At 71.0% G+C, this 57,671-nt stretch carries 37 protein-coding genes and 1 pseudogene (1 of these 38 running past the window's edge); 21 read left to right on the top strand and 17 right to left on the bottom strand.

Annotation, left to right across the window (positions count from 1 at the left end; all coding sequences use genetic code 11):
• From ACH4SE_RS21120 to ACH4SE_RS21140, 5 genes and pseudogenes are all read right to left on the bottom strand, one after another.
• Positions 1-381: pseudogene (locus ACH4SE_RS21120) on the bottom strand (L-arabinose isomerase); the annotation flags it as partial.
• A 403-nt stretch (positions 382-784) separates the two neighbouring features.
• Positions 785-1,843 carry a LacI family DNA-binding transcriptional regulator gene (locus ACH4SE_RS21125; RefSeq protein ID WP_398544945.1) on the bottom strand — a complete coding sequence of 353 codons (1,059 nt, stop codon included), beginning with the start codon at positions 1,841-1,843 and terminating at the stop codon, positions 785-787.
• 310 nt (positions 1,844-2,153) lie between these two features.
• Complete coding sequence (locus ACH4SE_RS21130; protein ID WP_398544946.1) at positions 2,154-3,887, bottom strand: RICIN domain-containing protein; 1,734 nt, start codon at positions 3,885-3,887, stop codon at positions 2,154-2,156.
• Between the two features lie 403 nt (positions 3,888-4,290).
• Positions 4,291-6,087 carry a ricin-type beta-trefoil lectin domain protein gene (locus ACH4SE_RS21135; protein ID WP_398544947.1) on the bottom strand — a complete coding sequence of 599 codons (1,797 nt, stop codon included), beginning with the start codon at positions 6,085-6,087 and terminating at the stop codon, positions 4,291-4,293.
• A gap of 401 nt (positions 6,088-6,488) precedes the next feature.
• Positions 6,489-7,508 carry a LacI family DNA-binding transcriptional regulator gene (locus ACH4SE_RS21140; RefSeq protein WP_398544948.1) on the bottom strand — a complete coding sequence of 340 codons (1,020 nt, stop codon included), beginning with the start codon at positions 7,506-7,508 and terminating at the stop codon, positions 6,489-6,491.
• A 276-nt stretch (positions 7,509-7,784) separates the two neighbouring features.
• Here ACH4SE_RS21140 and ACH4SE_RS21145 point away from each other — a divergent pair, with 276 nt between their 5' ends.
• From ACH4SE_RS21145 to ACH4SE_RS21165, 5 genes are all read left to right on the top strand, one after another.
• Complete coding sequence (locus tag ACH4SE_RS21145; RefSeq protein ID WP_398544949.1) at positions 7,785-9,035, top strand: extracellular solute-binding protein; 1,251 nt, start codon at positions 7,785-7,787, stop codon at positions 9,033-9,035.
• Positions 9,036-9,136: 101 nt separating this feature from the next.
• A complete protein-coding gene (locus ACH4SE_RS21150) occupies positions 9,137-10,126 on the top strand; it encodes a carbohydrate ABC transporter permease (protein WP_398544950.1) in 990 nt (329 codons plus the stop codon).
• Between the two features lie 116 nt (positions 10,127-10,242).
• The gene (locus ACH4SE_RS21155; RefSeq protein ID WP_398544951.1) at positions 10,243-11,004 is read left to right on the top strand and encodes a carbohydrate ABC transporter permease; all 762 of its coding nucleotides are present in this window, start codon (positions 10,243-10,245) and stop codon (positions 11,002-11,004) included.
• A gap of 69 nt (positions 11,005-11,073) precedes the next feature.
• Positions 11,074-12,867 (top strand): amylo-alpha-1,6-glucosidase, encoded by a 1,794-nt coding sequence (locus ACH4SE_RS21160; protein ID WP_398544952.1) that lies wholly within the window; start codon positions 11,074-11,076, stop codon positions 12,865-12,867.
• Positions 12,868-13,101: 234 nt separating this feature from the next.
• Positions 13,102-14,805 carry an RICIN domain-containing protein gene (locus ACH4SE_RS21165; RefSeq protein ID WP_398544953.1) on the top strand — a complete coding sequence of 568 codons (1,704 nt, stop codon included), beginning with the start codon at positions 13,102-13,104 and terminating at the stop codon, positions 14,803-14,805.
• A 68-nt stretch (positions 14,806-14,873) separates the two neighbouring features.
• On the opposite strand, the gene ACH4SE_RS21170 is transcribed toward ACH4SE_RS21165, so the two are convergent.
• Entirely contained in the window at positions 14,874-17,012 is a 2,139-nt protein-coding gene (locus ACH4SE_RS21170) for an alpha-galactosidase (RefSeq protein ID WP_398544954.1), read from the bottom strand.
• A gap of 115 nt (positions 17,013-17,127) precedes the next feature.
• On the opposite strand from ACH4SE_RS21170, the gene ACH4SE_RS21175 reads away from it, so the two are divergent.
• Positions 17,128-18,162, top strand: a complete 1,035-nt coding sequence (locus ACH4SE_RS21175; RefSeq protein ID WP_398544955.1) for a LacI family DNA-binding transcriptional regulator — start codon at positions 17,128-17,130, stop codon at positions 18,160-18,162.
• A gap of 260 nt (positions 18,163-18,422) precedes the next feature.
• Here the strand turns inward: ACH4SE_RS21175 and ACH4SE_RS21180 are convergent, their stop codons facing one another.
• Entirely contained in the window at positions 18,423-20,402 is a 1,980-nt protein-coding gene (locus ACH4SE_RS21180; protein WP_398544956.1) for an alpha-L-fucosidase, read from the bottom strand.
• Positions 20,403-20,468: 66 nt separating this feature from the next.
• Positions 20,469-22,874, bottom strand: coding sequence for a ricin-type beta-trefoil lectin domain protein (locus tag ACH4SE_RS21185; protein WP_398544957.1), 2,406 nt, complete (start codon positions 22,872-22,874; stop codon positions 20,469-20,471).
• Between the two features lie 614 nt (positions 22,875-23,488).
• Here ACH4SE_RS21185 and ACH4SE_RS21190 point away from each other — a divergent pair.
• Entirely contained in the window at positions 23,489-24,844 is a 1,356-nt protein-coding gene (locus ACH4SE_RS21190; protein WP_398545255.1) for a ricin-type beta-trefoil lectin domain protein, read from the top strand.
• A gap of 251 nt (positions 24,845-25,095) precedes the next feature.
• Here ACH4SE_RS21190 and ACH4SE_RS21195 read toward each other — a convergent pair whose 3' ends face one another.
• Positions 25,096-25,809 (bottom strand): FadR/GntR family transcriptional regulator, encoded by a 714-nt coding sequence (locus ACH4SE_RS21195; RefSeq protein ID WP_398544958.1) that lies wholly within the window; start codon positions 25,807-25,809, stop codon positions 25,096-25,098.
• Positions 25,810-26,066: 257 nt separating this feature from the next.
• Between ACH4SE_RS21195 and ACH4SE_RS21200 the strand changes: the two genes are divergently transcribed.
• The 4 genes from ACH4SE_RS21200 to ACH4SE_RS21215 all read left to right on the top strand — a co-directional run bounded on the left by ACH4SE_RS21200 (position 26,067) and on the right by ACH4SE_RS21215 (position 31,060).
• Complete coding sequence (locus tag ACH4SE_RS21200; protein ID WP_398544959.1) at positions 26,067-27,371, top strand: enolase C-terminal domain-like protein; 1,305 nt, start codon at positions 26,067-26,069, stop codon at positions 27,369-27,371.
• Between the two features lie 128 nt (positions 27,372-27,499).
• Positions 27,500-28,504, top strand: a complete 1,005-nt coding sequence (locus ACH4SE_RS21205; protein ID WP_398545256.1) for a sugar ABC transporter substrate-binding protein — start codon at positions 27,500-27,502, stop codon at positions 28,502-28,504.
• Positions 28,505-28,524: 20 nt separating this feature from the next.
• The gene (locus tag ACH4SE_RS21210) at positions 28,525-30,030 is read left to right on the top strand and encodes a sugar ABC transporter ATP-binding protein (RefSeq protein WP_398544960.1); all 1,506 of its coding nucleotides are present in this window, start codon (positions 28,525-28,527) and stop codon (positions 30,028-30,030) included.
• On the top strand, positions 30,023-31,060 hold the full coding sequence (locus ACH4SE_RS21215) for an ABC transporter permease (protein ID WP_398544961.1): 1,038 nt from the start codon (positions 30,023-30,025) through the stop codon (positions 31,058-31,060). Before ACH4SE_RS21210 ends, ACH4SE_RS21215 begins: the two co-directional genes overlap by 8 nt.
• A 109-nt stretch (positions 31,061-31,169) precedes the next feature.
• Here ACH4SE_RS21215 and ACH4SE_RS21220 read toward each other — a convergent pair whose 3' ends face one another.
• The 4 genes from ACH4SE_RS21220 to ACH4SE_RS21235 form a co-directional block, all read right to left on the bottom strand.
• Positions 31,170-32,600, bottom strand: a complete 1,431-nt coding sequence (locus ACH4SE_RS21220) for an arabinofuranosidase catalytic domain-containing protein (protein ID WP_398545257.1) — start codon at positions 32,598-32,600, stop codon at positions 31,170-31,172.
• Between the two features lie 173 nt (positions 32,601-32,773).
• Positions 32,774-34,261, bottom strand: a complete 1,488-nt coding sequence (locus ACH4SE_RS21225; protein ID WP_398544962.1) for an endo-1,4-beta-xylanase — start codon at positions 34,259-34,261, stop codon at positions 32,774-32,776.
• 127 nt (positions 34,262-34,388) lie between these two features.
• Entirely contained in the window at positions 34,389-36,797 is a 2,409-nt protein-coding gene (locus ACH4SE_RS21230; protein WP_398544963.1) for a ricin-type beta-trefoil lectin domain protein, read from the bottom strand.
• Between the two features lie 486 nt (positions 36,798-37,283).
• Entirely contained in the window at positions 37,284-38,597 is a 1,314-nt protein-coding gene (locus ACH4SE_RS21235) for a cellulose binding domain-containing protein (RefSeq protein ID WP_398544964.1), read from the bottom strand.
• A 1,275-nt stretch (positions 38,598-39,872) separates the two neighbouring features.
• On the opposite strand from ACH4SE_RS21235, the gene ACH4SE_RS21240 reads away from it, so the two are divergent.
• Positions 39,873-41,255 carry an endo-1,4-beta-xylanase gene (locus ACH4SE_RS21240; RefSeq protein WP_398544965.1) on the top strand — a complete coding sequence of 461 codons (1,383 nt, stop codon included), beginning with the start codon at positions 39,873-39,875 and terminating at the stop codon, positions 41,253-41,255.
• A 208-nt stretch (positions 41,256-41,463) separates the two neighbouring features.
• Here the strand turns inward: ACH4SE_RS21240 and ACH4SE_RS21245 are convergent, their stop codons facing one another.
• Positions 41,464-43,110, bottom strand: coding sequence for a glycoside hydrolase family 27 protein (locus tag ACH4SE_RS21245; protein WP_398544966.1), 1,647 nt, complete (start codon positions 43,108-43,110; stop codon positions 41,464-41,466).
• Positions 43,111-43,398: 288 nt separating this feature from the next.
• On the bottom strand, positions 43,399-44,178 hold the full coding sequence (locus ACH4SE_RS21250) for a FadR/GntR family transcriptional regulator (RefSeq protein ID WP_398544967.1): 780 nt from the start codon (positions 44,176-44,178) through the stop codon (positions 43,399-43,401).
• A 402-nt stretch (positions 44,179-44,580) separates the two neighbouring features.
• Between ACH4SE_RS21250 and ACH4SE_RS21255 the strand changes: the two genes are divergently transcribed.
• From ACH4SE_RS21255 to ACH4SE_RS21290, 8 genes are all read left to right on the top strand, one after another.
• The gene (locus ACH4SE_RS21255) at positions 44,581-45,960 is read left to right on the top strand and encodes an ABC transporter substrate-binding protein (protein ID WP_398544968.1); all 1,380 of its coding nucleotides are present in this window, start codon (positions 44,581-44,583) and stop codon (positions 45,958-45,960) included.
• Positions 45,957-46,871: a carbohydrate ABC transporter permease gene (locus ACH4SE_RS21260; RefSeq protein WP_398544969.1), complete on the top strand. Its 915-nt coding sequence runs from the start codon at positions 45,957-45,959 to the stop codon at positions 46,869-46,871. The genes ACH4SE_RS21255 and ACH4SE_RS21260 overlap by 4 nt, the downstream gene beginning before the upstream one ends.
• A complete protein-coding gene (locus tag ACH4SE_RS21265; protein ID WP_398544970.1) occupies positions 46,861-47,814 on the top strand; it encodes a carbohydrate ABC transporter permease in 954 nt (317 codons plus the stop codon). The genes ACH4SE_RS21260 and ACH4SE_RS21265 overlap by 11 nt, the downstream gene beginning before the upstream one ends.
• 109 nt (positions 47,815-47,923) lie before the next feature.
• Complete coding sequence (locus tag ACH4SE_RS21270) at positions 47,924-49,855, top strand: hypothetical protein (RefSeq protein ID WP_398544971.1); 1,932 nt, start codon at positions 47,924-47,926, stop codon at positions 49,853-49,855.
• Positions 49,852-50,781 carry an amidohydrolase family protein gene (locus ACH4SE_RS21275; RefSeq protein WP_398544972.1) on the top strand — a complete coding sequence of 310 codons (930 nt, stop codon included), beginning with the start codon at positions 49,852-49,854 and terminating at the stop codon, positions 50,779-50,781. The genes ACH4SE_RS21270 and ACH4SE_RS21275 overlap by 4 nt, the downstream gene beginning before the upstream one ends.
• Positions 50,782-50,794: 13 nt before the next feature.
• A complete protein-coding gene (locus tag ACH4SE_RS21280; RefSeq protein ID WP_398544973.1) occupies positions 50,795-51,133 on the top strand; it encodes an L-rhamnose mutarotase in 339 nt (112 codons plus the stop codon).
• Entirely contained in the window at positions 51,130-52,179 is a 1,050-nt protein-coding gene (locus ACH4SE_RS21285) for a zinc-binding dehydrogenase (RefSeq protein WP_398544974.1), read from the top strand. The genes ACH4SE_RS21280 and ACH4SE_RS21285 overlap by 4 nt, the downstream gene beginning before the upstream one ends.
• Entirely contained in the window at positions 52,176-52,949 is a 774-nt protein-coding gene (locus ACH4SE_RS21290) for an SDR family oxidoreductase (RefSeq protein ID WP_398544975.1), read from the top strand. Before ACH4SE_RS21285 ends, ACH4SE_RS21290 begins: the two co-directional genes overlap by 4 nt.
• Before the next feature lie 110 nt (positions 52,950-53,059).
• On the opposite strand, the gene ACH4SE_RS21295 is transcribed toward ACH4SE_RS21290, so the two are convergent.
• Complete coding sequence (locus ACH4SE_RS21295) at positions 53,060-54,592, bottom strand: arabinofuranosidase catalytic domain-containing protein (RefSeq protein WP_398544976.1); 1,533 nt, start codon at positions 54,590-54,592, stop codon at positions 53,060-53,062.
• Positions 54,593-54,692: 100 nt separating this feature from the next.
• Positions 54,693-55,814, bottom strand: a complete 1,122-nt coding sequence (locus tag ACH4SE_RS21300) for a ricin-type beta-trefoil lectin domain protein (RefSeq protein ID WP_398544977.1) — start codon at positions 55,812-55,814, stop codon at positions 54,693-54,695.
• Positions 55,815-56,893: 1,079 nt separating this feature from the next.
• On the opposite strand from ACH4SE_RS21300, the gene ACH4SE_RS21305 reads away from it, so the two are divergent.
• Positions 56,894-57,671, top strand: partial view of an arabinofuranosidase catalytic domain-containing protein gene (locus tag ACH4SE_RS21305; RefSeq protein ID WP_398544978.1) — the 5' end (the start) only. Its footprint extends 800 nt past the window's final position; only the first 778 of its 1,578 coding nucleotides appear in the window; it begins with the start codon at positions 56,894-56,896; its stop codon lies beyond the right edge, outside the window.

Below are 57,671 nucleotides of genomic sequence, written 5' to 3' on the forward strand. Positions count from 1 at the left end.
AGCAGCCTGGTTCAGATTCATGAAATCCATGTCGATACTCGACCACGGCAACTCCACATTCGCCTGCGTGTGCAAATGCAGCAACGGCTTACGCAGCAGATCCAACCCACCGATCCACATCTTCGCCGGCGAGAACGTGTGCATCCACGCAATCAGACCCACACACCCCTCATCCGCATTCGCCCGCAACACCACACCCGTGATCGCCGCCGCATCCGTCAGCACCGGCTTCCACACCACCCGGACCGGCGAACCTGCCAGGGCGCCCAGTTCACGGGCGATGGCCTGCGACTGCTCGGCGACCTGGGCGAGCGTGCCGGGCCCGTACAGGCCCTGGCTACCGGTGAGGAACCACACCTCACGCTCGGCGGACGATGTCATCGTTTGCAACTCCTCACGGGGCGGACGGCCGGGTCGGCCGTGGATGTGCTGGTAGCGGTCGTACTGCCGGCCGGTGCCGGCGTGCGGGACGGGCGGCGGGACGCCGGGCCGGTGGCGCACCGGCTCCTGGTACGGCCCGGCCTCACGGCGCAGCCGGACGGGTGGACCTCCCGCGGACGAGGGAGGAGGACCGCCCGTCGACGGCCTGCCGCACGGGAGGAACGACGGCCGGCACGGCTGCGTGAGCGCTAACATTCGGCGCCCGATCCGGGGCCGCAGCACCGCCGGGCAGCCTTCCGGCAGCGCTGCCGCCCGCCGCGGCGGCCGGACCGGTCGTCATGTTCGTCTCCAGATATGCCGAGTTCCGGCACACGGCCGGAACGTCCGTTGCGAACGAGGGTCCTCAGGAGGGAGTGCTGCTGCGGCGGATGATCAGACGGGGTTCGATGACGACGCGCTCGTCGTCCGGCATCCCGCTCGACTCCAGCCGGCTCACGAGCAGCCGGATGCTGGCCTGGCCGACGGCGGCGAAGTCCTGCCGTACGGTCGTGAGCGGCGGCGCGAAGAACTCCGCCTCGGGGATGTCGTCGAAGCCCGCGATCGCCACCTGTCCCGGCACGGACAGGCCCGCCTCGCGGAAGGCCCGCAGCACGCCCAGCGCCATCTGGTCGTTGGCCACGAAGACCGCGGTCACGTCGAGCGAACGACGGCGTGCGCCGTTCCCGGCCACCCGGCCCGCCAGCTCCTGCCCGGCGCGGTAGCCGGACAGCGGCGTCCAGTCGCCGACGAGCGGCGGGGGCACTTCGACCCCCGCGTCCTCCAGCGTGCCGCGCCAGCCGCGCACCCGGGCCTCGGCCTCCAGCCAGTCCGACGGCCCGGCGACGTGCCAGACGGTCCGGTGCCCGGCGTTCAGCAGATGGCTCGTGACCAGCCGGGCGCCGAGGTCCTGGTCGACGGACACGCCGGGGATCGGCAGCGAGTGCCCGCCCTCCACGGTCACGACCGGGAAAGGCAGCCGCAGTTCCGCCAGGGCGGCGACCGCGGCACGGTGGGGGACGATCACCACGATGCCCTCCACCCCCCATTCGCTGAGGTGGTCGATCGCGTCGGAGAGGGCCTTGGCGCTGTAGCGGCGCAGCGTCACGGCGGAGACCATGAAGCCTTCGTCCCTGGCGGCCTCCTCCAGTCCGAACAGCATGCTGGCCGGGCCGAACAGGGTGGGATTGCACGCCACCACACCCAGCGTCAGGGTGCGCCGTGTCACGAGGGCCCGCGCCGAGGAGTTCCGCCGGTAGCCCAGTTCCTCGATCGCCCGCAGTACGTCCGCCCGCGTCGACTCGCGTACATTGGGGTGGTTGCTCAGAACCCTCGAAACCGTCTGGTGCGACACCCCGACACGCTGGGCCACGTCCGCCATGGTGGGTGCCCGGCGTGGTCCGGAACGCGGCGCAGTCTGCGACATGGTTCTCCGATCAGTGTTGACCGCCTATTGTTAGCGCTCACAGACAAGGGCGTCAAGCCCCGCGCTGGAAACTGACCGACCGGAAGGCCGCAGCTCAATCCCTTGGGTACGGGAGGAGGCGGCCCACTGCCGGTGCGTCACCTGACCGCCGCCCCCGCGTACGGATTCTGCCTGCGAAACGTGGTGCGCAATGCTTTTCGTGACCATGGGTCAACTCCCGCCCGAAGGCGGGAGTGCCCTTCCCCGGTCGCCGCCCCACCGGACACCACCGTGCTGCGCTCGGTGACGTGCGGCGACCGGGGGCACCGCCTCAGCGCGCGCTGAGCTTCCACAGGTGGTCGGCGGTGCCGTTGTCCTCCCACTGCAGGACCTGCGCGCCGCTGCTGGTGCTCATGTTCTGCACCCCGAGCAGCAGTCCGCTGTTGCTGTTGGCGATCTTGTAGTAGCCGTTCCCGTCGGAGGTCAGCCGCCAGAGGTGGTCGGCGGTGCCGCTGTCCCCCCAGATGAGGGCGGTCCCGCCGTTGGTGGTGCTCATGTTGGTGATGCCGAGCACGAGCCCGCTCGCCTGGTTGCGGATCTTGTACAGGCCCGAGCCCGCGGACACCAGCGCCCACTTCTGCGTGGCCGAGCTGTTGGGCGTGGCCTGGTCGACCAGGGTGCCCTGGCCGGAGGCCTCGTTCTGCGTGTCCAGGGCCAGACCGCTGTTCTTGTTGGCGATCTGGTAGGTGCCGTCCAGCGTCGAGCCGCTGCTCGCCGGCGTGATGACCAGGTGGTAGCCGTAGGCACTGTTCGCGTTCACCGGAACGGTGACCGTGCCGTTGCTCACCGCGTAGTTCGACTCCGACACGGTGGTCGGTCCGGAGACCGCGACCGTGCGCCCGGGTGACGGGGTGTACTCGAGCTTGACGTGCACGGTCGACCCGAAGGCGGACAGCGCGTTCAGCCCGTTCACGGTCACGGCCGAGTCCCCGGAGCTGCCGCCGAAGACGACGTCGATCTCGTTGCCCGCGCTGTTGCGCGAGGCGGCCCCGTCGATGCCGGTCTGCGCCGGCGGCGTGGTGACGAGCATGGAACCGCTCATGTCGGCGTACCACTTGTAGAGCCAGTACGCCCCGTTCGGGCTGCCGCCCTGCCCCGTGAGCAGGTCTCCCAGAGCCCCGGACTGGTTCCAGAAGGCGAGTTCCGCGTCGTGGACGCCCAGCCGCTCGAACTTGGCGATGTAGCCCACCAGCGCACCGGGAACGCCGACCTCGGAGGGGGCCGCGTACTCCTCGATCGCGATCGGCCGCGGGCTGATCCCGTACTTGCTCTCCAGCGCGGTGACCGTGGCGACGTCACCGGCGATCTTCGAGGAGCGCGAGAGCTCGTGCCAGGCGATGATGTCCGGCACGGTGTTGGTCGCGACCGCGTTCCTCAGGAAGTTGTCCATGTCGCTGATGTTGTCCGAGAAGCTCGGACCCTGGATCGGCGTCGTGGAGTCCTTGGAGCGGATCTCACGGTAGGTCCGCGTCCAGAAGTCCTCGAAGGTGCCGTTGGACGACAGCCAGGTGTTGTCGGACTCGTTCCACGGCGCGTACGCGGCCAGGTTGGTGATCCCGGAGGCCTTGGTCTGCGCGATCTGGTCGTCGACGACCGAGAGCCAGTTGCTCCAGCTGAACTGGTAGGGCCAGCCCGCGTAGTAGTCGGAGAGCCGGTTGACGACCTTCGCGCCGGCCCGCGCCGCCTTCGGCGCCACCGTGAGGATGTCGCCGGTGCCCTGCTGATGGCCGCCCTGGGGCTTCTGGACGAAGGTGTTCGGCTTGATCGCCTGGACCAGGCTGTCAGCCGGTGTGGAGGCGTTCGCCAGGCCGTAGAGGCTGCCGGTGGCGACATGGGTCACCGGCCGCTGCACCTGGCCGGCGTTGACCACGAGGGTCGTGGAGGCGGACGCCGCTTGCGCGGACGCGCCGGTGAAGGCGGTTGTGCTCGCGGCCAGTACCGCGACTCCGAGGCCGACGACCCCTGCCAGTCGTCGGCCGCGCTGATGCTGCGTGGATCCACGCATGAGGGAGACACCCTTCCGGGGAAGTGGGGGGAGCGCACGACCACTGCCGAGTCCGCCGACGTCCGATCCTCGCGTCAGGTGTCCTCTGCCGGTCGGCGTTCTTCGGGCCGTTGCGCAAAAGAGCAACCGTTTGTCCGCGGCACAACGTAGGAGCGATCCACCCGGCCGGTCAAGGGAGTGCGCAACAATTGCGGATCCCGCTGTCCTCGCGGCGACCCATGTGCACGGGCCCGGGAGCCCGTGCACCCATGGGATGGTGACGGGCCGTGGGGGGCGGACTCAGGACATGCCCCGCGCTGCCGTGCCTCCGCCTCCCCCGGAGGCGGCGGGCCCGCCCGCCGCGGGGCGGTGCGGGCGGGTGACCGGACCACGTCCCGGCCGCCCGCCCACCCGCGTCACGGCTCTAGCCGAGGGTCCACTGCTGGTTGCTGCCGCCGTTGCAGGTCCACAGCTCGACCTGCGCGCCGTTGGCCGTGCCGGCCCCCGTCACGTCCAGGCAGAGCCCTGACAGTGCGCTGGTGACGGTGCCGTTGGAGTTGAAGACCCACTGCTGGTTCGCCTGGCCGTTGCAGGACCAGATGATGACCTTGGTGCCGGCCGTGGTCCCCTGGCCGTTCGCGTCCAGGCACATCTGGCCGCTGCCGGAGTAGACGCTCAGCTGGTTGGCGGAGGTGCGGGTGAAGACCTGGTTGGATCCGCCGGAGCAGTCCCAGATCTGCAGCTGCGTACCGGCCGTCGTGGACGCGTTGGGCACGTCCAGGCACTTGCCCGCACCGACGGCGTGCAGCTCGCCGCTGGTGTTCCCGCTCGTGGATCCGGCCGGGGTCACGTAGACGGCGAAGGCGTCGTGCGCCGCCTGGAAGGTGACGGGGACGGTGACCGACCCGGACGAGGCGCTCAGGTTCTGGTTGTACACCACCTGGGGGGCACTCAGCGGGTACTGGTCGGGGATCCTCTCGACGGTCACGTTGACGCTGCCGTTGTTCTGCAGCCAGGACACCGAGGCCAGGTTGGTGAACGTCACCGAGGCGGAGCCGGTGTAGCCGTTGCTGTCGCCGATCACGGCCACCGCGCGCCTGGCGGTGCTGTCCTTCGACGCGGAGATCGCCGTCGATCCGACCTGGCCGGAGGTGTTGACGAGCGTTCCCGTCATGTCGGCGTAGGTGCGCAGCGCCCACCAGTTCCCGTTGGGCTGCCACGTCCCGTTGCTCTGGGTGAGGACCCCGGTCAGGTTCGGGGTCATGCAGCACGACCAGTTTCCGCGCATCGCGTTGGTGTATCCGGACTGCGCGAACCGCGCGAGGTACCAGGCGGTCACCCCGGCGGTCTGCCGGTCCGCGGGCTGGTACTCGTTCGCCGACAGCGGCCGCGCCGAAACGCCGTTCGCCGACAGGGCGTTGTTGAGCGACTGCGACACGGTGACGGGGTCGTCGACGTCGCCCTCGTCATGGTTGGTGATCATGTCGGGGACGGTCCCGGCCGACTTGACGTGGGCCAGCCAGGTGTTCCACTCCCCCGGATTGCTCTGCGGGGTGAAGGCGAGGGACGGCCCGACGATCTTCGCGTTCGGCGCGATGCGGCGGATCTCCCGGTAGGCGGTGTCCCACATCTGGAAGTACTGCGCGCTGTTCATCCCCCGGGTCCAGAAGACCGAGATGTCCGGCTCGTTGTAGATGTCGTAGGCGAAGGGCAGCCCGGAGGCCTGGAGGGCGCCCACGGAGGAGTCGATGAAGCTGACCCAGTTCGAGCAGTTGCCGTTGTCGCAGGGGTACACCTCGTTCGAGGGCTGCCCGCCGTTGTTGCCCCACAGGTCGCTCAGGATGACCTGGTACTGGGCGTGGTACGGGGGCTGCGTCAGCCGCGTCGCCTGTGCGGTGATCGAGGCGATGTCCGCCTTGGTGGCGGCCCCGTAGCTGTAGTTGTCCTTGATCCAGCCGCCGGAGAACCAGCCGCCTCCGCGGAAGGCGTTGATGCCCAGGGGCTGGAGGTACTGGTCGGCCGGCTGCGTCCCGTCCTGGGTGATCCCGTAGAGGAAGCCCTCCCCCACTCCGGTCGACGGTCCACGCGAGGAGCCGAGATCCACGCTGAGCGACTCCCCGGTGGCGGCGTGCCCGGCGGTCGGCATCACCAGCAGGGCGGCGAGCCCCAGCACGGCGGCTGCGGCCATGGCCAGACGGCCCGGTTTTGCTCTCTTTCTCATCGACTTCCTCCTACGACTGCGCGCCACAGCGCTGAGGCGGGGGGCGCGGCGTGGTGACGGGGATCCGGTGCGGTGGCGCACACGGCAGTTGAGGCCCTTGGAGGGGCGAGCCGGACCGCAGCCCAGGGGTGAAGGTGTCGGCCGAAGGCCGGCCGCCGGCGTGGGACGCCGGGCCGGTCCCGGGTGGCGCGGCCGCGGGCTGGTGCGTCGAACCGATTGGCAGGAATCGGTTCGACGGGATATTACGGCTGGGGTTCACTGGGGTCAATGAGGTGTTGCAAGTCAACTGCCCGCGACCGCCCGCGTGTCGGGGAGCAGCGGGGCCGTGGTGGAGCGAACCGATTCCTACGGCGGGCGGGAGCCGCGCGGCGCCCCGGGCGGCCCGGGGCGGCGGGGAGCCGTCAGGCGCGGCGGGCGGGGGCGGCGCCGGTGCTGGAGCGGAGGGAGACGGGCGGCGCGAGCAGGATGTGGCGGGGAGGGGTGTGCGGCGCCGCGATCCGCTCGATGAGCAGGGAGACGGCCTGCACGCCCATGTCGTGGGCGGGGACGTCGGCGGCGGTGAGGGGCGGGCGGAAGTCCTCCGCCCACAGCCGGCCGGCCACACCGGTCACCGAGAAGTCGTACGGCACGCTCAGTCCGGCGTCGGCCAGTGCCCGCTGGATGCCCGGCAGCGCCGCCTCGTTGACGGTCGTGACCGCGGTGAGGTCCGGGTGCTCCCGCAGCAGTGCCTCGATGCTCTCCTGGCCGGAGCGCGCGTCGTCCCCGCACGCGACCTCGACGCCCTCGACACCCCGCTCGCGGACGGCCGCGGTGAAGCCCTCCCGCGCCCTGATCGCGGGACCGTAGCCCGCGGCGACGAGTTCGGGTGAACGGCTGATCAGCGCGACCTTCCGGTGGCCGAGGTCGGCGAGGTGCCGGACCGTGTGGCGGACCAGGCCGGCGTAGTCGACGTCGATCCAGCACATCTCGCGGTCGTCCATGGTGTGCCCTATCCCGACGAAGGGCAGGCCCGCCTCCATGAGACGGCCCACCCGGGCGTCCTGGAGCCGGATCTCCATGAGGATCACACCGTCGACCCGGCTCTCCGAGATGAGCCGTTCGAAGGACCGGTCGTGATCGCCCCCGGACGGTGACAGCAGCACGTCCAGGTCGGCGCCGGCGGCCGCGTCGACGACGCTCCCGACGAATTCCAGCTGCATGTGGGTGAGACGGTTGCCGGCCGGCGGGATCACCAGGCCGATCATGCGGGTCCGCCCCTCCTTGAGCGCCCGCGCGGTCGCGTTCGGCCGGTAGCCCAGCTCGTCGATCACGTCCTGGATACGTTTCCGGGTGGCCGCCGCGACAGGGCGCTTGCCGCTGAGGGCGTACGACACCGTGCTGCGCGACACGCCCGCCCGCCGGGCGATCTCACCGATGTTCATCCCGCTCCTCACACCCCGTACCCAGGAGAACCATACCGTCGCGAACCGATTCGCGAGGTGGGGTACGGCCGGGCGCCGCGGCGCCTGCCTGCACCGTCGGCATCGGGCCCGTAGCCGCTGCGCCGCGTCGGCGCACGAGTCTTGACGGGTGCGCGCGACGGGTCCTACGTTCGCGGTCGAACCGATTCGCTACCTCTGCGACTCGTCTCGCCCCTGCCCCGCGAACGGCGCTGCCGGCCGCGGCGGGACGGGCACCGACCGAAAGGGACACGCGCCATGAACACTTCCGTCCGGCGACGGCTCGCTGTCGCGTCGCTGGCCGCCGTGGTGGTGGCAGCCACGGCCACCGCCTGCGGGTCGTCGTCCTCGGACGGATCCTCCGGCTCGAAGGCGGCCGGCGGCACGTACACGGTCTGGGATCCCTACCCGCAGTTCGACGGCGCGTCCGACTGGGTCAAGCTGCTGGAGAGCTGCGGCAGACAGGCCGGGGTGAAGGTGAAGCGGACGGGCTTCGACACCACCGACCTCACCAACAAGACGCTCCTCGCGGCGCAGCAGGGCAACTCCCCCGACGTCCTGATCGTCGACAACCCCGTCGTCTCCACGCTCGCCGAGGCGGGCGTCCTGACCACCACGGACGAGAACAGGATCAGCACGTCCCAGGTGGAGCCGAACCTGCTGGCGGCCGGCCAGAGCGGCGGCAAGACCTACGGCACGCCGATCGGGGCGAACACCCTGGCGCTGTACTACAACAAGGATGTCCTCAAGGCCGCCGGGGTGGACCCGGGCTCGGTCAAGGACTGGGCGTCGCTGAACGCGGCACTGGCCAAGGTGAAGGCCGCGGGCAAGAAGGGCATCACCTTCTCCGCCATCGGCACCGAGGAGGGCAGCTTCCAGTTCCTGCCCTGGCTGTGGGGTTCGGGAGCGCAGCTGACCGACCTCTCCTCCGACCGGGCGGTCGCCGCGGTCACCCTGTGGAAGGACTGGCTCGCCAAGGGGTACGCACCCCACTCCGTCATCAACAACACCCAGACCACCAGCTGGCAGGAGTTCGCGACCGGGCAGTACGCCTTCGCCGAGAACGGCACCTGGCAGCTGGCCAACGCCAAGAAGGCCGGCTTCGGCTACGGCACCGTCGCCATCCCCGCCGCCACCGGAGGAACCGCCCCCGCTCCCACCGGCGGCGAGTTCGTGACCGTACCCGTGCAGAAGAACACCGGCCGCTACCCCGTCTCGGACAAGATCGTGTCCTGCCTGACCGACGCGAAGAGCCTCCTGACCACCGACACGACCCTGTCCTACGTCGGGCCGACCGAGCAGGTCCAGGCCCGGCAGACGGCCGCCTCCCCCGAACTCGAGGTGTGGGTGCAGGCGGTGCGGGCGGCCAAGGGGCGCACGAGCGACGACCTCGGAACGAAGTACCCCAGGATCTCCGAGCAGCTGTGGGGCGCGGTGCAGGCGGCACTGACCGGATCGAAGTCGCCGAAGGACGCGATGTCCGCCGCGCAGTCCGCCGGCTCCCGGTAGTACCCCGACTCAGCGCCCCGGCCCGCGGCGCGGGCGAAGGGCGGGCCGACCGGCCCCGCCCGCGCCGCCGGCCGGCCTGCTCAGCGAAGGACCGCACCCCGATGAACAGCACCGCACCGACGCCGGGCACCCCGGTGGCGCCCGGCGGGGCGGAGCCGGTACGCACGGCGCCTCCCCCGCCGGCGGCCGGGGACCGCTCCCCCCGCAGGCCCCGCTCGCAGCAGTGGGCGGCCTGGGGCTTCCTGGCCCCCGTGGTGATCTACCTCGGCGCCTTCTACGCGTACCCGCTCTACCGCAACCTCGACCTGTCGCTGCGCGACTACACCGTGCGCTCGTTCGTGCAGGGCGACGCGCCCTTCACCGGTCTGGAGAACTACCGCAGGGTCTTCGACGACCCGACCTTCCTGCCGGCCCTGGAGCACACCGTGCTCTTCACCGGCGTCTCCCTCCTCTTCCAGTACGCCCTCGGGCTGGCGCTGGCGGTGTTCTTCGCCCAGCACTTCCGCCTCTCGGCCACGCTGCGCGCCCTGTTCCTGGTGCCCTGGCTGCTGCCGCTCATCGTGTCGGCCTCCACCTGGTCGTGGATGCTCAACAGCGAGTCGGGAGTCGTCAACGCGGCGCTCGGCCGGCTGGGCGTCGGACCGGTCGACTGGCTGACCTCGCCCTCGTGGTCGCTGGCGTCGGTGATCATCGCCAACATCTGGATCGGGATCCCCTTCAACCTGGTCGTCCTCTACAGCGGCCTCCAGGCGATTCCCGCCTCGCTGTACGAGGCCGCGGCCATCGACGGGGCGAACGCCTGGCAGCGCTTCCGGCGGGTGACCTTCCCCCTGCTGCGCCCGGTCTCCGCGATCACCCTGCTGCTCGGGCTCGTCTACACGCTGAAGGTCTTCGACATCATCTGGATCATGACGAAGGGCGGTCCCAGCGACTCGTCGACCACCTTCGCCACCTGGTCCTACCGGCTCGGCTTCGGGAGCCTGCTGCCGGAGTTCGGTCCGGGGGCCGCCGTGGGCAACCTCCTCGTGGTCGTCGCCCTCGTCTTCGGGCTGGTGTACATCCGCACCCAGCGGCAGCAGGCCGCCGCGTGAGCGCCCGTACCGGCGCGGCCGGACGGCCGCGTCCGCCGGAGCAGGGGTCCCGGCCCCGGCGCCCGGGCCGGGGGTCCCGCCGGAAGACGGCGCTGGGGCTGCTGTTCACCGCGGTCATGCTCTTCCCCGTGTACTGGATGGTGAACGTCTCCCTCACACGGGAGCAGGACATGCGCAAGACCCCGCCGGACCTCTTCCCCGTGCACGCGACCCTCAGGGGCTACCGGGAGGTGTTCGGCCGGCAACTGCCGTACCTCGGCACGAGCCTGGCCGTCGGGCTCGGCACCGTCGCGGTCACGGTCCTCCTGGCCGCCCCGGCGGGATTCGCCCTGGCGAAACTGCGGCCGCGCGGCGGAGGGCTCGTCGGGTTCCTGATGCTGGTGGCGCAGATGATCCCGGGGATCATCATGGCGATGGGCTTCTACGCCGTCTACCTCCGGCTGGGGTTGCTGCACTCCGTCGCCGGCCTGGTCGTCGCCGACTCGACCCTGGCCGTGCCGTTCGCCGTCCTCGTCTGCACGGCGTTCATGTCCGGCATCCCCGCCGAGGTCCTGCAGGCGGCACGGGTCGACGGCGCCGGTTCCCTCCGCGTCTTCCGGTCCGTCGTGCTTCCGATGAGCCGCAACGCGATCGTCACCGTGTCGCTGTTCGCCTTCCTGTGGTCCTGGTCGGACTTCGTCTTCGCCAGCACCCTGGACGGCGGAGGAGCCCACGAGCCCATCACCCTCGGCATCTACCACTACATCGGAAACAACAACCAGGAGTGGAACGCCATCATGGCCACCGCTGTCGTGGCCTCGCTGCCGACCGCGGTCATCCTGGTGCTCGCCCAGCGTTACGTCGCCGCCGGCGTCACGGCCGGGGCCGTGAAGGACTGACCCGGCGACGCCCTGACGGACCACCCCCCGACCGAAGCGCCCCACCAGAAGAGGATCGAGTTCCCGCCGATGACCGCCACCCCTGACCGCCACGCCTTCGCGATCCAGGAGATACCTTTCAGCCGCCAGGGATCGTGGTTCAACATCTCGTCGGTCACCGCTCAGCACACCATGGCCCGGGACCTGCACCTGATCTCCCACCAGAACGGCATGCACCCGGTCCTGCGGCTCGTGCCGCTCCACCCGTCGAGCGGGAGCCGTGCCGAGACCGTCTGGAGCGCGACACCCACCGTGCTGACCTGGGAGGCGGACCCCGGCCGCATCTCGCTGGTCTACGAGAACCCCGACACCGTCCGGCTGCGCGGCGAGCGGCTCGACCTGGAGATCGCCCCCGCCGACCAGGAGCTGACGCCCTTCACCGGCACGTACCTCTACCGCGACCCCGTCGACGGGTCCTACCAGTTCACCTCGTACGAGACGGGCCGCCGCTACCGCGTCACCCTCCTGGAGGGCGAGGTCGCGGCGGCGGGGCTGGAAGGGCTCGCGGGCGCCGACCGCCGGCTCGTCCTGTCGGGCCCGCGGGGCTGGGAAGCCGTCGTCGAGGAGATCGACAGCGCACGGCAGCCGTACGCGGCCCCGGGGGACTTCGCCGCCGCGGCGCTCTCGCACGCCGACGCCTTCCGTGACTTCGCCGGCGCCGTGGCCCCCCTTCCGTCCGACGAGGCGCCCGCCGCCGGACTCGCCGCCTACGTCCTGTGGTCGGCCACCGTGCGTCCCGCCGGCTTCGTGCGGCGTCCCGCCGTCCTGATGTCGAAGCACTGGATGGACAAGGTCTGGAGCTGGGACCACTGCTTCAACGCCCTGGCCCTCGCCCAGGGCCTGCCGGATCTCGCGTGGGACCAGTTCCAGATCCCGTTCGACCACCAGGACGAGACGGGGGCGCTGCCCGACTCGGTCACGCACTCGGAGGTCCTGTTCAACTTCGTCAAGCCGCCCATTCACGGCTGGGCGCTGCGAAAGCTGCGCGAGCGCCTGGCCCGGCAGCCGGACGCCGACGAGCTGACGCGGACCTACCGGCGCCTCGGGCGCTGGACCGACTTCTGGCTGCGGGCCCGCACCGCGCCCGGCCTGAGCCTGCCGCACTACCAGCACGGCAACGACAGCGGCTGGGACAACGCCACCACCTTCGACGGACGGAGGGTGCTGGTCACCGCCGACCTGGCGGCCTTCCTCGTCCTGCAGCTGGCGGAGCTGGCCGAACTCGCCGGGCTCCTCGGCGACCACGGCGCCGCGGAGCGGCATCTGGGCACCGCGGACGCGCTCCAGCACGCGATGCTGGAGGAGTTGTGGTCCGACGGGCACTTCCGCAGCCGGTCGCCGCATTCCGGCGACCGTTTCGCCAGCCGCAGCCTCCTGGACCTGATGCCGATCGTCCTGGGTGAGCGGCTGCCTCGCGAGGTGGGCGACCGGCTCGCCGAACGCATCGCCGAGCACCTGACCCGCCACGGCCTGGCCACCGAACACCCCGACTCGCCGCACTACCGGTCCGACGGCTACTGGCGGGGCCCGATCTGGGCGCCGGCCACCGTTCTCATCGAGGACGGCCTGCGCCGCGCGGGACACACCGGCCTGGCCGACGACATCAGCCGCCGCTTCCGGCGTCTGTGCGAGACCTCGGGCTTCGCCGAGAACTTCGACGCCCTCACCGGCGAGGGGCTGCGCGACCGCGCCTACACCTGGACCGCGAGCAGCTATCTGCTGCTCGCGGGCGACCACCACAGGCGCACCGCGGCGGCCCCCGCACGTTCCGGCGCCGGGCACCGGGTCGGTCCGGCCTCGCCGGGATATCGCGCGACTCCTTGACGCCTCCTCGTGTGACCGGTCACAATCATGCCGCTGTGACCGGTCACACACTGCGGGCGCCCGGAGTGTTCGGAGGCCGGTGCCGCGATGCCGGCGCATCCCGCCCCGGCGTCACGGCACGTCGGGCTGCCGGTCACGGCCGTCCCCGGCGCGCGCACGCCCCTGCGCGCGGCCGCAGGCCGGACACCGGCCCGGCGCTCCGTGTCCCCCCACTGCTTCCTCAGAGGAGGAGTTGTGCCACCTACAACGACAGGCCGCGCCGCCCCGCGGCGACGTACATGGACGGCCCTCGGCGCCGCGCTCACCACCACCGCGGCCCTGAGCGTCTCGCTCGCGTCGGCGTCCCCGGCCTCCGCCGCGACGTCCCAGTTCGCCGGCGTCGGATCGGGCCGCTGCCTGGACGTCACCGGCAACACGGACGCGCTGGGCAGCCCGATGGAGATCTGGGACTGCAACGGCCAGGCCAACCAGCAGTTCGAGGTCACCTCCGCAGGGGAGCTGCGCACCTTCAACGGCACGCGCTGCCTGGACGCGTACAACAACGGCACCGCCCCGGGCACCGTGGTGGACATCTGGTCCTGCAACGGCCAGCAGAACCAGAAGTGGCAGGTGAACGCGAACGGCACGATCACCGGTGCGCAGTCCGGGCTGTGCCTGGACGTCGACCACGCGGGCACCGCCAACGGGACGCGCGTGCTGCTGTGGACGTGCAACGGCCAGTCCAACCAGCGCTGGACGAGCAGCAGCGGCGGCACCGGGAGCACCCTGGTGGTCGACGCCGCTTCCGTGGTGCGGCCGGTCACCCATGTCGGCTCCGGCACCCTGGACGGGCTGAAGGACGAGACGACACCCCCGGCCTCCGTCGTGGTGCCGCTGCACCTGAACCAGATACGCCAGGCGCCCCCCGGCACCCAGCACCGGCCCAACGGCTACTCGGTGCCGGTCGGCGACGCCATGAAGGTCTCGTCCACCGCCATGCAGGCCGGTGCCAAGATGACCGTCAACATGGCCGACTACCTCGACGGCTTCCCCTACAACTGGCCGGGCTGGACGGGCTGGCTCGCCGACGTGGACAGCATGACCGCCGCGGTCAAGGCGAGGCCGGACGTGACGGACATCAACGCCTTCGAACCGTGGAACGAGCCGGACTGGACCTGGCCGAGCGCGGCGGGCAGCTTCACCGACGGCTGGACCCGCACGGTCCAGCAGGTCCGGAAGACGCTGCCGAACATGCCGATCCTGGGCCCCAGCATCTCGTACCTGAACCTGGACTGGATGCGCACCTTCCTCACCGCCGCGAAGGCGTCGGGCACGCTGCCGGACGTCATCTGCTGGCACGAGCTGGGCGGTTGGAAGAACGTCACCAACGACATCCAGGCGTACCGCTCGCTGGAGCAGCAGCTCGGGATCCCGGCACGGCCGATCTCCATCGACGAGTACGCCACGACGAGCGAGATCGACGTGCCCAGCAGCGCCAACCACTACGTGGCCCTGTTCGAGCGCGACGGCGTGCGGGACGCCGAGCGCGCCTTCTGGTACGAGGCGGGCACGCTCAACGGGCTGCTCTACAACAACCAGCCGACCGCCTCGTACTGGATGTACAAGTGGTACGGCGACCAGACCGGCAACGTCGTCAAGGTCACCCCGACCCAGAACCAGGACGGCGTGGCCGCGTACGACGCCGGCCGGAAGACCTTCAGCCTGGTCTTCGGCGGTGAGTCCGGCAGCAACACCGTCAAGGTCACCGGGCTCGGCGACATGGGCTCGTCGGTGACCGCCACGCTCAGTTACGTCCCGGGGACCGGGCGCACGACGAACGTGGCGTCCGCGACGACCCTGTCCTCGGCGGCCTACCCGGTCACCAACGGCACCGTCACCTTCCCCGTGCCCGGCGAGGACCCCAACGGCGCCTACCAGCTGGTGCTCACCCCCCGGTGACCCCATGACGGACCAGGCCGTACCCGGTGGGGAAGCAACCCGGGTACGGCCTGGTCGTACGGGGAGGGTCAGCTCAGGGCGTCCAGCCGCAGCAGCACCGCCGCCGGCGTCCGGGGCAGCATCAGCCCGACAGCCGCACCGCCCCCGTCCCACCGCGCCTCGCCGGCGGTCTCCCGCGGGTGGAGGATCTCCACGGTCACCCCGGAGCGGCCGGCCAGGTGCCGTACGGGGACCGAGAGCCGCGGCTCGCTCCCCTGCCTGCGCCAGACGAGCAGGTACGTGGGTCCTTGCGGCACACGCATGCCCAGCGCGAGCCAGTCGTCGCTCCAGCCGGGCAGGCCGAGCGGCCAGAAGGGCAGCGCGCGGGGCAGATCGGACCGCAGCCGCTTGTACACCGCCGTCGCATCCCCGACCAGAGCCAGCTGACGCGGTGACATGCGGTCCAGCCGCCCGGACAGGTGGACGCGGCCGAGGAGGGCGCCGGCCAGCGAGAACGTGATCTCGTCGTCGGTGAACTCCGGCTGGGGGTAGGCCCACACGGCGCACTGCTCGGGGGGCATCACGGTGGGCGCCGCGGCGCTGATGGGCGGGTAGCGCAGCGGGTCCTGCTGGTCGCTGGTGGACTGCAGCTGGGTGACGGCCAGGGTGGCGCCGTCCATGCGCATGCCGCCGGAGGCGCAGTTCTCGACGACCAGGCCGGGGTGCCGGTCCAGTGCCCCGGCGATCCAGTCGAGATAGGCGCGCGCGTGGCCGAGCAGGCCCGCGCCGGGCGAGGTGTCCCCGGGGGCCTGCGTGCCGGGGGCGACGACGATGTTGTAGTCGAGCTTGAGGTATCCGACGCCCCACGCGCCCACGACGCGGTCGACGGTGGCGTCCAGGTGCGCCCGGGCGGCGGGGTGGCGCAGGTCGAGCTGGTGGCGGCCCTGCTCGGTGATGCGGATCCCGTCCTGCTGGAAGAACGCGGCGTCCGGGAGCGTCCTGGCGACGGGGCTGCGGACGCCGACGACTTCGGGCTCCAGCCACAGTCCCGGCACCATGCCCCGGTCCCTGATGTGGTCGAGGACGACCTGGATGCCGCCGGGGAAGCGGGTGGCCGAGGGCAGCCACTCCCCCACGCTGTCCCACCAGCCGTGCAGGTCGTCGTCGTACCAGCCGGAGTCGATGCAGAAGTACTCGGCGCCGGCCGCGGCGGCGGCGTCGATCAGCGGCACCAGTTTCGCGGTGGTCGGATCGCCCATCAGGGTGTTCATGTAGTCGTTGAAGACGACCGGGAGCGCCGTGTGGTCGGGGTGCGCCCTGCGTACGGCCCGCCGGTAGGTGGTCAGCGCGCCGATCGCGTCCCCGAAGCCGGACCCCAGTGCCACCGCGACCGGCACGGTGGTGAACTCCTCGCCGGGGGCCAGGGTGTGCCGCCACTGGTGGTCGGCGTCGGTGGGTCCGTGCAGCGCCAGGTGGCAGCTGTGGGCGTACTCGCCGATGTCCCAGCGCCAGCCGGCGGGCGATTCGACCTGCCACGCCCAGGCCCGGCCGCCGGCGCGGTCGGTGAGGGCGCCCGCCGCCAGGTGCCCGTCGGTCGGCCAGCTGCCGCGCCCCGCCAGCGCGAGGGTGGCGCGGCTGTCGTGCTGGTGGCTGTCGGCCCCGATGTCCGCCACGGCGTCGCGCAGCGGCTCGGCGTACCACCGGCCCTCCGCCAGCCAGTCGTTGCGTGCCCGGTGCACCTCCAGCGCCCCGGCCGCCGGGAGCCCGCCCAGCAGGAGGCTGCTGACCGACTGGACGACCAGGGGCCGGGCGCCCTCGTTGCGCAGCCGTACCCGGGAACGCAGGACCGGAACACCGTCGGGAGAGGACAGTTCGACGCCCGCGGACAGCCCGCTGACCGGGTCGTGGACGTCGAGCTCCAGGACGTGCCAGCCGTCCCGGATCCCGGACCGCACGGCGCGCCCGCGCATCCGCTGGTTCAGCGCGGTACCGGTGAAGCGCGGACCGGACCAGCCGGTGCCGTGTCCCAGCGCCGTCACCTCCAGCAGGGGCAGGCGGGCGGCGGGTTCCGCGCCGTCGCCTCCCGCCCCGGGCCGCTCCAGCCGGACCAGCCGCGGTACACCGTCAGGGCCGGTGCTCACTTCCAGGCGCAGCGCCGCATGGCCCCACACGAGCGGGTCGTCGGCCCGGTCACCGGCCGGTTCAGCCGCTGTTGCCGCCTCGGTCACCCTGTTCTCCTTGTCCCGGCCCTTCCCGTGACCTGGCGGTGGCGCGCCGACGGCCCGGGGAATCCGAACGCGCGAGCATCTTGACGGCCGTATTGTGACCGGTAACAATCCTGGCATGAATGTGACCGGTCACACAAGGCGCCAGCCCAGCATCCGGGATGTCGCCACAGCCGCCGGCGTCTCCCACCAGACGGTCTCCCGGGTCATCAACGACCACCCGAGCGTCAAGTCCGCCACCCGCGAGCGGGTGAACAGGGCGATCGAGGAGCTGGGCTTCCGGCGCAGCGCCACCGCGCTGGCGCTCGCCAGCGGACGCAACCGGAGCGTCACCGTACTCACGGCGAACACCACCCACCACGGCTACGCGTCGGTGCTGCAGGGCGTGGAGGAGGCGGCGCGACGGGCGGCCTACGGCGTGGGCATCAGCGTGCTGGAGTCCGCCGACGAGCAGACCGTCGCCACCGCCGTGCAACGGGCCGGCGACTCCGTGGGCGGCCTCATCGTGATCGCGTACGACCCCGCCGGCGTGGCGGCACTCGCCGCGGCGGACCCGGGCCTCCCGGTGGTCGGCGTGGTGGAGACGCCGTCGGGGAACCCTCCGGACGGCCGGCCCTGGGTGTGGACCGACGACCACCGGGCGGCGTACGAGGCGACCGGGCACCTGCTGTCCCTGGGCCACCGGAGCGTGCACTACGTGGCCATCCCCTCCGGCACCCGCCGGGTGAGCGCGCGCACCGCCGGCTGGCAGCAGGCGCTGGAGGACGCCGGCGCCCCGGTACCGGAGGTCGTCCACGGGGGGTGGGGGCCGGAGAGCGGCTACACCGCGGGTGGCCGGCTGGCCCGCGACCCGGACGTCACCGCGGTGCTGTGCGGCAACGACGACCTGGCGCTCGGCGTCATGCGCGCCCTGCACGAGGCCGGCCGGTCCGTCCCCGGCGACGTGAGCGTGGTCGGCTTCGACGACGCGCCGCACTCCGCGTTCGTCACCCCGGCACTCACGACGGTCCGGCTGGACTTCCCGGGGCTGGGCCGGTCCGCCTTCGGCCTGCTGCACGGCCTGCTCACCAGGGCGGCCCCGGTCACGCCCCACTCGGCCGCCGTACCCGAACTGGTGGTCCGGGAGAGCACCGCACCGCCGCCGCGCCCCTGACGCGGTGCCCGCGCCCCGCCGCCCGTCCGCCCGCACCCCGCAAACAGGGGGCCGCCATGCATCACCCGAGGAGCAGGGCGCTCCTGCCGGCGTGCCGGCCGTGACCGCCGCCGTCCGGGCGGGCGCCCGCAGCGAGCCAGGCTCCGCCCGGCGCGGGATCGTGGCGGGCGCCACCGGCGGAGCCGTCACGTAGCGGGCGCCGGGGGTGTGTGCCGCTTCCGGGGGACGCGGCACACACCCCCGGTCCGCGCGCCGGACGGTCAGACCCCGCTGATCGTCCACTGGTTGTTGGTGCTGGAGTTCGGCGCCCACATCACCGTGGTGGAGCCGGCGGTGGTGCTGCCGGCGCCGTCGAGGGCGGTGCCGGTACCGCGGTTGACGATCTGGTAGCGGCCGTTGCCCACGTTGCTGAGGGACCACTGCTGGTTGTTGCCGCCGTTCCACGTCGTCTGGCGGGCGGGGGCGCCGTTGGTGGCGTCACCCCAGCTGTCGGCGACCATGCCGTTGGTGCGGTTGACGATGCGGTAGTACCCGTTGCCGAGGTCCACCAGCTGCCACTGGAGGTTGGTACTCCCGTCGTAGTTCCACTGCTTGAGGTTGGAGCCGGAGGCGACGTTGCCGCCGCTGTCCAGCACCAGCCCGGTGGTCACGTTGGCGATCTTGACGTAACCGGTCCCGGTTCCGCCGCTGCCCAGCGCGGGGATCTGGCCGGAGAAGGTGAGCTTGACCGTGTAGGCCAGCGCGCTGAAGGGCGCGTTCGAGGACGGCATGGCCAGGTGCAGGCCCGAACCGTCCTGGGTCGGGGTGGGCAGGTTGATGTAGCTGCCCGCGCTGTTGTTCAGCAGCTGGGCGCTGGTGAGGGTGCTGATGTTGAACTGGTTGGAGTTGAGGGTGCTGATCGTCATGGTGCCGCCCTGCCAGCCCAGGGACGTGGCGTAGAGCACCTTGTTGTCCTGGCTGCGGGTGAAGCGGACGTCCTTGGCGACGCCCGCCTTGGGACCGCTGAAGGAACCGCCGCCCATGGCCGTCGGGCCCTCGCCGTAGCTGGACCAGGAGCGCGTGCCGTAGACGGCCTCCCCGAAGCGGCCGAGCCAGTCCCCCATGCCGCGCAGCACCGTCTGCTGGCCGGAGGGGATGCTGCCGTCCGCCATGGGGGCGATGTTGAGCAGCATGGTGCCGCCCTTGGCGGTCCGGTCGATCAGGGCGTGCAGCAGCGCCTGCGTCGAGTAGTAGCCGATGCCGACGGTGTAGCACCAACTGGAGGAGGAGATGCTGTCGTCGGTGAGCCAGTAGGGCGTCATCAGCCCCGCCGGGCCGCCGCGCTCGAAGTCGAAGACCTCGCCCTTGTTGTCCAGACCGTCCTTGTAGGTCGCGACGACGTCCTTGTTCCAGGCGACGGCCTTGTTGTAGTAGTACGCCAGGAACTGCAGCCGGTAGGACTCCTGCACCAGCCCCAGGTCGAAGTCCTGCCAGATGAGGTCGGGCTGGTAGCCGTCGATGACCTCGACCAGCTTGTTGTACCAGAGCTGGTTCTCCGCGGCCGACCCCTGCTGCCCGTAGAGGATCCGCAGCGTCGGGTCCGACTGGTACGGCACGTGGTCGTAGTAGCCGTTGAAGTGGTAGGCGTGGTGCAGCGAGGTCATGAACTTCAGGCCCTGCCCGCGGATGGCCTGGGCGTGCTGCGCCACGAGATCGAGCTTGGGGCCGTGCCGTACCGAGTTCCACGGGTTGGAGGAGCTGTTCCACATGGAGAAGCCGTCGTGGTGCTCGGCGACGGGGCCCGCGAACCTGGCGCCCGCGTCCTTGAACAGCTGCGCCCATGCGCCCGGGTCGAAGTTGCCGCCCTGCGAGGCCAGTTTGGGGGCGAACTGCACGAAGTTGCCGGCCTTGTCGCGCGCGCCGTCGATGAAGTTGCTGTACGGCCACACCGACGGGTCGCCGTAGGTGGCGATGTGGTGCTGGTTCTCGGCCGAGCCGCCGATGTACATGTTGCGCGGGTACCACTCGTTCCCGAACGCGGGAACGCTGAAGACGCCCCAGTGGTAGTAGATGCCGAACTTCGCGTCCTGGAACCAGGCCGGGGCCGGGGGGTGCTGGTCCACCGAGGACCAGCTCGCGCTGTAGCTTCCGGGGCCGTCGGTCGCGGCGGCGCCGGGGGCGAACCGCAGCAGGCCGAAGGCCGTGGCCGCACCCGCCGCCGCGAGCAGGTTGCGGCGGCTGATCGGGGAGGAGGAGGTCATGCCGAGCCTCTCAGGTTGGTTGACGGGGTGAGCTTGCTGAGCCGGGATCCGTCCGGGCGGTTCCCGTCAGCCTCGTGTCCACTTCTGGTTGTTGGCCCCGGTGCACGTCCACAGCTCCAGCAGGGTGCCGTTGCCCGTGCCGTTGCCCGTGGCGTCCAGGCACAGGCCGGACTGCACGCCGGTGATGGTGCCGTTGGCGTTGAGGGTCCACTGCTGGTTGCTGCCGCCGTTGCAGGTCCAGATGTCCACCTTGGTGCCGGGGGCGGTACCCGCGCCCGACGCGTCGAGGCACGCGCCGCCGTAGACGCGCAGCTCGTGCGACGAGGTGCTGGTCCACTGCTGGTTGCTGCCGCCGTTGCAGTCCCACAGCTCCACCTGGGTGCCGGCCGTCTGCGACTGGTTCGGCACGTCCACGCACCTGCCGGAGCCGACCCCGACGATCGTCGACGTGGTGCCGCCGTTCCCGCCGCTGCCGGGGGTGACGGACAGGTTGTCGAACTGGGCCGTCTCGGTCTGACCGGTCTGGTAGCCGACCTGTCCGCCCGCGTAGGAGTAGTCGTTCACGGACCCGACCGCCGCGCCGTCGATCACCGCGGAGATGGTCGAGCCGGCGAAGGTGAGACCCAGCGTGTGCCACCGGTTGGTGCCGAGGGACGCGACGGTGCCGTGGGCCAGGGTGGAGACGTTTCCGTTGGTGCTCGAACTCAGGATCGACCACGCGCCCGCGTCCGTCACCCGCAGGTGGTAGGCGTTCAGGCCGCCGGTGGTGGTGTAGTCCTGCGAGTTGGCGCGGCCGAGCAGGTCGGCGTAGCCGGACTGCTCCAGCAGCACGTCGGAGGTGACGGTGTAGTTGCTCCAGCCGACGTCACCGAGCAGGGCGTGCGGATCCGACAGCGCGTCCCAGGTGATCGGCTTCTGCGGGCTCATCTGGCGCACGCACGTCCCGCTGCGGCCGCCGCCGCAGGCGGTCGCCTCGAAGGCGCCCTGCCAGTCCATGAGGTACTTCGCCTCGGTGCCGGCGGCGTAGCTGTCGAAGGAGTCGCTGTACGGCAGTCCCAGCGAGCCCTGGGCCGGGCCGGTGGCGGTGCCCTTGCCCTGGCCGGTCGTGGTGGTCAGGGTGTAGACACGGCCGGGCTGCACGGTGACGCTGAAGCTGCCGCCCGACGGGGTGATGTCCGCGGAGTGCACGAAGTAGTCGGCGGAGTTGCTGGAGTTGACGTTCGTCGACCACACGTGGACCGCTCCGGTCGACAGCCCCCCGGTGACGTTGAAGTTCAGGGTCTGGGCGCTGCCGGCGTCCATCGTCTCGATGACCGTGGAGTAGTCCGAGTTGTTGGTGGACTTCAGCGACACGTAGCTGCCGTTGGCGCGGTTGCCGCCGATGTAGCCGCTCGACGAGTCGAGGTACTTCCAGCCGGGGGCGGTGAACTGGCTGGTCTGCGCCATCACCCAGGCGTTCTTGCCGATCGAGTAGGAACCGGACCACGGCTGCGAGGCCAGCGCGAGCCCCATGGTGGGGTACGGCAGGTTCGGCGTGATCGAGGCGACGACGGGCCAGTTGAGGTAGGCCGTCATCTTGCCGTCGATGTAGCCGCGGTTGATGCCGCGGGCCATCGCCTGGGCACCGCCGTTGTAGTCGTCCGACCCGTTCTCGCTCGCCCACAGCTGCTTGCCGGACGACAGCGCGGCCGCCGGGACACTGCAGCTGGACTGGGACGAGCGGTACCCGCAGGGGTAGTGCGTGCCGATGACGCCCACCGAGGCGGCGAACGCCGCATTGGAGTCGACGTCGTTGGCGATGGACCAGTCGGAGTCGGCCCCGACGATGGTGACGCCGGAGTAGCCGTTGCTGTTGAGCGCGCTGCGCAGCTGCTCGTACCACGAGACGTTGTAGCCCCGCTCGTTCCAGCCGCCGAGGTAGTCGATGGTCAGCCCGTGCTGCTTGGCACAGCCCAGCCACGAGACCAGGTAGTTGACCATGTCGGTGGACCAGAAGTTGCCGTTGCCGATCCAGCCGGGCGCGCCCCAGGCCAGCCCGTAGAGCTTGAGGCTCGGGTTGCGTGCCTTGGCCTGCTCCATCAGCCACCACTCGTAGCCGCGGTTGCAGTTCAGGTCGGACCGGGTGTGCTGGTGGCTCGGCTCGGCACCCGACGTGGAGTTGGTGTCACCGCCGATCTCGGCCTTGAGGATCTGCAGGGAGGCGCCGTAGCCCGGCTTGAACAGGTAGTCCAGGATCTGGCCCCGCTGGGGCTCGGGGTAGTCGATCAGGAGTCTGCTGTTGCCGCCGCCGCCGCTGATCGCGCCGACACCGTCGAAGGTCCGGCCGCCGGAGGCGCCGTTGATCGTGACGGAGGTCGCGGCGTGGGCCGGCGACGCACCCGTGCTCACGATGCCACCGGCGGCGAGGAGCAGTCCCAGGAGCACGGCCGTCAAGGCTCGCGATCGCCGGAACAACAGGCCGAGTGCTGACACAGTGGGGTTCCTTTCGCAGGGTGGGAGGTCTCCTGCGGCCGGCGTCCGAGCCCGGCCCGCAGGACCCGCTGACGGAGGTGCTGGCGGCAATCGTCCTGGGTGCGTTAGCGCTCACAATCCAGAAATGCCGAAAAGTACGGTCCGAAGTGGGATTGCCGAAAGGTTTCGAGGTCAGACGGTGCTCTCAACTCCGCGGGTCTGTCAAGGGTGCGAAGTCCGGTCCAGATCAGCGCACTTGCCGGGCGCGGGGACGACCGCAGCCCCGTGCCCCCGCGGCGCTGCCCCCCGATTCCGGGCTCGGTCACCGGGCCGCCCCGGCACCTACCGGGGAGGTACTCCTGTGAGCGCCGCGCTGTTTGTGATAAAGGTTGACAGCGCGTTCTGGGTGCTGCAAGCTGCCGCCGTTGCTCCAAGACATCCCATCTCCCCACCCGGGAGCAATCTCTCGCGAAGGTTCGGATGTTAGCGCTCACGGACATTCACGAACCGAGTCCGCAACGCAGCACACCAGGCTCGCCGCCGGCGCGAATCGTTTCGACCGGCCGCTGAACCACCGTTGCGGCTCCTGTCCCCCCACACGTAAGGAAGCGCCCATGAGACGCAGATCCCTCCTCATGCCCGTCCTGGCCGCGTTAGCCCTGGTCCTGGCCGCCGCCGGCACGGCGCTGAGCAACACCCTCGGCACCGGTGCGTCGCCCACCGGTGTCACCGCCGCCGCGACCACGGCCGGGTGCGGCAAGGCCCCGGCCCTGGCGAGCGGCACGCACACGATCCAGAGCAGCGGCCAGAACCGCAGTTACATCCTGAGGGTCCCGGCCAACTACGACAGCAACCGCCCCTACCGCCTGGTCTTCGGATTCCACTGGGTGGGCGGCACCATGAACGACGTCGACTCGGGCGGGACCGACGGCTACAACTGGTCCTACTACGGACTCAGGCGTCTGGCCGACAGCGCGAACAACGGCACGATCTTCGTCGCGCCCCAGGGCATCAACAACGGCTGGGCCAACACCAACGGCCAGGACGTCACCTTCGTCGACGACATGGTCCGGCAGATCGAGTCCGGCCTGTGCGTCGACACCACGCAGGTGTTCTCGTCCGGCTTCAGCTACGGCGGGGCGATGACGTACGCGCTCGCCTGCGCCCGGCCGACGGTCTTCCGCGCGGTCGCCGTGTACTCCGGGGCCAATCTCAGCGGATGCAGCGGCGGCACCCAGCCCGTCGCCTACATGGGTCTGCACGGCATCCGGGACAACGTCCTTCCGATCGCCTCCGGACGCGCGCTGCGGGACACGTTCGTCAGGAACAACGGCTGCACCCCGCAGAACCCGCCGGAGCCGGCCTACGGAAGCCTGACGCACATCATCACCGCCTACTCCGGGTGCAAGGCGGGGTATCCGGTGGTGTGGGCCGCCTTCGACGGAGCGGGCCACGACCCCGGCCCCATCGACGGGTCGACCGGGGACGGCTGGCACACCTGGACCTCGGGGGAGGTGTGGAAGTTCTTCACGCAGTTCGACTCCTCCACCCCGCCCACCAGCCAGCCCCCCACCAGCCAGCCGCCGACCAGCCAGCCGGCGGGCAACCAGCAGCTCGTCGGCCAGCAGTCCGGCCGGTGCGTCGACATCAGCAACTCCACGACCGCCAACGGCACGCAGGCGCAGTTGTGGGACTGCAACGGCGGCAGCAACCAGCGCTGGACCTACACCGCGGGCAAGCAGCTCATGGTCTACGGCAGCAAGTGCCTCGACGCCTCCGGCCAGGGGACCGCCAACGGCACCGCCGCGGTGATCTGGGACTGCAACGGCCAGGCGAACCAGCAGTGGAACATCAACTCCAACGGCACGATCACCGGGGTGCAGTCCGGACTGTGCCTCGACGCCTCGGGCCAGGGAACCGCCAACGGCACGAAGATCCAGCTGTGGAGCTGCACGGGCGGCGCGAACCAGCAGTGGAGCCTGCGCAGCTGAGCGGGGCCCGGGTGCCGGGCACCGTGCGGTCCGGTCGTCACGCCCGGCCGCGGAACCGGCGTCGGCGGTCCTGGAGCGCCTGGAGCCGTTCGTCCAGGTGGACCGCCGCCGCGTAGGGGGCCGTCCTCGACCGGTGGGGATCGAGGACGGCCCTCGCGGCGCGGCAGGGCCAGGGGCGAGCGGTCGGCGGCGGACAGGGCGGCCGCCGGGACCTTGCTACGCGCCCGGTCGCCGCCGGGGCGGCGCAGCCGTCACGGGTAGCGGTCCCCGCTGCCGTGCGTGCCCTCCTGCTCGAAGTGCTCGCGCAGCCACTGCTCGGTCGTACTCACATGGATCAGCGCCGCGGCCTCGGCCAGGGCGCGGTCCCGTGCGACCAGGGCCTCGTAGATGGCCCGGTGTTCGGCCACGGTACGGTCGCCGGCCCGGTCGTCGACCAGCCCGCGCCACACCCGGGCGCGTACCGTCCGGCTGGAGATGCCCTCCAGCAGGGTGGCGAGCGTGCTGTTTCCCGCCGAGGCGATCACGGCGCGGTGGAACGCGGCGTCGTGCTTGTTGAGCAGTTCGACGTCGTCACTGGCGCGCGTCATCGCGTCCAGGTGGAACTTGATCTCGGTCAGGTGCTCCTCGGTGATCCGGCCGGCGGCCAGGCCGGTGGCGATCGGCTCGAAGAGCCTGCGGACCTCGGTCAGCTCCAGCAGCTTGTCACCGCGCAGCAGTTCCACCGCGGAGCCGAGGCCTTCGAGGAGCAGCGCCGGCTCCAGGCTGGTCACGTAGGTGCCGTCCCCGCGCCGGATCTCCAGGACCCGCGCGACGACGAGCGCCTTGACCGCCTCGCGCATCAGGTTGCGGGAGAGCCCGAGGTCCGAGGCCAGCTGCTGCTCCGGGGGCAGTTTCGCCCCGGGGAGGAGCTCTCCGGACTGGATGAGTTCCCTGATCCGGGCGATGGCTTTGTCGGTCAGTGACATCGGATGGCCCCCACTCCCCTGCATGCGCTGCACGAGAGTAGCAGGGTCATCCAATGTCTGACAGACATGGGATGCCTGTCCTCCGATCTCCGGGCCCGCGCCTGCCGCCGGAACCGCGCCTCCCAGGCGGCGCCAGCAGGCAGTTCGCCGACATCCTCTAGACAGGCGGTCGGCGTGGCCCTATAAATCCATCCCATGTCATGGATGCAGCAATACCCATGGGTGCGCGCACGGGCGTTCCGGAAGGACCAGGGCACATGGCTGAGCTGATCACCGCGGTGGAGACGGCCGACGTGCGGTTCCCGACCTCGCTCGACCTGGACGGATCCGACGCGATGAACCCGGAGCCGGACTACTCGGGCGCCTACGTCACCGTACGGACGAGCAGCGGTGCGGCAGGCTACGGTCTGGCCTTCACCGTGGGGCGGGGCAACGAGGTGGCGATCGCCGCCGTCCAGGCCCTGGCCCGGCTCGTGGTGGGCCTGCCGGTCGACGAGGTGCTGGGGGATCTCGGCGCCTTCTCGCGCCGGCTGACCGGCGACAGCCAACTGCGGTGGCTCGGGCCCGAGAAGGGCGCGATCCACATGGCTGCCGCGGCGATCGTCAACGCCGTCTGGGACCTGTACGGCCGCCGGGAGGGCAAGCCGGTCTGGCGCCTGCTGTCCGAGCTGTCCCCCGAGGAGCTGGTCAGCCTGGTGGACTTCCGCTACCTGCGGGACGCCCTCACCCGCGACGAGGCACTGGACATCCTGCGCCGGGCCGAGCCCGGACGGGCCGAGCGGGCCGGGCGGCTGGTGTCGGAGGGATTCCCCGCCTACACCACCACACCCGGCTGGCTGGGCTACTCCGACGAGAAACTGGTCCGCCTGTCGAAGGCCGCGGTGGCCGACGGCTTCACGCTGATCAAGCTCAAGGTGGGGGCGGACCTTTCCGACGACGTGCGGCGGATGCGGCTGGCCCGCGAGGCGGTCGGACCGGACATCCGTATCGCGGTCGACGCCAACCAGGCCTGGGGCGTGCAGCAGGCGATCGAGTGGATGCGGCAGCTGGCGCCCTACGACCCCTACTGGATCGAGGAGCCCACCTCTCCTGACGACATCCTCGGCCATGCCGCCGTCCGCAGGGCCGTCGCGCCGATCAAGGTGGCCACCGGGGAGCACACCCACAACCAGGTGATGTTCAAGCAGCTGCTGCAGGCAGGGTCCCTGGACGTCCTGCAGATGGACGCCAGCCGGACCGCGGGCGTGACCGAGAACGTCGCGATCCTGCTGCTGGCCGCGAAGTTCGGCGTCCCCGTGTGCCCGCACGCCGGCGGCCTCGGCCTGTGCGAGATGGTCCAGCACCTGGCCATGTTCGACTACGTGGCGGTCTCCGGCACCCGGCAGGACCGGGTCATCGAGTACGTCGACCACCTCCACGAGCACTTCACCGACCCGGTCCGCATCCGCGGTGGGCACTACCTCGCGCCCACCGCGCCCGGTCTGAGTGCCGAACTGCACGCGCAGTCGGCGGCCGCCCACCGCTTCCCCGACGGCGCCGTGTGGAAGCGGAGGGCGGCGTGAGCGGCCCGCGCCGCGCCCGTCCCCGCACCTGAATCCAGCCGACCCCGTACGCGCAAAGACCCGAGGAGACCGGAGCAATGAAGCCAGCCACCAGCAGAACCACCGCCCTGGCAGCCGTCCTCGCCGCGATGGCGTTCCCGGTGCTCGCCGCGTGCAACTCCGACTCCGGCGGCTCGTCAGCCGTCGGCGTGGACTACCCCCGCTCCGACACCGACTTCTGGAACTCGTACATCAAGTACACGCCGCAGTACGCCAAGCAGCTCAAGATGTCGCTGAAGACGACGAACTCCCAGAACGACGTGGCCAAGCTCACCGCCAACGTCCAGACCTTCATCAGCCAGGGCGTCAAGGGCGTCGCGATGGCGCCGCAGGACACCGCGGCGATCGCCCCGACGCTCGACCAGCTGGCGGACAAGAAGATCCCCGTCGTCACCGTGGACACCCGCCCCGACAGCGGCAAGGTGTACATGGTGGTCCGGGCGGACAACCGGGCGTACGGCGAGAAGGCCTGCCAGTTCCTCGGCACCAAACTCGGCGGGAAGGGCGAGGTCGTCATGCTGGAGGGCGACCTGTCCTCGATCAACGGCCGGGACCGCACGGAGGCCTTCAACTCCTGCATGAAGCAGAACTTCCCCGGCGTCAAGGTCTACGGGGAGGCCACCAACTGGGACGGCGCCACCGCGGCGCAGAAGCTCCAGACGGACCTGACCGCCCACCCCGGCATCAAGGGCGTCTACATGCAGTCCAGCTTCGCCCTGTCGGGCACCTTGCAGGTCCTCAAGCAGAAGGGGCTGCTCGTCAGCCCCGGCGACCCCAAGCACGTCTTCGTCGTGTCCAACGACGGCATCCCCGAGGAACTCAGCGACATCGGCGCCGGCAAGATCGACGCCACCGTCTCCCAGCCCGCCGACCTGTACGCCAAGTACGCGCTCTACTACCTCCAGGCCGCCCTGGACGGGAAGACCTTCAAGCCCGGGAAGACCGACCACGCCAGCACCATCATCCAGGTCCGCCCGGGCGTCCTGGAGGACCAGCTCTCCGCGCCGCTCGTGACGGCCGACGGCGCCACCTACGGCGGGGTAGCCAGTGTGAAGAACACGGACACCTCCCTGTGGGGCAACCACCTCAACTGACCGGGAAGGCGACACCAGCCATGGGTACGGCACCGCCCGTCGCCGAGGCGTCGGGAATCGTCAAGCAGTTCGACTCCACCGTGGCGCTCGACGACGCCCACATCACGATCCACCAGGGACAGACCCACGCACTCGTCGGGCGCAACGGCGCGGGCAAGTCCACCCTGGTGTCCATCATGACCGGCCTGCAGGCCCCCGACCGGGGGACGGTCGCCTTCGACGGCCGGCCCGCCCCGCGGCTCGCGGACCGCGACGCCTGGCGCAGGAAAGTCGCCTGCGTGTACCAGAAGTCCACCATCATCCCCGACGTCACCGTCGCGGAGAACCTGTTCCTGCACCGCCTGGACCGCGGGCGGCTCGGACTGGTCCGCTGGGGCGAGGTCCGGCGCAAGTCGCGCGATCTGCTGGAGAAGTGGTCGGTGGATGTGGACGTACGCCTCCCTGCCCGCGAACTGACCATCGAGCAGCGGCAGTTCGTCGAGATCGCACGGGCGCTCTCCTTCGGCGCGCGGTTCATCGTCCTCGACGAGCCGACCGCCCAGCTGGACGGCGCGGCCATCAGCCGGCTGTTCGGCCGGATCGAGGACCTCCAGCAGCAGGGCGTGACCTTCCTGTTCATCAGCCATCACCTGCAGGAGGTCTACGACATCTGCGACACCGTGACGGTCTTCCGCGACGCCCGCCACGTCCTCACCGCGCCCGTGGCGGACCTGCCGCGCAGCGAGCTGGTGGCCGCGATGACCGGGGACGCGGCGGACACCGCCCGGCGCGGGTCACGCCGCCCGCCCCCGCCGGGCAGGGGCAGCACCCTCACCGTCGGCTCCCTCAGCGGCGCCGGGTACCGGGAGGTCTCGTTCGAGGTCGGCGCCGGCGAGATCGTCGGTCTCGCCGGGGCTGCCGGCAGCGGCCGTACCGAGGTCGCGGAGACCGTCGTGGGGCTGCGCGCCGCCGACAGCGGAACCGTGGACGTCGCGGGTGTCCGCCCCCGGCCCGGCAGCGTCCCGGCAACGCTCGCCGCAGGGGTCGGCTTCGTCCCCCAGGACCGGCACCACCAGGGGTACGTGCCGCACATGTCCATCGCCGACAACTGCACCCTGACCGTCCCCCGCCGCCTGGGCTCGTACGGATTCCTCAACGGACGGGTGCGGGACGGGCTCGCACGGGCCGCGATCGGGGAGCTGGCCATCAAGACACCCGGACCAGACCTGCCCGTCGCGGGCCTGTCGGGGGGCAACCAGCAGAAGGTGGTCATGGCCCGTGCCCTCGCCAACGATCCGAGGCTCCTGGTCCTGATCAGCCCCACGGCGGGCGTCGACGTCCGGTCCAAGGAGTTCCTGCTGCAGAAGGTGGAGGAGACGGCCGCAGGCGGCACCGCCGTCCTGCTCGCCTCCGACGAGCTGGACGACCTGCGCGTCTGCGACCGGGTCCTGGTCATGGTCCAGGGCCGTGTCGTCGCCGAAATGCCCCGCGGATGGAACGACCACGAACTGGTGGCCGCCATGGAAGGAGTGGATCTCGATGCCTGACGCCGTGGCCACGGGTACACCGCAGGACTCAAGCGCGGCCTCGAAGCCCGCCGTGACCGCCGAGCGGCGGATCGCCTTCGCCCGCCTGCGGGATCTCGTGCTGATCCCGCCCATCATCGTGATCGCGATCGTCGGGCAGCTCGTCAACTCCGTGTTCCTGCAGACCGACAACATCATCAACGTCCTCCAGACGATGTCGGAGATCGCGGTCCTGGTGCTGGCGGAGACCATGGTCCTGATCGTCAAGAAGATGGACCTGTCGCTGGAGTCGACCATGGGGCTCGCCCCCGGCGTCGCCGCCTGGCTGACGGTCCCCTCCGGCGCGGGGCACGGCCTGGGGCTGCTGCCCGGCGGCTGGGCGGTGCCGGTGACCATCGCGGTCGGGCTGGCGATCGGCGCGGTGAACGCGCTGTTCATCATCAACTTCGGTCTCAACGGCTTCATCGTCACGCTGGGCATGCTGATCGTGCTGCGCGGAGTGCTCACCGGCATCTCGGGCGGCCAGACCTTCTTCCACCTGCCCGACTCCATGCTCTACCTCGGCACCACCGAATGGTTCGGCATGCCGGCCTCGGTCTGGGTGTGCCTGATCCTCTTCGCCGTCGGCATCGTGGTCCTGGGCTTCACCAGCTTCGGCCGGTCCCTGTACGCCATCGGCGGCAACGTCGACGCCGCCAGGGCGGCCGGCATCCGCACCGACCGCGTGCTGTGGACCGTCATGATCGTCGCGAGCGGCCTGGCCGCCCTCAGCGGCCTCATGCTCTCCGGCCGCCTCGCCTCGGTCGCCTCGGCCCAGGGCAACGGCTACATCTTCACCGTCTTCGCCGCGGCCGTCATCGGCGGCATCAGCCTCAACGGCGGCAAGGGCAGCATGTTCGGCGCCTTCACCGGCATCCTCCTGCTCTACCTGATCCAGAACGTCCTCACCCTCGGCGGGGTCCCCGCCCAGTGGATCGGCGCCCTCAACGGCGGAATCATCCTCATCGCCCTGGCCCTGTCCCGCGTCACCGGCGGGAAGATCCAGGACTAGCCGGGTCCGGACGGGCCGCCGCCCGTGGTGCCGCCCTCGTCGGGGGCGGCACCACGGGCGGTTCGGCCGGTGCGGCCGGCCACGTCAGGGCCGGCCGGCGGGCCCTGGTTCAGCGGTAGCCGGCGGCCGTGATGTTCGCCTGCACCGCGGCGTCCGTGGCGTCCGACGGGTAGCCGGCGACGACGGCCCCCTCGTAGAAGGTCCCAGCGCTCAGATTGGCCCCGCCGTCGGGCTTGCAGCAGTCGCCGCCACTGCCCAGGACGATGGCACCCTGCTTCTTCATCGGGCTGTAGCCGCTCGGCAGGCCGCCGTCCCACAGCGTGGTCAGGGAACCGGACTGGGCGTTCGCGCCCTTGAGCGCGAAGCGCGACGTGCCGTTGTTCTTCAGCATCGCCGTGACGAACTTGCTGGTGAAGGCCCGCTGGTTGGGGTTCCAGGACTGGCTGCCGCCGGGGAAGAGGCCCCATTCGAGGTCGGCCTGCACCCACGGACCGCTGCCCGAGCAGCCGCCGAACCAGCACTCGGTGCCGAAGTTGATGGCGTCCATGGCCCCGGCGGCGTCCGCCTTGCGGGTGGTCTCGCTGTTGCCGTAGTCGAAGCAGCAGCCGCCGTTGACATGGGTTCCGCTGGTCACCATGTAGGCGCCCTCCGGTGCGCTGCCGGTGGGGACGCCGGTGAGGTGGCCGTCCCGCCAGTAGCTGTTGCCCGGGTTGATGTACAGCGAGTAGGCCTTGTTCCCCCCTGCCGTCAGCGCCTCCGAGGTCGCTTTGGCGGGACTGCTCTGGCTCGATCCCGGGACCTGGCTCGATCCCTGGTACCACAGGTCGTTGCCCCGGCCGGACTGGTCGTAGACGACCGTGATCACACAGGAGGTGTTCGCGCAGAACGAGTCCTGCGCGGCGGCGTTCGCGTAGCCGCCCTTGGCCAGCACGCCGATGTCCCTGGTCGAGTTGTCGGACGACCGCCTGACCTGGTACAGGTTGCCGCTGTACGAGCCGTAGAGCGCGCGCACGGTGCTGTGCGCGGCGACGCAGGGCGTGCCGCCCGAGCTGTAGATGTCACACGGTCCCGAGCCGGTGGGGGGCGGGGGCGTGGAGGTGGTCCACTTCTGGTTGCTCTGGCCGTTGCAGGTCCACAGGATGACCGCGGTGCCGTTGGCCGTGGCCGCGCCGTTCACGTCGAGGCACAGACCCGACTGCACGCCGGTGACCGACCCGTCGGAATTCTGCCGCCACTGCTGGTTCGCCTGCCCGTTGCACGACCAGATGATCACCTGCGTTCCGGGGCTCGTCCCCTGGCCGTTGGCATCGGCGCAGCGCGTGCCGTTCAGCGTCCGCAGCTCCCCCGCGGAGGTGAATTCGAAGGCCTGGCCGCTCTGGCCGCCGCAGTCCCAGATGTCCAGCGGCGTGCCCAGCGTGTCGACGTTGCCCTTCACGTCCAGGCACCGCCCCGACGCCGCGCTCACCACGGGCGCGGTGGCCGCCGAGGCGGGCACCGACATGCCGAAGGCCGCTGCGAGCAGGGTGGCCAGCAGGGCCAGCACGGTCGAGACCACGGCGGCCGGCCGGGCCCGTCTCCGCGTGCCGCCGCCTGGGGGGATGTTCGGGTGCTGCATGTTCCACTCCTCGCGATGGGGGGAGGCACGGCGGACCGCGCCGTGCCGAAAAGAGGTGTGCCCCTGCCGGCGGCCCGGCAGGGGCACGGACGCAGGGTTCAGCTCAGCGTCCACTGCTGGTTGCTGGCGCCGTTGCACGTCCACAGTTCGACGAGGGCGCCGTTGGCGGTGGAGGCTCCGGTGACGTCGAGGCACAGACCGGACTGGGTACTGGTGACGGTGCCGTTGGAGTTGACACTCCACTGCTGGTTGGCGCCGCCGTTGCAGGTCCAGGTCTCGACCTTGGTGCCGGCCGTGGTCTGCTTGTTGTACGCGTCCAGGCACAGCTGGCTGCCGCCGGAGAAGACCGTCAGCTGACCCGACGAGGTACGCGTCCAGCTCTGGTTGGCCTGCCCGTTGCAGTCCCAGATCTGCAGCTGCGCGCCGGGCGTCGTCGAGGAGTTCGGCACGTCCAGGCACTTGCCCGCACCCACCGCGTGCAGCGCCCCGCTGCCGCTCGGCGGCGGAGTGGTGGTCGAACTCCCGCCGAGGGCGGTCACGGTGGAGTTGTACGCCGGCTTGGGCTGGAAGTTGCGGTCGTACATGGTGGCGGCCCCGTAACCGGGGAAGGTCCCGTCTATCCACGAGTTGGCGTCGTCGACGCCCCACTGGGAGACGCCCACGCAGCGGGAGACCGCCAGGCAGTCCTTGACGACGTTGCCGTAGTCGGTCGCCTGCTGCTGGAGTCCGGAACTGGAGGCGGGCAGCTGCATGCGGTCGTCGAGCTCGGTGACCGCCACGTCCAGGCCGAGGTCGGCGAAGCGCTGCATGTTGGCCCGGAAGTCGGAGGGGACCTGGCCCACGACGAAGTGGCTCTCGAAGCCGATGCCGCCGAGGGGGACGCCCTGCGACAGCAGGGACTTGGCGAGGTTGTACAGGGCGTTGCTCTTGGCGTTCTGTCCTTCGATGTTGTAGTCGTTGATGTAGAGCTTGGCGTTCGGGTCGGCCGCGTGGGCGGTGCGCAGGGCCTCGGCGAAGTAGTTGGAGCCCATCGCCTTGTAGAAGGCGTCGTTGACGAAGGAGCCGTCGCCGTTGAAGGGCTCGTTGACCACGTCCCAGGCGTAGATCTGCCCCTTGTAGTGGGTGACCTCCGCGGTGATGTGGGCGTCCATGGCGCCCTGGACCTGGTTCGCCGGCAGGCTGCTGACCCAGGACGGGAGCTGGGCGTGCCAGACCAGGTTGTGGCCGCGGACGCGCATGTTGTGCGACTTGGCGTACGAGGCGATCTGGTCGCCGGGGCCGAAGTTGAAGCGGCCGCTGCTCGGCTCGGTGGTGTCCCACTTCATCTCGTTGCCGGGGGTGACCATGTCGAACTGGGCGTTGGCGATGGTGGTCTCACCGGTGTTGCTCAGGTCGGCGACGGTCAGCGCGGTGCCGAAATAGCGGCCCTGGGCCTCGGCCAGGGTGCGCAGGGACGTGGCCGCCTGGGCGGACGAGGCCGTCACGAGGGCGAGCAGGGACGTGCCGGCGAGCGTGACGGCCAGTCCGGCGGCAAGGGCGCCGAACCGGGAGCGCCGCAGGTGCGGGCGGGGGTGTCGCGGGGTCATGGGACCTCCAGCAGTGAGATGACGGTGGTGCGGCAAAGAGGGGTGAACCACGGGAGGGGCGGGCGTGCTGCCGCCCGCAGCAGGCCGGCCGGTCCCGGGTGCGGGACGTCCTGGTGCGCCCCGGCCATCAGCCCAGCGTCCACTGCTGGTTGCTCTGGCCGTTGCACGTCCACAGCTCGGCCAGCGCCCCGTTGGCGGTGGAGCCCCCGGTGACGTCCAGGCACAGCCCCGACTGCACACCGGTGACGGTCCCGTTCGCGTTGAAGGTCCACTGCTGGTTGCTCTGGCCGTTGCACGTCCAGGTCGCGACCTTGGTGCCCGGGGTGGCGCCCTGGCCGCTCGCGTCCAGGCACAGCTGGCTGCCGCCGCTGTAGACGGTCAGCTGGCCGGACGACGTGCGGGTGAAGGTCTGGTTGGCCGCGCCGTTGCAGTCCCAGATCTGCAGCTGCGTTCCCGTCGCCGTCGACGCGTTCGGCACGTCCAGGCACTTGCCCGCACCCACCGCGTGCAGCGCGCCCGTGCTCCCCGTGCCGCTGCCGCCCGTCACACCTGCCTGGGCGATGACCTGCTGCGCGCCCGACGGCCAGCTGGTGCCGCTGACCTGCACGTTGCCGGTCAGGACGTTGTTGTGGGGCGAACCGGTGGCCACCTGGGTGGCACCCGAGTTGTACCAGTTGGTGTCGAAGGTGTTGTCGTTGGTGTTGTTGGTGCTGCCGGCGTTGGTGAAGGCCCACACACCGGAGTCCTGGATGACGTTGTTCTTGAGGTTCACGTAGCGCGAGCCCTCGTCGAGGTAGAGGCCCACGGTGTGCTGGTTGTCGTAGACGTAGTTGTGGTCGATGCTCGTGCCCGGGTTGGCCGACAGGTTGTAGATGCTCCCGCCGTCGTGGAACACCTTCTTCGTGCCGTGCACCGAGTTGTAGCTGACGACGGTGTTCTTCAGGGTCGTGGGCGTGGTGTAGACGGGCTGGTAGTTGTACAGGCCGCGGTTGCGGTAGTCCTGGCTGCCGCCGGGGTCGTTGGCGCCCCAGCCCCAGCCGACGTCGATGCCGTCGTATGCCAGGTTCGACACCTCGTTGTGGCTGATGACGGCATGTGTGACGTAGGTCGACAGGATGCCCGCCATGTCCTTGTAGTCCTTGGCCACACCCGAGATCCGGTTGCCCTGGATGGTGATGTCCTGGTTGGTCATCGCCGTGTTGGAGGGGTGGTGGGCGTCCGGCTGCACTCCGCCGACCACGATGCCGGCGCCGGAGTCGTCGGTGAAGGTGCTGCCGGAGACGGTGACGGACGAGGCACCGAGCCCCACGCCCGACGCGTGCGCGTCGGCGTCGTTGCCGATGCCGAGGCCCACCTGGCCCAGGTGGGCGAAGGTGTCACCGGTGAAGGTGATGCCGCGGGCCGCGGAGACCTGCACCGCGGCCGGCACCTGGCTCCAGCTGTTGCGGGCCGCTTCGAACAGCTGGCAGCCGGACTGGCAGGACGTCATGAAGTCGGAGGGCTGGGTGAAGGTGCGTCCCAGGAAGGCGCCGCTCTGCTGGTCGGCGTAGCCGACGGAGGTGCTGGGCTGGAGCCAGGTGGTGTGCTGGAAGGCGACGCCGTTGACGGTGATGTCGTGGGCCGGGCTGGTGTAGGAGCCGCCGATCTGGAGCAGGGAGGTCAGACGCGGCAGTTCGATGTCGTGCGACGTGGGCGACCAGTTGCTGGGCGCCTTGTAGTAGAGCTGTCCGGCCTGGGGGTCGAGGTACCACTGGCCGGCGGTCTTGAGGAAGCTGTAGGAGTTCTCCAGTTGGAGACTGCCGCCGGCGAAGGGGCTGGCGAGGGTGTCGTAGCCCCAGTTGTTGTTGTTCCAGGCCGGCTGCTGCATCGTGATCGTGCTGCCGCTGATCGACTGGACCGGCGCGTAGCGGTCGGTGAAGGAGTTCTGGCTCTCCAGTTCGATGCGGTTCTGCTGGGGAAGCGTGGAGAGGTAGTTCAGCGCGGAGTTGACGATGGTCATCCCGCCGGCGGTGATCTTGACGTCGCTGCGGGCGATGGAGATCGCCGCCCGCGGGGCCAGGGCGCCGTCGACGAACAGCTGCCGTGAATCGGAACCGGCGGGTACGGACGCGGCGTAGATGTTGTTCGACGCGTCCTTCAGCGTCCAGCCCGTCACCTGCTGCCCGCCCGACAGGACCGGCTGCTCGCCGGGGGCCGCCTGCCAGATGACCTGGTGGCCGTTGGTACCGGAGTCCGCGCTGCCCAGCACGAGCGGGGAGGACATGCGGTAGGTGCCGCCCGCGAGTTGCACGACGATGTCGCCGCTCATGTTCCCGTCGATGGCCTCGACCGACGCCTTCGCCTGGGTGAGGGAACACGGGGCCGACGCGGAGCACGCCGTGCCGCTGCCGGCCGGTGAGGCGTACAGCGTGGTCATGGTCGCGGCCTGCGACGTCACGGCCGGGGCTGCGACGAAGGCGCCGACGGCGAGGACCGCGACAAGAGCCGCTCTCGGTGGTCGGCTGCGGCGCGGGCGGGTGCGCGAGGTGAAGATCATGGTGCGCTCTCTTTCTGCGTGGGTGAGGAGCAGGTCGCGCGGGCGGGAACGCTCACGCTGCCGACGCGAGCTCCGTCCGTGCGCATGCTGTAGCACTCAATCCGTCCCCACTCGGGACGATGTATCAGTCTCTTCCGGACAACATCCGGGGCGTCACAGGTGCCGCGACAGTCGAGCACTTCAGGTGGCGCCAGCCTGGCGGGGCGGACGCGCGCGCTCGCATGCGGTGAAAGGCATGGGGGCGCGGAGAAACCTGGGGTGCTGGGTGCCGAAATGAGACTGACACATTCCGACGCCGAACCTCAAGAGGTGCGTCACGCAGAGAACAGCGCCTCCAGGGGCGGGCGAGCGCCCCCGCGGCCGCTCCCGTCACCGGCGTTGCGGATCCGCGGGGGCCGGGGGTTCCCCACCACTGCCGTCAGCGGTGGGGAACCCCCGGCCCGGCATCCGGCCGCGCCGGGGCTCGCCCGCTCCGTCACGCACCGGTCACGGACTGGTGCAGCTCAGGGAGACGTCGGTGGGCGCCCCGGTACCGAGGAACCCGAACGTGGTCGACGCGGAGGGTTGCAGCGTGCCGTTGTAGGAGACGTTGCGCACCGACACGTCGGAGCCACTGGCACTGAGGGTGCCGTTCCACACCTGACTGATGCTCTGGCCGCTTCCGAGCGTCCACCGTACGGTCCAGCCGCTGACGGGCTCCGCGCCCGCCGTGACCTTGACCTCACCCTGGAAGCCACCGGACCAGGAGTTGACGGTCGTGTACGTCGCGGTGCACGCGCTTCCCGACGTGCCCCCGGTCGTGGTCCCGCCGGTGGTGGTCCCACCCGTCGTCGTCCCACTCGTGGTCCCGCCGGTGGTCGTCCCACTCGTGGTCCCGCCGGTGGTCGTCCCACTCGTGGTCCCACCGGTGGTCGTCCCACCCGTCGTCGTCCCACCGGTCGTCGATCCGCCCGGCGGCACGTAGGGGCACTTGCTGTGGTAGATCGACAGCCCGCTGGGATCCGCCGCCGACGGGCAGAGGAACTGCGTGTAGCGGGTGTCGTTGTCGACGAAGATCTTGAGCCAGGGGATCAGGAGACGCATCTCGGTGCTCTGCGGATGCGTGTAGTAGACGTGGTCGGCTCCGGCGATCTGCACGAAGTCGCTCTGGGTGGCGGCCGGCAGGGTCGCGTAGAGACCGTCGAGGTACGAGGGGGTCACCACGGTGTCGTTCTGCCCGCCCATGACCATCGTCGGCACCTGGTCGGTGGACATGTTCTGCGAGGGCGAGAACGGCGCCAGCGCGACCGCCGCCTTCAGTGACGGCCGGTGCTCGGAGGCGTAGACCACGCCGCCGCCCCCCATGGAGTGGCCGATCACGGACAGCCGGCTCGCGTCGACGCGGTCCCGCACCGGACTTTGCCGGGTGAGGTAGTCGAGCGCCGCCAGGAGCTGGGTCCCCCGAGCGGTGTCGTAGTCGGTGCGGCTGTTGGTCTCGATGCCGATCACGACGAACCCGAAGGAGGACAGCCAGGGTCCCATCCAGGCTTCCTCGTTGGCGAACAGCGCGGTGTACCCGGGGACGATCGCCACCGCGCCCCAGGTGCCCGCGCTCGTGTCGGTGGGGTAGTAGATCGTCCCGCCGTTGAAGCCGTTACCCGGCGCCACGCTCACCTGGGCCGTGGCGAACGGCCCCCGGGAAGCGGCCACGCCGGCCAGCGTCGGGTCGGGGCCCCGCTGGTACGGATTGTCCGCGGCCGCCGCCGGCTGGAACGCCAGCATCGCCGCCAGCAGGCCCGCCACGGCGGCCAGCACGGCCACGACCGTCCTGTACGACCCGGGCCGGTGCCGTAAACCTCCGTGTGTCATCCGTCTCCGGGCGCCCGTGGACGCCTCCCACGCTACGTGCTGCACGGCACGTCTCCCTTCCGGACAGCGGCAGCTCGAACAGCGGACCGCTGGTCGTCCTGTGTCTTTCCCTGGCAGGTGGAGAAGAAGGGGACCTCGGCGCAGCCGCACGGTCCGCCTGCCGGGAGGCAGGAATCGCGCGGCGTCGGCGGTGCACGCCGAGGTCCCGGCCCGGCGGCTCGGGCCTGCACGGGGAGGCCCGATGCACTGCGCCGGGAGTCAGGGGGAAGGCGGCGGCAGTGCCGCACCGTCCGGGACCGCGTCGCCCGGAGGTCTGCTGTTTGCCGGCGCCGCCGGACGGGCCGGCGCCGCGGTGAGCCGTGGCATCACGAATCGCTCTCCTCGCATGTGGGGGGATGTCTGCGCACCGGCCGGGGAGACGGCCGTGCGCGCGCGCACTCGGCCTGACGGCTCACGGTTCGTCAGGAGGAACGGCCCCGCTGGGAGGCGCCGTGTCCGCGGCTCTGTGTGCTGCAGGAGATTCTTGCTGGTCGTCGACTTCACGGGGCGGCTCGGACGGACAGCCCGGCCGTCGCCCACTCCCCTCGCGAGGGGTGGAGTCCCGCGTGGACGGGGGTTCGCCGGGGACAGCACCTCCTGCCATTGTTAGCGCTAACTATCATGCTTCCAGTACGGCACGACGAAGTGGTTCCCATACATGGGGTGTCCAGAACAAAAACGCTCCCCCCATCCCGGGTTCTTGTCAAGGGCCGCCGCGCAACTCCCGCCCCACGTGTGCCGCACGCCGCCGCGGGCGCGGCCGGCGCCCGCACCCCCTCCCTCGGGCCGCCCGCGTCCGGCCACGTCCGACGTCCTTCCGTGGTGGCCCGGCGCCCGGGAGCGGGACGGACCGCTCCCCCCTCGGCCCCGTCGCTGGTGGAGGCACCGGCGGCAGGCGAGAGGCACGTGGCCACCGTCCGCCGGGGCGCCCCGCACGAACGGGCCGCCGTGTGAGATGTATTGACGCGTCCAGGTGGGCACCCTAAGGTGCCGCGAAACGATCGTCGGGATCCTGGAAGTTTCCGTTCCCGCGCGTGCAGGCGCAGATGTTAGCGCTCACCTACACGGCACGCAGTGCGCCGACAGCAGCAGGGCCCGGCCGGAGGCCGGTGCCCTGTCCCCCCACCGTAAGGAGCACCTAGCGACATGTCTTGGCTCAGCAAGCACCGGAGCGTTCGGAGAAAGGCGGTGGCTGCGGCCACCGGGGCGGCGGTCAGCGCCTCGCTGGCCGTCGTCGCCCTCGCCACGGCGGCTCCCCACGCTGCGGCGGCGAGTTCGCTCGGCGCGGCGGCCGCGCAGTCCGGCCGGTACTTCGGTACGGCCGTCGCGGCGGGCAAGCTCAGCAACTCGACGTACTCCACCATTCTCGACCGGGAATTCAACATGATCACCCCGGAGAACGAGATGAAGTGGGACACCACCGAGCCCTCCCGGGGCAACTTCAACTTCGGCCCCGCCGACCAGATCGTCAGCCACGCCCAGGCCCACGGCCAGCGCATGCGCGGACACACCCTGGTCTGGCACAACCAGCTCCCCAGCTGGGTGTCCGGCCTGTCCGCCTCCGACCTCCAGTCGGCCATGGACAACCACATCACCCAGGAGATGACCCACTTCAAGGGCAAGATCTACGCCTGGGACGTCGTCAACGAGGCCTTCGCCGACGGGGGCAGCGGCCAGCACCGCAGCTCGCCCTTCCAGGACAAGCTCGGCAACGGCTTCATCGAGCACGCCTTCCGCACCGCCCGCTCGGTCGATGCGAACGCCAAGCTCTGCTACAACGACTACAACATCGAGAACTGGTCGGACGCCAAGACCCAGGGCGTCTACAACATGGTCAAGGACTTCAAGTCCCGCGGCGTGCCCATCGACTGCGTCGGCTTCCAGAGCCACTTCGGATCGAGCGGCCCGCCCGCGAGCTTCCAGACCACCCTGACGAACTTCGCCGCCCTGGGCGTCGACGTCCAGCTCACCGAACTCGACATCGCCCAGGCCTCCTCCACCGCCTACGCCAACACCGTCAACGCCTGCCTGCACGTCGCCCGCTGCACCGGCATCACCGTGTGGGGCATCCGCGACAGCGACTCCTGGCGGACCGGCGAGAACCCGCTGCTCTTCGACAGCAACGGCAACGCCAAAGCCGCCTACAGCGCCGTCCTCAACGCCCTGAACGGTAGCGGTACGACCACACCGCCGGCCGGCGGCACCCGGGCGATCAAGGGGGTGGGATCCGGGCGCTGCGTGGACGTGCCCAACTCGACCACCACCGACGGCACCCAGGTCCAGCTGTGGGACTGCAACGGCCAGGCCAACCAGCAGTGGACCGTGACCTCCGCCGGTGAACTCCAGAGCATGGGCAAGTGCCTGGACGCGGCCGGCACCGCCAGCGGTGTCAAGGTCCAGATCTACTCCTGCTGGGGCGGCGACAACCAGAAGTGGCGCGTCAACTCCGACGGCACCATCGTCGGCGTCCAGTCCGGTCTGTGCCTCGACGCGACAGGAGCCGGCACCGCCAACGGCACCCTCGTCGAGCTGTGGACGTGCAACGGGGGCAGCAACCAGAAGTGGAGCTGAACCCGGTGCAGTAAGCCACCGCCCGCCCGGCCTCCTCGGGAGGCCGGGCGGGCGGTGGTCCCACCGGACCGCCGGGGGGAAGGCAGCCGCGCTGCCTTCCCCCCGGCGGTTTTTCCTCCCGCCCGGCGGGGCGGGAGGTGCTCGGGCCGTCGTTGCGGGCCGCCCCGGGATCAGGCCGCCGTTCGGACCGCCGGTGCGGTGGTGCGGTTCAGCTCAGCGTCCACTGCTGGTTGCTGCCGCCGTTGCACGTCCACAACTCGACGAGGGCGCCGTTGGCGGTGGAGGCTCCGGTGACGTCGAGGCACAGGCCGGACTGGGTGCTGGTGACGGTGCCGTTGGAGTTGACGCTCCACTGCTGGTTGGCTCCGCCGTTGCAGGTCCAGGTCTCGACCTTGGTGCCGGCCGTGGTCTGGTTGTCGTACGCGTCCAGGCACAGCTGGCTGCCGCCGGAGAAGACCGTCAGCTGACCCGAGGACGTACGCGTCCAGCTCTGGTTGGCCGCCCCGTTGCAGTCCCAGATGTCCACCTGCGTGCCGGGTGTCGTCGAGGAGTTCGGCACGTCCAGGCACTTGCCCGCACCCACCGCGTGCAGCGCCCCGCTGCCGGCCGGCGGCGGAGTGGTGGTCGAACTCCCGCCCGCGACCCGGTACATCACCGTGCCGTGCGCGGGCACCGAGGCGCTGATGGCGCCCGAGGTGGTGGACGTCGCCCCGGACCACAGGTCGGTCAGGGTGTAGCCGGAGGCGCCGGTCTTGCCCACCGCGGCAGCGGTGGTGCTGATGGTCGCGGTCGACCCCGTCTCGTTGAACAGCGCCACGGACACGTCGCCGTTGGCCAGCGGCTTGGCCATCACGTCCAGCCCGCCGCCGGACGACACCATGGTGCCCTGCTTGCCCAGCGAGTCCTGGTCCACCGCGATGACCCGGGTGTTGGTGTAGATGGACAACGTGGTGGAACTGGCGGAGGCGATGTTGGTACCCGCGATCAGGGGCGCCGCCATCTCCGACCACAGGCTGAACTCCGTGCGGGCCTCGGTGGCGGTGAGGGATCCGTTGCCGACCTCCAGCATGTCGGGGTCGTTCCAGTGCCCCGGACCGGCGTAGGACGCCAGGCCCACGTTGCTGTGGAAGATCGACAGCATGCTGGACCAGCTCGCGTTGATGTCACCTGTGGTGCGCCAGCTGTTTCCCACCCCGGCGCCCCAGGTCCAGACGTTCTCCTGGCCCCAGTTGCACAGGCTGTACAGGATCGGCCGGCCGGTGGCCGCGAGAGCGTCCCGCATCGCTGTGTACCGGCTCTGCCCCGGCACACCGTTGTTGTTGCAGTTGTCGTACTTCAGGTAGTCGACGCCCCACGAGGCGAAGGTCGCCGCGTCGGTCGTCTCGTGTCCCAGGCTTCCGGGGTATCCGGCGCACGTCGCGGTGCCCGCGTCCTCGTAGATCCCCAGTTTCAGGCCCAGGGAGTGGACGTAGTCCGCGGTGCCCTTGATGCCGTCGGGGAACTTCGCCGGGTCCGGAACCAGCCGGCCCGACGAGTCGCGGGAGTGTGTCATCCAGCAGTCGTCGATGTTGACGTAGGTGTAGCCGGCGGCCTGCATGCCGTTGTTGTGCATGGCCAGCGCCGTGGACTTGATCAGCGACTCGGAGACGTTGCACCCGTAGGCGTTCCAGTCGTTGAAGCCCATCTGCGGTGTGAGTGCCAGGCCGTTGCCCAGCGCGGCGGCGGGCTGGGCCCCGCCCGGGGCGACGAGCGCGGCGCCCGCGGCGATCAGCAGGATTGAGCCTGTTAGCGCTAACAATCTCCGGAGCGGCGACCGCCCGATCCGACGCCCGATTCCCTTGCCTCTGTTGACCATGGTGTGCCGACCTCCTGGGCCGAGTCGTGGGGGGACACGCCTGCCACCGTGCTCTGTCGGATCAGGAACGAGACCGGCTGACGACCCGTGGGGAGTACCGGGCCGGGCAACAGGGCCGGTGCGGCGCGGGCGGGCACGCGCGCACCCACCGTTGTGGGAAACAGATAACTCCTGTGCGTTCAGGGCGTCAAGAGTGGTGGAAATATTTCCATCTTGATGGAGAGCACCGCAGGCACACCCCGGCGGGCCGCCCCCCGTGGGGCCCGCGCGAAGCCGGTCCGCCGCGGCTCAGCCGAACACGCGGCGCTGGATCTCGCGGCGGTAGTCCTCCAGCGTCTGGTCCAGGTGGACGGTGGCCGCCTGCGCCGCGGCCTCCGCGTCGCCGTCCTTGATCGCCTGGTAGATGGCCGCGTGCTCCGCCACCGCCTCCTCGGCATGACCGCCGACGGTGCCGTGCAGGCCGATGGTGCTGGACTGGCGCTGCAGGCGGCGGGCTTCGCGGACCGCGTCCACCAGGAAAGGGTTCTGCGAGGCCTTGGCCACGCTGAGGTGGAATTCGTCGTCGCCGCGGTCGAACAGCTCGTGCCGGCCGGTCAGATGGCCTTCCCGGCACATCTCGGCGGCCTCCTCGATCGCGCGCAGGTCCGCCGGCGTCGCACGTGTCGCGGCGAGCCGGCTGGCCGCGGCCTCCTGCACACGGCGGAACTCGAACAGGCGGTAGACGTGGTCGAGGTCGGTGGGCAGGAAGAAGCTCCCCCACAGCGACGAGCCCAGCATGCCCTCGTCGTTGGCCACGAACAGACCGCGGCCCTTCTGCGCGCGGATCCGCCCGATGGCCGAGAGGATCTTGACGGCCTCGCGCACCACCGTCCGGCTCGTGCCCAGCCGTGACGCGAGCTGGTTCTCCGTGGGCATCCGGTCCCCCGGCTGCAGCTCCAGCTCGGCGATGAGCCGCAGGATCTCCTCGGCCACCCGCTCGTACCCGGGCCGGTAGGCCACGGTGTCCTGCGCCTGCGCCGGCGCCGGGGCGGAGCTGCCGGCCGCCGCGAGTACGGGGTTGCCGTCCAACGGCCCGCCTCCTTCATCTCCCGTCGTCAGCCACGCGGTACGCGACCGGTCCGACGTCATGTCGCAGCATACAACGGTGGTCCGTCCCGCCAATATGTGTAGGACTTATTTCTTTCGCCCCCTCGCCCTGAAACCCCTCAAACCACCACAGATGACTCCGCTCTGCGGCCTTCAGGCGAGAAGATCTTGGAAATAACCATGCTCATCCTGTTGACGCGACCGGGCCCTGGCGCTTGTTATGTGTGATCAAAGCGCGACGCTGCTTCGCCTGAGACATTCGGGTCCGGACGGCCCCGTCCCGGCCACCGAGCTCCCACCTGTCTGCCTTCCCCTCCTTGAGGGCGACATATTCCGGCCCGCTCGCCAGCGATGGACGGGCCCCACGACGTAGTGGAGTTGTTCATGACAGCCAAGGTCCGCGCGGTCGGCGCGAACACCCCCAGCAGAACCCGCGGAAACCGCAGACGCACCGGCGTGCTGGCCGTGGCCGGCGCCCTGCTACTGGCCACGCTCGCCGCCTGCGGCGGAGGAGGCAGCAGCAACGGCTCCCGAGGCGGCTTCAAGCCCGTCAAGCAGACGGGCGGCGCCCTGACCGTCTGGGTGGACGCCTCCCGTATGGACGCGGCCAAGCTGTACAAGAAGCAGCACCCCGACGTGAAGATGAACATCGTCAGCTACGACGGCGACGCCAACGGCTCCAACTACCTGCGCACGAAGGTCAGTCTGTTCAACCGCACCCGCAAGGGCTGGCCCGACGTGGTGTTCAGCTCGCAGAACAACGAGACCACCTGGGCGGTCGACGCGGGATTCACCGCCCCGCTCAACAAGGGCCTGATACCGCAGTCGACGCTGGCGGGCTGGGCCAAGGGCGCCAACACCCCCTGCACGGTCAACGGCACGCTGTACTGCCTGCGCAACGACCTCGCCCAGACCGTCCTGTGGTACGACGCCCCGCTGATGAAGAAGTGGGGGTACCAGGTCCCGCAGACCTGGGAGGACTACCAGGCCCTCGGGCAGAAGGTGGCCACCGAGCACCCCGGCTACCTGGTCGGCTCGGCCGGCGACACCTGGGCGCCCGAGCTCTACATGTGGCCGAGCAAGTGCGGCGCCAACCAGATCACCGGGCCCAAGGCCGTGACGGTCGACACCGGCAGCGCCAACTGCACACGCATGGCGTCGCTGCTCGACACCCTCGTCAAGAACAAGACGATGTCCATGAGCAGCGTCTTCAGCTCGGACTTCGACAAGAACCAGGCCGGCAAGATCCTCATGATGCCCGGCCCGTCCTGGTTCGGCGGCGCCCTGTTCCAGGGGTCGTTCAAGACGCCGGCGCACCGCATAGCCGTCGCGCCGATGCCCAGGTGGTCCGCCGACAGCGGCAGCACGGCGGGCAACGTCGGCGGCGGCACCTGGCTGCTGTCCGCGCACAGCACGAACCTCAAGGCCGCCACGGACTTCCTCACCTGGGTGACCACGTCGGACGACTACCAGGCCAAGCTCGCGCCCGGCTACCCGGCCTACACCGCCGCGGCGAAGGACTGGCTGGCCAAGCAGGCCTCCTCCGACTACTTCACCGGCGACATCGCGGCGCCGCTGCAGGCCGCGGCGGACGAGGTCTGGCCCGGCTGGGGCTACGGCCAGTTCAGCCAGGAGGCCGTCTGGGCCGCCACCGTGACCCCGCAGCTGACGGCGGGCAAGACCATCGTGTCCCTGCTGCCGGCCTGGCAGACGGCGATCGCCAACTACGCGCGCGCCGCCGGATACAAGGTCACCACCCCGTGACGGCGCAATCCGCCGAGGCCGGCCGGGCACCGGTGCGCAGCGCGCGCACCCGGTGGCCCGGCCGGGCCGGGCACGGCTTCGTCGCCGCCTACACGGTCCTGCTGATCGCCTTCGGCGTCATACCGACCGGGTACGCGATCTACTACGCCTTCACCGACGGCGGCGGCACCTTCAGCGGGCTGTCCAACTTCTCCACCGCCGTCGACGACTTCCGCTTCACGCCCGCCCTCCAGCACGTGGCCCTCTACCTGGTGTGGTGGCTGGTGTCGCTGGTGGTGTTCGTCGTCGGGCTGGCGCTGCTGCTGCACCGCCTGGCGCTGAGCGGGGTCAGCCGGGCCCTGCGGTTCCTGTACTACGTGCCCGGCGCCCTCGCCGGAGCGGCCAGCGTCATGGTGTGGCTGTTCGTGCTGGACCCCACGGTCAGCCCGGTCGGCTTCCTGCTGCGGGCGTTCGGCTACCACACCTTCGGCGAGGTCATCGCCCCCGGACACCTGCCGATCCTGTTCACCCTCATCGCCTTCTGGACCGGCGCCGGCGGCTGGATCGTGGTGATGTACGGGGCGCTCAACAACATCTCGCAGGACGTCCTGGAAGCGGCCCGGATCGACGGCGCGGGGGCCTGGCAGACCGCCTGGCGGATCCAGATCCCGCTGCTGCGCAAGTGGATCGTCTACATGGTCATCCTCGCCTTCGCCGGCGGCACGCAGCTGTTCGTCGAACCGCAGCTGCTGTCCCAGGCGAGCGTCGGCGTCGCCGGCCGGGACTACTCCCTCAACCAGCTCGCGTACGACTTCGCGTTCCAGAACAACGACGTCAACACCGCGGCCGCCGTGTCGGTGGAGCTGCTGGTGGTCGGCCTGGCCGTGGCAGGGGTCTTCGTGGCCAGATCGGGGTTCTTCGATGCGGACTGACATCCTGCGGCCCGTGGCCGCCCCGTCCACCGGCGACGGGCAGCTGCCCGGCCGAACGGACCGGACGCGCTCCGGCGGTTCGGTGCGCGGGCGCCTCAACCCGCTCCCGGCGCTGGTACTCCTGCTGTTCGCGGTCTTCTTCGTGCTGCCGGTGCTCTGGCTGCTGCTGGCGGCCACCAAGACGGACGACCAGCTGGTGCACGACAATCCCCTGTCGTTCGGCTCCCTGCACGCGCTGCACGCCAACTGGAACGCCCTGACCGGCTACCAGGACGACGCGATCTTCATGTGGCTGCGGAATTCGGCCGTCTACTCCTCCCTCGCCCTGGTGGTCACCCTGTGCGTGGCGGTGCCGGCCGGCTACGCGATGGCGATGACGGAGTTCCGGGGCCGGCGCACACTGCTGGTCGCCACCCTGGTGGTGATGCTGATGCCGAACGCCACGCTGGTCGTGCCGCTGTTCCTGGAAGTCAACGCCGTCCACCTGATCGGCTCCATGTGGTCGATCATCCTGCCGTACGCCTTCTACCCGTTCGGTGTGTACCTGACCTACATCTACTTCAGCACCGCCCTGCCCCGGGAGCTGCTGGACGCCGCGCGGCTGGACGGCTGCTCGGAGTTCGGCGTCTTCCGCCGGGTGGCGCTTCCCCTCGCGGCTCCCGTGGTCGCACTGGTGGGGTTCTTCAGCTTCGTCGCCAACTGGACCAACTACTACCTGCCGTACGTCATGCTGCCGGAGAGCGACCAGTTCCCGGTCCAGGTCGGTCTGGGGACGCTGCTCGACTCCGTCCCGCAGTTCAACCCGACGGCCGCCACGCTGCAGGTCGAGCGTCCGGAACTCGCCCTGGCCACGTTGCTGGCGATCGTCCCGGTGCTGGTCGTCTTCCTGTTCTCCCAACGGTTCCTGGTCGCCGGCATGCTCGCCGGCGGGACGAAGGACTGATCCGGCCGGCCGCCCGGCACGACGCACGGCGCACGCGAGCCCCGGCCGCCGCGCCGGCAGCGCCGTGCCCGAACGCGGCCGGGCCCGAACGCGAATGGAGCTCCTCCCGATGCATCCCGTCATCACGGCCTCGGTGCCACTGCTCGAACCGCCGGGCTGGGCGACAGCGCAGCGCGAGCTGTTCGACCTGCTCGACCGGGCCTGGCGCCGGTTCGCCCGCGACTTCACGGGGCCCGACGGACGGCTGCGCTACACCGGCGAGCTGACCTCCCGGGACGGCGTGGACGACTTCTACGAGGTCTTCTTCAACTGGCCCCAGCTGTACCTGCTCGGCGGGGCGGACGACCTGCTGGCCCAGTCCGAGCTCCACTGGGAGGGCGTCACCCGCCAGCTGACCGAACTGGGCATGCTCAAGGACGAGTACGAACGCGGCTACGACTGGTTCCACCAGGGCGAGAGCCTGCTGCTGCTGTACTTCCTGTGCATGGCCGCCCCCGACCGGTGGGCCGGGCGGGCACAGCGCTTCGCCGACCTGTACGTCGACCCCGGGCACGGCAACTACGACCCCGACCTGCGCATCATCCGCCGCCCGCACAACGGCAGCGACCCCGGGCGGGACGGCCTGTCGGACGGCGACTCCTACCCGTGGCTGCCGAAGGAAGCGCAGATGTACGGCTTCCCGCTGGGGTGGATCCTGCCCCCGGACGCGGAGCAGCCGCCGCTCGACGCCGACCCGCGGCTCGGTGCGGAGATGCGCCGCCGGATGGGCGTCGGCGACACCGCGGTCAACCTCTCCGCGGCGGGACTGGTCCTGAACGCCTGGATCCTCTCCGGCGAGCAGCGCTACGCGGACTGGATCGCCGAGTACGTGGGCGCGTGGCGCGAGCGCGCCGCCGCCAACGGGGGCCTCCTGCCGGACAACGTCGCGCCGGACGGAACCGTCGGCGGGCTGCTGGAGGGGCGCTGGTACGGCGGCCACTACGGCTGGTCCTGGCCGCACGGCTGGTACAGCGTGGGGCACGCGGCGATCGTCGCCGCCCTGGCGGGTGCCGCGGTCACCGGCGACGACTCGCACCTGGACCTGGTACGGCCGGTCCTGGACGAGATCATCTCGCACGGCAAGGTGATGGCCTTCACCGAGGCCGACTCCAGCATCACGTCCAAGTGGATCCCGCAGCTCGCGGAGGACGTGCACACCCCGACCCTGCACGTGCCGTTCCGGTACGCCGACGAGGGCTGGTTCGACTACAACCCCATGCTGATGGCGGTCCCGACGGCGCTGTGGCACCACACCGCCTCCGAGGCCGACCGGGCGCGCATCGAGCGCCTGCGCGCCGCCGCGGGATACGACTGGCGCACGGTCCGGCCCTTCCGCAGCAAGGAGGAGGCCGGCCACGAGGAGCCCTGGCTGGCGTTCCTTGCGGGCGACGACCCCGCCTACCCCGAGAAGATCCTGGCAGCGGCCCAGGCGCAGGTGCGGCACCGGCTGGCGCGCATGGAGAAGTACCGCCACTGGGACGTGCCGGAGGCGGACATCCATCTGTGGCAGCAGTCCAACCCGGTGGTCACCGAGGCGCTGGTGCAGCTGACCTGGGGAGGCCCCCAGGTGGTCTACAACGGCGGTCTGCAGCAGGCGCGGGTGCGCTACCACGACGCCGACGCCCGCCGTCCGGGCCTGCCCGCCGGGGTCGCGGCACTGGTGTCGGCCGTCGACCCGGACGCCACGGTCGTCGACCTGGTCAACCTCGATCCCGAGGCGGCGCGATCGGTGATCGTCCAGGCCGGCGCGTTCAGCGAGCACACCATCCGCTCGGTGGAGTACAGCGTCTGCGAGGACCCCTCCTGGATCGGTGACCTGTACGACTACGGGCACACCCCGCCGAGGGTGACCGCCGCGTCGGCGGAGGTCGGCGGACCCTGGCTGCGGGTGGAGCTGCCCCGCTCCAGCACGGTCCGGCTCACCCTGCGGCTCGGCCTGCGCACCCGTCGGCCCAGCTACCGGTCCCCCTTCGACGGGCCGGCACAGCAGGAGGCGTCGTGACGGGCCGCACGACGGGCGCAGCCGGCCCGGAGGTCCCCGCTGCGGGGCGCGCGCGGGTGCTCGACAGCCACGTCCACTTCTGGGACCCGCGGCACCTGGCCTACCCGTGGCTCGCCGACGTTCCCGCCCTCGACCGGCCCTTCTCCCCCGACGGCTTCCTCGGCGGCGCGCCCGAGCCGGTGGAGGCGGTCTTCGTCGAAGCCGGCCGGAATCCGGGCCAGGCCGGCGACGAGGTGGAGTGGGTGCGCGGCCTGGCGCGCACCCGGCCGTGGATCCGCGGTGCCGTCGCGCACGTGAGCCTGGACGACCCCGCCGGAGCACCGGACGCCGTCCGCCGCTTCGCCGCCGACCCGTTCGTCGTCGGGGTGCGCCACAACATCCAGGACGAGGCACCGGGTTTCACCGCCGGTGCGGACTTCCGCGCCGGTGTGAGGCTGCTGGGGCAGGCGGGGCTGCCGTTCGACGCGTGCGTACGGCAGTGGCAGCTCGGCGAACTCGCCGAGCTGGCCGCCGCCTGCCCGCAGACCCTCGTCGTCCTCGACCACCTCGGCAAGCCGTCCGTCCCCGTCCCCGACGCCGCGTGGCGGCCGGATCTGCTCCGGCTCGCCCGCAGGGACAACGTCGTCTGCAAGCTGTCCGGGCTCGCCACCGAGGCGGCGCCCGGAACCGGCGCGACCGCCCTGCTCGCCGTGGTCCGGGAGGTGCTGGAGGCGTTCGGCCCCGACCGGTGCCTGTACGGCGGCGACTGGCCGGTGATGACGCTCGCCACCTCGTACGGCTCCTGGCTGGACCTGGTCCGCGAAGCGGTCGCCGATCTGCCGGCGGCCGGGGCCGACGCGGTGATGCGCACCAACGCGCTCCGGACCTACCGGCTGCGGGACCGGGGACCGGCGCCCGTCCCCGAGGGGCCCGACCGGCCCGCATGAGAAAGGAATCCGCATGAGACGCCTCGCCCAGACCATCCGGCTGCGCCCCGAACGCCGCGAGGAGTACCTGGAGTTGCACCGCTCCGTGTGGCCGGGGGTGGAGGCCGCGCTGCGCGCGGCGCACATCCGCAACTACACGATCTTCCTCCGCGACGACGTCCTGTTCGGCTACTTCGAATACCACGGGGACGACTTCGAGGCCGATCTCGCCTCGATCGCCGCCGACCCGGACACCCGGCGCTGGTGGCAGCTGACCGACCCGTGCCAGGAACCGTGGCCCGACAGCGGGGCCGGCGGGAACTGGTCCGACCTGCAGGAGATCTGGCACCTGGGAGAGGAGTCCCCCGCGTGAACGCACGACGAGTGGCCTACACCGCGCCCCGCACGCTGGCGCTGGAGAACGGCACCGCAGCCGCGCCCCCTCCGCCGGGACACGTGGCGATCGACGTGGCCTACACCGGCATCTGCGGTACCGACCTGCACATCTTCCACGGCTCCATGGACGCCCGGGTGGGCCCGCCCCAGGTCATCGGGCACGAGATGTCCGGACGGGTGGCCGAGGCCGCCGCCGACGTCACCGGGTGGGAGGCGGGCGACAGCGTCACGGTCATGCCGCTGGTGCCGTGCGGACGGTGTCCCGCGTGCCACGCCGGCCACCGCCACATCTGCCACCACCTGGTCTTCCTCGGCATCGACGCGGCCGGGTCCCTGCAGTCACGCTGGACGGTTCCGGCCGAGACGCTCGTCCGGCTCCCCGAGGGCCTGCCCCTGGACCGCGCGGCACTCACCGAGCCCACCGCGGTGGCGGTGCACGACGTGCGGCGCGCCGGGCTGCGGGACGGCGAGAAGGCCCTCGTCGTCGGCGGCGGGCCCATCGGCCTGCTCATCGCGATCGTGGCCCGCCGCGGCGGGGCCGACCTGCTCCTGGCCGAACCGGACCCCTACCGGCGCGGTATCGCCGAGTCCCTCGGCCTGACGGCCCTCGACCCCCTGGCGACCGACGCCGTCCAGGCGGTGGCCGACTGGACGGGCGGCGCCGGGGCGGACGTGGCCTTCGAGGTCTCGGGCGCCGCGGCGGGGGTGAGCACCGCCGTCGACGCGCTGGCCACGCGCGGCCGGCTGGTGCAGGTGGCCATCCATCCGGCACCGCGCGAGATCAGCCTGCACCGCTTCTTCTGGCGCGAGCTCACCCTTCTCGGGGCGCGGCTCTACGACCGCGAGGACTTCGAGACGGCGGTGGGCCTGATCGCCGAGGGGCACATCCCGGCCGGGTCGCTCATCTCGCGCGTCGAGCCCATCGAGCGGGCCGCGCAGGCCTTCGAGGCCCTCGAAGGCGGAGGCGGAGTCATGAAGGTCCTGATCGACTGCCAGTCCGACACGGGAGCGCACGCACGATGACGACGATCCGTACGCCGTTCGACCTGACGGGCAGGCTCGCCGTCGTCACCGGCGCCCGCAGGGGCATCGGGCTCGCCGTCGCCGAGGCGCTGGCGGCCGCGGGGGCCGACATCGTGGCCGTGAGCGCCCACCTGGAGCCGTCCGGCAGCGAGGTCGAGAAGCGGGTGACGGCGCTCGGGCGCAGCTGCACCGCCCTGCAGGCGGACTTCGCCGACCGTGCCGCCGTCGCGCGTCTCGCGGCGGACCTCGGGGAGCTGGACCGGCCGGTCGACATCCTGGTCAACAACGCCGGAACCATCGCCCGGGCCCCGGCCGCCGAGCATTCCGACGACGACTGGGACCACGTCCTCACGGTGAACCTCAGCAGCCAGTTCACCCTGACCCGCGAGGTCGGCAGGCGCATGATCGACCGGGGGCAGGGCAAGGTCGTCTTCACCGCCTCCCTGCTCAGCTTCCAGGGCGGCATCAACGTCCCCGGCTACACGGCCGCGAAGTCCGGTGTCGCCGGCCTGACCCGGGCCCTGGCCAACGAATGGGCCGGGCGCGGGGTGAACGTCAACGCCGTGGTGCCCGGGTACGTGGCGACCGACAACACGCAGGCCCTCAGGGACGACCCCGCCCGCTACTCCGCCATCCTCGACCGGATCCCCGCCGGACGGTGGGCCGCACCGGAGGACATCGGCGGAGCCGTGGTGTTCCTGTCCTCGGCCGCCTCCGACTACGTCCACGGCGCGCTCATCCCCGTCGACGGGGGCTGGCTCGGCCGCTGAGCGGAGCCGAGGGCTCCCTCGGGCCGCCCGGCCCGCGGCGCCCGGCCCGTGCCCGGCAGACCGCCCCCGGCCGTCACGGCCGGGGGCGGCTGTCGCGCTCGCGGGTCACGTCAGCTGCGTGCCCACTTCTGGTTGGTGGCTCCGGTGCACGTCCACAGCTGCACCAGGGTGCCGTTGGCGGTGCCGTACGCGCTCGCGTCGAGGCACAGGCCCGTCTGGACGTTGGTGATGCTGCCGTCCGAGTTGATGTTCCACTTCTGGTTGTTCTGGCCGTTGCAGTCCCAGATGATCGCCTTGGTGCCGTTGGCCGTTCCGCTGCCCTCGTCGTCGAGGCACTTGCTGCCGTAGACCTGCAGCTCCTTGGCGGCGGTGAGGGTCCACTGCTGGTTCGAGCCGCCGTTGCAGTCCCACAGCTCGGTCTGCGTGCCGTTGGTCTGGCTCAGGTTGGGCACGTCCAGGCAGCGTCCGGAGGCGTTGCCGCGCACCACGCCGCCCGTGCCGTCACCGCCGGAGGTGCCGCCGTAGCCGGCAGCGGTGATGCTGGCCTGCACGGCGTTCTCCGTGGCGTCCGACGGGAAGCCGGCGGTGATCGCGCCCTCGAAGAACTCGCCCTGGCCGGACACGCTGTTGTCGCCGCCGGTCCCCAGCAGCAGGGAACTGTCCGTCTTCATCGGCGAGTAGCCGTTCGGCAGCCCTCCCGAGTAGGTCGTGGTGAGGCTTCCGCTGGCGGCGTTCCCGTACTTCAGCGTGAAGTTGCTGGTTCCGTTGTTCTTCTCCCAGGCGCTCACGAACGGGAAGTGCACGCCCTGGTTGTTGGCGTCGTGGTTGGACCCGCTGCCGGTGTGGAACATGCCGTTCTCCAGGTCGGCCTCGACCCAGGGACCGGTGCCGGTGCAGCCGCCGAACCAGCAGGCGTTGCCCCAGTAGATCGAGTTCATGGTGGCGTTGCCGGTGTCGGTGTGCGTGTTCTCACCGCTGCCGTAGTCGAAGCAGCACCACTGGTTGGTGTAGTTCGACGAGGTCACCATGTAGATGCCCTCGGGCTGGGAGCCGGTGGGGGCCCCGCTGGCGTGGTCGATCCGGTAGCCCACGCCCGGCTTGACCTTGACTCCGAAGACGGGGTGGCCGCCCGCGGTGACCGGCAGCGCCGCGGCGTCGGCGCCGACGTCCGCCCCGTTCGCGCCCGGGCCCTTCCAGTAGCCGCCCCAGGAGATGGGCATGTCGTTGTGGCGGGTGGTCTGGTCGTAGATCTTGCTGATGATGCACGACGTGCCCGCGCAGAACGACGTCTGGGACGAGGCGTCGGCGTACCCGCCCGCGGCCAGCAGGCCCACGTCGTGGTACGTGTGGTCGGAGGCGCGCTGGACCTGGTAGAGCGGCCCGCTGTAGGCGGCGAACAGCGCCCGGGTCGTGGAGTGCGCCGCGATACAGGGTGTGCCGCCGGCGGCGTAGATGTCGCAGGGCAGGGACGAGGCCGCGGCGGCCGCCGTACCGGCGTTGGCGGACGCCGTCCGGGCGCCCGGGTCGCTCGCGGCGGCCCGGCCGCCGAAGACGGCCGCGGCCATCGCCAGTGCGAGCAGGAGGATGAGCAGGGGTCTTGCCCGTCGTACGCCGGTGGATCGGGACAGTGCGGAGCTGTGCATCGGCTCTCCTTCGGATGTGGGAGGGGGCTCCCGCTGTGTCGGGCCCGTGCGTCGCGCCCACCGGGGGGGACGCCGGCCCGGCGTTCGTCGTCGGCGTGGCTCAGCCGGGGACCAGGGCGCTCCACTTCTGGTTGGCCTGGCCGTTGCAGTCCCACAACTGGAGCTGCGTGCCGTCGGTCGTGGAGGAGGCGGGGTCGTCCAGGCAGCGGCCGGACACCGGATTGCGGTACGACCCGTTCACCGCCTGCCAGACCTGGTTGGCGCCGCCGTTGCAGGTCCAGATCTCGATCTTCGTCCCGTTCGCCGTGCCGCGGCCGGTGGCGTCCAGGCACTTCCCGACCGCGCGCAGGGTGCCGTCGGCGTAGGCCGTCCAGTTCTGGGCGGCGGCGTTGTTGCAGGTGTAGATCTGGACCGGGGTGCCGTCGGTGCCGCTGCCGTTCCTGACGTCGAGGCACTTGCCCGCGATGCCGGAGCGGACCGGTCCCGAAGCGGTGCCGGAGCCGGAGCCGCCCAGCCAGCCGGCGCTGTCGGCCGCCTGGACACCCCGCCGGAAGGCGTCGGCCATCTTCTGGTAGCCGTTGTCGTTCGGGTGCAGGTAGTCGGAGAGGTCCGCGGTGGTCACCGCGCTCATGTCCACGTACCCGACGTGCTTGCCCGCGGCCTGCTCGCTCTGCACGATGCCGGGGATGGCCTGGTTGTACGCGCCGCGGTACTGCTCCTCGGTACCGCTGGTGGAGACCACGAGCGAGGCCACCAGCACGGTCGCGGAGGGGACGTCGCGGGTGATCTGGTCGACGAGCGACTTCAGCCGGGTGGTGGCGGTGGAGACCTGGTAGTTGCCGTTCAGGTCGTTGGTGCCGATCTCCAGGGTGACCACGTTGGGCTGGTAGCGGGACAGGGCCGCGTCCGTGAGGGCGGCCACCTGGTCGATGCGGTAGCCGGAGTGCCCCTCGTTGTCGGGGTCCGACATCGTCCCGCCGCGCAGCGATCCGACGAAGTCGAGCGGATGGCCGTCGGCGGCGAGCCCGTTGTACAGCGCGGCACGGTATCCGTTGCCGGTGCTGCTTCCCACGCCCCAGGTGATCGAGTCACCCAGCGGCATGAGGGTCAGCGGTGTCGTGGAAGCCGCGGTGGCGGCGGCCGCCGGGGCCGTCGCGGTGACGCCCGGTAAGCAGAGTGCCGCGGCCAGGGCGAGCAGGAGCGCGGTGAAGGGTCTTTTCATCAGGTTCCCCGTCTGGTGAGGAGGGCGGACGGCCCCGGGTCGGGTCAGGGCGTGCGGCCGGCAGCGGCCGCCACGGCGGCGCCGGCCCGTACCGCGTGCTCCGCAGGCGGTGACCGGGGCCGGCCCCGGGAGCGCGGGCCCCGCCCCTGGGGACCCGCGCACGGGCGGCGGGAGGCCGCCGAGCAGGGGTCAGGTGGCGCCGGCGACCGTGCGCGGCCCTCGGCCGGCGGTACCGGGGTGCGACACGCCGCCTCGGCGCGCGGGCGTGGGCCTCGGTGGTGGGTGCGCTGCTGTGCTCACGGGGACTCCTGCATTGAGGGCCCGCGGCGCCTTCGATGTGAGCGCTCACAACCCTCGCGTGGGGGGACTGCACGGAGACGAGTTGCATACCCACGGCCGGGGTGACCGCAGCAGTGGGACGAGATGAGACTGACACATACCGGCGGCGGAACTCAAGAGTCCTGCAGCGGACCGGTCCCGGACCGTCTGCGCATCCGGTCCCCGCACCCACGGACATCCCACCGGCCCCCGGCATCCGCCCCCGAAATGCGCAGGCCACAGGCGCGCAACTGGCCACACACCGGAGGCCGGCGGCCCACTCCCCCGGCCTCCGCCACCCGGCCGGGCCCGACCGCCCTGACCTACCGCGACCGCTCACCCGGGACCCGGCGGCCCCGGCCGGCCCCGATGTATACGACAGCGACCCCCGGGTCCGCCGGATCGGGCCGAACGAGCGGGAGGTCTTGACACCACGTGCCCCATGCAGCACGCTGCCGTCGTTCCGACGACAGACGCTGTCCCGAAAAACGGGTGTGCCACCGGCGAGTTTGTTAGCGCTCACAATACCTGGTGCACGCTCGCCCTTGGCTGCCCCCACCTGCCAGGAGACCTGCGTGAACGTCAGACCCGTTGCCGCCGTGCCGGCCCCGAGGCGCCGGCCCGTGCGCGCACCGTCCACCGATGCGCCCGGCCCGTCCCCTGCCGTTGCCCGGCCGGTCTCGCGGAACCCGCCGCCCGCTCACCCGTGACAGCGCCAGCACGCGCCGCCCCGCGGGGCGGCGCTCCAGGAGGGAGATCCGATGGACGACAGACCGACACGAGGGGGTACGCCTCCCCTGCGCGGCATCCGCCGCATCCGGGAAGCGGCCCTGCACCGGCGCCGGCCGGAGGCCGGCGGCACCCCGGCCCCCACCCCACCTCGCCGGCGCGCCGGTCTTCCGGCCAAGCTGGCAGCAGCGGCTCTGCTCGTCGTCGGCGGTCTGGCCGGGGGCGCCGTGGGAGCCGGTACGGCACGGGCCGCCACCCCGGAGCCGTGTGACATCTACGCGACCGGCGGTACGCCGTGCGTGGCGGCGCACAGTACGACGCGGGCGCTGTACTCGGCGTACAACGGACCGCTCTACCAGGTCCGGCGCGCCTCGGACAACGCGACGAAGGACATCGGGCTGCTGAGCGCCGGGGGGTACGCGGACGCCGCCGCGCAGGACTCCTTCTGCGCCGGCACGAGCTGCCTGATCACGGTCATCTACGACCAGTCGGGGCGCAACAACAACCTGACCCAGGCACCCGGGGGCGGCGCGGCCGGCGGCCCCGACAACCTCGCCAGCGCCACCGCCGCGCCCACCACGGTCGGCGGGCACAAGGCCTACGGCGTCTTCGTCGCCCCCGGCACCGGCTACCGCAACAACCACACCAACGGGATCGCCACCGGCGACAACCCCGAGGGCATGTACGCCATCTTCGACGGCACCCACTACAACGGCGGCTGCTGCTTCGACTACGGCAACGCCGAGACCGACAGCAACGACGACGGCAACGGCACGATGGAGGCCATCTACTTCGGCAACATCAAGGTGT

The sequence above is a fragment of the Streptomyces sp. NPDC020983 genome (assembly GCF_044333485.1).
Taxonomy (GTDB): Bacteria; Actinomycetota; Actinomycetes; order Streptomycetales; family Streptomycetaceae; genus Actinacidiphila.

Coding starts and splice junctions, on each gene's coding strand:
- ACH4SE_RS21125 (WP_398544945.1), bottom strand. CDS start 1,843: ATGTCGCAGACTGCGCCGCGTTCCGGACCACGCCGGGCACCCACCATG.
- ACH4SE_RS21130 (WP_398544946.1), bottom strand. CDS start 3,887: ATGCGTGGATCCACGCAGCATCAGCGCGGCCGACGACTGGCAGGGGTC.
- ACH4SE_RS21135 (WP_398544947.1), bottom strand. CDS start 6,087: ATGAGAAAGAGAGCAAAACCGGGCCGTCTGGCCATGGCCGCAGCCGCC.
- ACH4SE_RS21140 (WP_398544948.1), bottom strand. CDS start 7,508: ATGAACATCGGTGAGATCGCCCGGCGGGCGGGCGTGTCGCGCAGCACG.
- ACH4SE_RS21145 (WP_398544949.1), top strand. CDS start 7,785: ATGAACACTTCCGTCCGGCGACGGCTCGCTGTCGCGTCGCTGGCCGCC.
- ACH4SE_RS21150 (WP_398544950.1), top strand. CDS start 9,137: ATGAACAGCACCGCACCGACGCCGGGCACCCCGGTGGCGCCCGGCGGG.
- ACH4SE_RS21155 (WP_398544951.1), top strand. CDS start 10,243: ATGCTCTTCCCCGTGTACTGGATGGTGAACGTCTCCCTCACACGGGAG.
- ACH4SE_RS21160 (WP_398544952.1), top strand. CDS start 11,074: ATGACCGCCACCCCTGACCGCCACGCCTTCGCGATCCAGGAGATACCT.
- ACH4SE_RS21175 (WP_398544955.1), top strand. CDS start 17,128: ATGAATGTGACCGGTCACACAAGGCGCCAGCCCAGCATCCGGGATGTC.
- ACH4SE_RS21180 (WP_398544956.1), bottom strand. CDS start 20,402: ATGACCTCCTCCTCCCCGATCAGCCGCCGCAACCTGCTCGCGGCGGCG.
- ACH4SE_RS21190 (WP_398545255.1), top strand. CDS start 23,489: ATGCCCGTCCTGGCCGCGTTAGCCCTGGTCCTGGCCGCCGCCGGCACG.
- ACH4SE_RS21195 (WP_398544958.1), bottom strand. CDS start 25,809: ATGTCACTGACCGACAAAGCCATCGCCCGGATCAGGGAACTCATCCAG.
- ACH4SE_RS21200 (WP_398544959.1), top strand. CDS start 26,067: ATGGCTGAGCTGATCACCGCGGTGGAGACGGCCGACGTGCGGTTCCCG.
- ACH4SE_RS21205 (WP_398545256.1), top strand. CDS start 27,500: ATGGCGTTCCCGGTGCTCGCCGCGTGCAACTCCGACTCCGGCGGCTCG.
- ACH4SE_RS21210 (WP_398544960.1), top strand. CDS start 28,525: ATGGGTACGGCACCGCCCGTCGCCGAGGCGTCGGGAATCGTCAAGCAG.
- ACH4SE_RS21215 (WP_398544961.1), top strand. CDS start 30,023: ATGCCTGACGCCGTGGCCACGGGTACACCGCAGGACTCAAGCGCGGCC.
- ACH4SE_RS21225 (WP_398544962.1), bottom strand. CDS start 34,261: ATGACCCCGCGACACCCCCGCCCGCACCTGCGGCGCTCCCGGTTCGGC.
- ACH4SE_RS21230 (WP_398544963.1), bottom strand. CDS start 36,797: ATGATCTTCACCTCGCGCACCCGCCCGCGCCGCAGCCGACCACCGAGA.
- ACH4SE_RS21245 (WP_398544966.1), bottom strand. CDS start 43,110: ATGGTCAACAGAGGCAAGGGAATCGGGCGTCGGATCGGGCGGTCGCCG.
- ACH4SE_RS21255 (WP_398544968.1), top strand. CDS start 44,581: ATGACAGCCAAGGTCCGCGCGGTCGGCGCGAACACCCCCAGCAGAACC.
- ACH4SE_RS21265 (WP_398544970.1), top strand. CDS start 46,861: ATGCGGACTGACATCCTGCGGCCCGTGGCCGCCCCGTCCACCGGCGAC.
- ACH4SE_RS21270 (WP_398544971.1), top strand. CDS start 47,924: ATGCATCCCGTCATCACGGCCTCGGTGCCACTGCTCGAACCGCCGGGC.
- ACH4SE_RS21280 (WP_398544973.1), top strand. CDS start 50,795: ATGAGACGCCTCGCCCAGACCATCCGGCTGCGCCCCGAACGCCGCGAG.
- ACH4SE_RS21290 (WP_398544975.1), top strand. CDS start 52,176: ATGACGACGATCCGTACGCCGTTCGACCTGACGGGCAGGCTCGCCGTC.
- ACH4SE_RS21295 (WP_398544976.1), bottom strand. CDS start 54,592: ATGCACAGCTCCGCACTGTCCCGATCCACCGGCGTACGACGGGCAAGA.
- ACH4SE_RS21300 (WP_398544977.1), bottom strand. CDS start 55,814: ATGAAAAGACCCTTCACCGCGCTCCTGCTCGCCCTGGCCGCGGCACTC.